The following is a 57,671-nucleotide window of genomic DNA, read 5'->3' on the forward strand; positions in this document are numbered from 1 at the left end:
AGCAGGAATGCGGGTGTGGCTGGCGGTCATCACCGCCGGCATACCGGCCGCATTGCAGGACCACGACGAGCTCCGCTGGGTCAGTCTCAGGGATACCGGCGAGCTCCGGGATCTTCCGTGGATCCCTGCGGACCGTCCCATCGTTGATGCTCTGCTCGAGACCGTGGTTCCGGTCGAAGATCTGACTTAGGAGCAGAAGAGGGTAGCCGGGCGCAGACGCGGGAAGTTCGGCTCAGAAGAGCGTGGGCTCGGCTGCTGACACCCCATGCCCGGGCGATGCCGACGACGACGGCGCGTGCCCACCTGCTCCCGCTTCCTCCCGAAAGAAGCGTGCCCCGGCAGCCAATCCATGACGACGCCGGTGCACCTGCACGCGTTTCGAGAGCCAGGTGCGGTATTCACCGGAGGTGTAAGTGCCTCCGCCATAGAGCCGGCGGTAGCGTCCGACCAGCGAGGGATGTTTTTTGGCCAGCCATTCCATGTACCACTCACGGGCTCCCGGACGCAGGTGCAGTGCTCCGGCGGACACACCCGTGGCGCCCGCCGCAGCGAGGGCTGCGAACAAGGCGTCCAGGGCTTCATCGCTGTCGGTGAGCCACGGCAGGATGGGCATGGCCATGACGCCGCAGGGCAGACCCGCATCCCGCAACCTGGTGATGAGGTCCAGGCGTGCGCGCGGGGTGGGAGTTCCCGGTTCCACCGTGTGGGCAAGCTCGGGATCGAGCACCGCAAGCGAAATTCCCATGCCGAGGCTGACCTGGGTGCCGGCTTCCTTGAGTAGCGGAAGATCCCGGCTGAGCAGCGTCCCCTTGGTGAGAATGGAAAACGGTGTACCGCTGTCTGCGAGCGCACGGATGATGCCCGGCATCAACCGGTACCGTCCTTCGGCCCGCTGGTAGGGATCGGTGTTGGTGCCCATCGCCACGTGTTCGCAGTTCCAGGAGGGTTTGGCTACCTCGCGCCGGAGGACCTCGCCGATGTTGGTCTTGACCACTACTTGCGAGTCGAAGTCGAGACCGGTGTCCAGGTTGAGGTAGCTGTGGGTCTTGCGGGCGAAGCAGTACACGCACGCATGCGAACACCCACGGTAGGGGTTGACGGTCCACGAGAACGGCATTCCCGAACTTTCCGGGACTCGGTTCAGGGCCGATTTGGCCAGCACCTCGTGGAAGGTGATGCCCGCGAACTCCGGGGTTCTAACGGACCGCACAAGCCCGGCGAGCGGCACCAGCGGCTCCGGTTCTCCGGCAGCGGCCACCGTCGTCGTCGTTTTTTGCGCATCCCATCGCATTCTTTTATTAGAACATACGTTCCTATTGAATTGCGGAAAGGCCGGAGGGATAGGCTGGTGAAATGATCCTGCTCACCGGCTTTGAGCCTTTCGGCGGCGAAACCGTCAATCCCTCCTGGGAGGCGGCTCAGCAGGCCGCAGCCATCCTGGCGGATGAGGGCGAGGCGGTGGTAGCGGTTCGGTTGCCCTGCGTCTTCGGCGCAAGCATCGATGTGCTTGCTGATGCCGTTCGTGCTCACCAGCCGCAGCTGGTGCTGTGCGTGGGGCAGGCGGGAGGCCGGTCGGAAGTCTCTCTCGAGCGGATCGCGATCAATGTCGATGATGCCCGGATTCCGGATAATGCGGGCAACCAGCCGGTGGACGATGCCGTGCGCGCCGGCGGGCCAGCGGCTTACTTCAGCACTCTTCCGCTCAAGCGGAGCCTGCAGGCGCTGGTGGAGGCCAGGCTGCCCGCGGCGGTGTCCCAGACGGCCGGCACGTATGTCTGCAACCACGTCTTCTACGGGCTCATGGATCTACTGGCCCACGGTGACGGTGCGCCGCGCGGCGGCTTTATCCATGTGCCGTTCTCGACCGAACAGGCACAGGCTCACGGCGCGTCCGGGATGCCGATCGGGGAGATGGCCCGCGCGCTGGTTGTTATTGCCCGGACGAGTGCCGACTCCGGAGCGGATCTGAGGATCGCAGCCGGCGCGGAGCACTGACACGCCGGGTCAGCGCGGCGCGCAGCGGGCGCTCCACGTAGCCGCCCTCCTGGAGACCGGCCCCGCGTTCGAAGACATTGCGCGACGCCGGATCACCAGTGAGGAGCCAGGACGCCCCCGCGGCAAGAAAGTAGGCCGGCAGGAACGGCAGGCCGAAGCACAACGCATACTGCGTACAGTGGCGTGCTTCATGTTCGACGAGCCGCGGTCTCCGGGCCACCACTTCCGGTCCCGCACGGAACAGCACAACGTTTCCCACGGTGAACGCAGACGCCTTCGGCAGCCGGGGGGAGTAGTGATGCGCGAAGATGAGGCCGCGGGAAGCGGGGCGGAGCTCGCAGCCCACCAGCTTCGCGGCGGCCAGGCCGAGCAGCGTAGATCCGTTCATCCAGTTGAGTGCCGAGCGCAGGCGGTCGCGGCGATGCATAGGCCCAAGTCTAAAGATATGGTGCAGGACATGCCCGGCCGTGGTTGGGGCCATTCGGGGCACCCGCCAACGGTCCTTTAGACTGGCAAGGCCGCCGGAGTACTGGATCATCAGTGCCGCCGGCACCCATCGCGCTCACGACACCAAGGTAAAAGCACACTCATGTCTGAACCCACCACACCCGCGGACGCTCCGGACACCGCCGCCGCCCCGGATCCCCTGGACGCCGACGCCATCGCGGCCGCGGTTGACCGCGCGCTCAGCGAGATCGCCGCCGCAGGGAACCTCGACGAGCTCAAATCGGTACGGCTTGCCCACACGGGCGAGAAGTCGCCGATGAGCCTCGCGAACCGGCAGATCGGCTCGCTCGCGAAAGACCAGAAGGCCGCCGCCGGAAAGAACATCGGCCCCGCCCGCGGACGCATCAACCAGGCACTCGCCGCCCGGGCAACCGAGCTGGAAGCTGAGCGCGACGCGCGCATCCTCGTGGAGGAGGCAGTCGACGTGACCGCTGCTCCGCGCCGTCGTCGTGCTGGGGCCCGGCATCCGCTGTCCATCCTCCAGGAGCGGGTCAGCGACATCTTCGTCGGCATGGGCTGGGAAATCGCCGAAGGGCCCGAGGTTGAATCCGAATGGTTCAACTTCGACGCGTTGAATTTCAAACCCGATCACCCTGCGCGCGAAATGCAGGACACCTTCTTCGTTGAGCCGCCCGAGGCGCACCTGGTGATGCGCACCCACACTTCACCGGTGCAGGTGCGAGCGATGCTCGAGCGCGAGGTTCCCATCTATGTCCTGTGCCCCGGCAAGGTGTTCCGCACGGACGAGCTGGACGCCACCCACACTCCCGTGTTCCACCAGTTCGAGGGCCTGGCCGTCGACAAGGGCCTGAGCATGGCGGACCTGCGCGGAACGCTCGAACACTTCGCCCGGCTCATGTTCGGCGATGATGCCGGCATCCGCCTGCGTCCCAACTACTTCCCCTTCACCGAACCCTCGGCCGAGCTGGATATCTGGCACCCGGGTGCCAAGGGCGGCCCCCAGTGGATTGAGTGGGGCGGTTGCGGCATGGTACACCCGAACGTGCTCCGAGCCGCCGGCATCGATCCTGACGTGTACTCGGGATTCGCGTTCGGCATGGGCATCGAGCGCACCCTCATGTTCCGCAACGAGGTAGGCGACATGCGGGACATGATTGAGGGCGACGTACGTTTCAGCGAGCACTTCGGGATGGAGATCTAACCGTGCGAGTACCACTGTCCTGGCTGCGTGAGTACGCACAGGTTCCTGGCGAGGCATCCGCCGAAGACGTCATGGCCGAACTGGTGAAGGTCGGCCTGGAGGAAGAGGCCGTCCATCGTCCCACCGATACCCTTTCCGGACCGATCGTGGTGGGACAGGTGCTCTCGGTCGAGAAAGAGCCGCAGACCAACGGTAAGACCATCAACTGGTGCCAGGTCCGTGTGGTGCCCGAGGGCGCTGAGCAGACCCTGACCGCGGACGGCATCGACCCGTCCGGCGTGCAGGGAATCGTGTGCGGCGCACACAACTTCGTCGAAGGTGACAAGGTGGTGGTCACCCTTCCCGGCGCCGTGCTTCCCGGCGATTTCCGCATTGCCGCACGCAAGACCTACGGCCATGTGTCTGCCGGGATGATTGCTTCCGTTCGTGAACTGGGAATCGGTGAGGACCACGACGGCATCCTCGTGTTGTCCACTCTCGGGCTGGACCCGGAGGTCGGATCGGACGCCATGGAGTTATTGGGACTCTATGACCAGGCGGCCGAAATCAATGTGACCCCCGACCGCAGCTACTGCTTCTCAATCCGGGGGATCGCGCGTGAGTACGCCCACGCCACGGGGTCGGCGTTCACCGACCCGGCTGCCGCCGTCGTCGTGGATCTGGTGGACGGCGCGGGGTACCCGGTGCGGCTGGAAGACCAGGCTCCCATTTACGGGAATGCCGGCTGCGACCGTTTCGTGGCCCGCGTGGTGCGCGGGGTGGATGCCACCCGGCCGACGCCGCAGTGGATGGTCTCGCGGCTGCGCCTGGCGGGCATCCGATCCATCTCGCTGCCGGTCGACATTTCGAACTACGTCATGCTCGAGCTCGGCCAGCCGACGCACTGCTACGACGTCGCCAGGCTCACCGGTGAGGTTGTGGTGCGCCGGGCCAACGCCGGCGAAACCATCGTGACCCTCGATGACCGCAAGCGTGAGCTGCACCCTGAGGATCTCCTCATCACTGACGCTTCGGGCGCCATCGGCATCGCCGGCGTCATGGGCGGAGCGGCCACGGAGGTCTCGAGCTCCACCACGGACGTCCTCGTGGAGTCCGCACACTTCGACGAGGTGTCAATCGCCCGCGCACGCCGCCGCCACAAGCTGCCGTCGGAGGCGTCCAAGCGCTTCGAGCGTGGGGTGGATTGGCACGTTGCCGATGTCGCGGCCCAGCGCGTCGTGGACCTGCTCGTGAGGCTTGCCGGCGGTACCGCCGATGCATCGATCACCGACGTCGGAACCGCGCCCAAACCCATCCTGATCGACCTGCCGGCCGGCTATGCCTCGCAACGGATCGGTATGGATTTCGCGCCGGAACAGGTGGTCGGTGCACTCACCGACCTCGGTGCTGACGTGGCGGAGTACGACGGCGGCTGGCAGGTTACCGCCCCCAGCTGGCGTCAGGACCTGACCATCAAAGACGACCTCGCCGAGGAAATCGCCCGATTGGTGGGCTACGACCAGATCCCGTCGCGGCTGCCGGTCGCTCCTCCCGGGCGCGGCCTCACGCGCACCCAGCAGCAGCGGCGCCGCGTTCTGGCTGCGCTCGCCGGCGCAGGGCTGACCGAAGTGCTGTCCTATCCCTTTGTTTCAATGGAGGCCAACGACACGTTCGGCGCAGCGGAGGGAACGGGACCCGCCGTCAAGCTGGCCAACCCGTTGAGTGCCGAATTCGGCTACCTGCGGCGCTCCATCCTTCCCGGCCTGATCGAGGTGGCCAAGCGGAACTCCTCGCGCGGATTCCGCGATCTGGCGCTCTTCGAGGCCGGTTTGGTGTTCCTGCCGCAGGAGACCCTCGGCACCGCAACCATCCCGCCGCTCGGAGCCCTGCCCGACGACGCGACGCTCGAGACGCTGTACAACGGCCTCCCGCTGCAGCCGCTGACTATCGCCGCCGTGTTCTTCGGCAAGGACTCACCGGCTGCAGCCGGCCACTCTCCGCGTGCCTGGGACTGGGCGGACGCCCTCGACACCGTCCGGTTGATGGCTGACGTCGTCGGCGTCGACCTCGTGATCGAACAGGGTGAGCACCGGGCCTTCCATCCCGGACGCACCGCACGCATCAGTCTGCGCAGCGGTGAGGAGCTCGGCTACGCGGGAGAACTGCATCCGAAGCTGGTCGCCGCGCAGGACCTGCCGCCGCGCACGGTTGCACTGGAAATCAACGCAGACCTGCTGTTCGACGCCGCGCCGGACGTCATCGTGGCCCGGCATCTCTCGACCTTCCCCGCGACCACGCAGGACGTAGCCCTTGTGGTGGACGCGGGTCTGCCGGCCGATGAGGTTCTCGCCACGCTGCGCGAAGGCGCCGGTGAACTGCTGGAGGAGGTGCACCTGTTCGACGTGTACTCAGGACAGGGGATTGGCGACGGCAAGAAGTCACTTGCCTTCGGTCTTCGCTTCCGCGCCACCGACCGCACCCTGACCGCAGATGAGGCGAGCGCCGCCCGCGACCAGGCCGTGCACCTCGCGGCCGAGCGCCACGGAGCCGTGCAGCGCCGCTGACCCGTGTTGCATCCGCGCGTTGAATGTGCAGGACACACCCCCTATGGACAGCCAAAAGGGGTGTGTCCTGACAAATGAACGCGGGTTGGGGGACTTAGCGCGCGGGATCAGGGGAGGAGGAGAAGTTTGCCCGTCGTCCTGCGCGACTGGAGGTCCTCGTGCGCCTGCGCGGCGTCAGCCAACGGGTAACGTGCACCGATCCTCACGGTGAGCGATCCGTCAGCAACCGCGCCGAAGACCTCTCCTGCCCGCCAGCGCCGCTCCTCGGCGGACCGCAGATAGAAGGCGAGGCTCGGCCGCGTCACATAGAGCGAACCGGAGCTGTTCAGCCGCTGCAGATTGAAGTCGGGAACCGGCCCGGATGCAGCGCCGAACAGGACCAGCATCCCGCGCACGCGCAGTGACTCCAGCGACCCGTCGAAGGTCGCCTTGCCCACTCCGTCATAGACCACATCCACACCCGCGCCGTCGGTCAGCTCCCGCACCCGCTCCGAGAAGCCCTCGTAGCGAAGTACGACGTCGGCTCCCGCCTCCCGCGCCAGTGCTTCCTTCTCGTCGGTCGAGACGGTTGTGATGACCCGGGCTCCCTTGGCTTTGAGCATCTGCGTCAGCAGGAGCCCCGTTCCGCCGGCCCCCGCGTGGGTCAGCACAGTTTCACCGTGCTGTACCGGGTACGTGGAATTCACCAGGTAGTGCGCCGTCATTCCCTGCAGCGGAAGCGCGGCGGCGGTCTCAAGGTCCACGCCGTCGGGCACCGGCAGTGCCCTGTCCGCATCAACGAGTGTGTAGTCGGCGTAGGACCGGGAACCCTCGGCGAACGCTATCCGGTCGCCAACCGAGAAGCCGTGGGCCTCCGGCCCTATCCCGATGACTTCACCGGCTGCCTCACCGCCCGGAATGAACGGATACTCAACCGCATAGATCCCGGCACGCTGGTACGTCTCAATGAAGTTCACCCCGACCGCGGCGACCCCGACCAACAGTTGCGAACCGGACGGTGCAGGCCGTTCGATGGACACGGGTTTGAGGACCTCGGGTCCTCCGGCGCGCTCAGCGACAATGGCAATGGGCATGTCAGTGCTTCCTCTCATCGGTGTGCTCTTACTGCGGTGCAACCGGTCCCGTGGTGAACTCATTCCGACCTCCAGTACCCATTGGATAAATATGTGCACCAGTGAATAGGTTTGCTGTACGATGAATCGCATGAATATTTCCGTCGCGGTATCCGGAGCAAGCGGCTATGCCGGAGGCGAGGTCCTGCGCCTGCTTTCGACCCATCCCGAGGTGAGGATAGGCGCGATCACCGCCCACAGCAGTGCCGGCAGCAGGCTGGGCGAGGTGCAGCCGCACCTGCACTCCCTCGCTGGCCGCATTATTGAGGAAACCAATCCCGCCAACCTCGCCGGGCATGATGTCGTCTTTCTCGCCCTGCCCCACGGAGCCAGCGCCGAGGTGGCCGCACAGCTGCCGCCGGAAGTCCTGGTCATCGACGCCGGAGCTGACCACCGGCTCGAAGACGCCGACGCCTGGCACCGCTTCTACGGCTCGGAGCATGCCGGCACCTGGCCCTATGGACTTCCGGAGCTGCCCGGTGCCCGCGACGCGTTGCGGAACGCCCGCCGCATCGCCGTCCCCGGTTGCTACCCGACCAGCGCACTCTTGGCCCTCACCCCGGGATTCGCTGCGGGGCTGCTCCAGCCGGACGACGTCGTCATTGTGTCTGCCTCCGGTGCCTCCGGCGCCGGCAAGGCGCTGAAATCGCATCTGCTCGGCTCAGAGATGATGGGCGGGATGAGCCCATACGGAGTCGGCGGCAGCCACCGGCACACCCCGGAGGTGGAGCAGGGGCTGGGCTGGGCTGCCGGTGCGCCGGTCACGGTCTCCTTCACACCGACCCTCGCTCCGATGTCACGCGGCATCCTGACGACGGCGACTGCGCGGGTCACACCCGGTACCACCGCTGAGCAGCTGCGTGAGGCGTGGGAAACCGCGTACGACGACGAACCCTTCGTCACGCTGTTGCCGCTTGGTCAGTGGCCCGCCACCAAATCCGTCCTCGGGTCCAACTTTGCGCAGCTCCAGTTGGCTTTCGACGAGCATGCCGGCCGGGTCGTCGTCAGCTGTGCCATCGACAACCTCACCAAGGGGACTGCCGGTGGTGCGGTGCAGTCTATGAACATTGCCCTCGGTCTGCCGGAGATCACGGGCCTCACCGGATCAGGAGTTGCACCGTGAGCGTTACCGAACCGCAGGGATTCCGCGCAGCAGGCGTGGCGGCAGGACTGAAGTCGACCGGGGCACGGGATGTCGCCGTCGTCATCAATGATGGTCCGCACCACCAGGCAGCGGCGGTTTTCACCTCCAATCGGGTCGCCGCTGCGCCCGTTCACTGGTCGCGTCAGGTGGTCTCGGACGGGCGGGTGGATGCCGTCGTGCTCAATTCCGGTGGTGCAAACGCCTGCACCGGGCCGCAGGGCTTTCAGAACACGCACCGCACCGCGGAGTTCGCGGCGGAGGCGCTTGGCGTCTCAGCCAGCGATGTCTTCGTCTGTTCCACCGGGCTCATCGGAGAACAGCTGCCCATGGACAAGCTGCTGCCGGGCGTCAACGAGGCAGCCGCACACCTGTCCGACGGCGGCGGCCGGGCTGCGGCCGAGGCAATCATGACCACTGACTCGGTGCCCAAGACCGCAACCTACCCCGCCACGCAGGATGAGCCGAGCGAGGGCTACTCCATCGGCGGAATGGCAAAGGGTGCTGGAATGCTTGCGCCGGGCCTCGCCACCATGCTGGTTGTCCTCACCACTGACGCCGTCCTGGACGCTGCAGTCCTCGATACCGCGCTGCGTGCCGCAACCCGAGTCACCTTTGACCGCGCTGACTCGGACGGTTGCATGTCGACCAACGACACGGTGGTGCTGCTTGCCTCGGGCGCGAGCGGAGTCCGTCCGGATCCGGCCCAGTTCACCGAAGCTCTCACCGGCGTCTGCTCTTCACTGGCTCATCAGCTCATTGAGGATGCGGAAGGAGCGAGCCACACCATCGCGATCCGGACCATCAACGCAGCCACCGAGGAAGACGCCGAAACCGCTGGTCGTGCCGTTGCCCGGTCCAACCTCTTCAAGGCTGCCATTTTCGGCAACGACCCGAACTGGGGCAGGGTCCTGGCGGCCGTCGGCACCACCGACGCCGTTTTCGAGCCCGATCGCCTCGATGTAGCGATCAACGCGGTGCAGATCTGCCGCGACGGCGGAATCGGTGAACCACGGGAACTGGTCGACCTGACCGCCCGCCTGGTCACCGTCGAGATCAACCTCAACGCCGGCTCCGAATCGGCCACAATCTGGACCAATGACCTCACGCACGACTACGTGCATGAAAACTCGGCCTACTCGAGCTGAACTTTTCAGGTGAAGATGCTGCCGCTGCAGACGCCGAGTCGAAGGACAAAATGAACACTCTCAACGCCGCCCAGGACAAGGCGGCAACCCTGATCGAGGCGCTTCCCTGGATCCAGCGGTTCGCCGGCACCACCATGGTCATCAAGTACGGCGGCAACGCCATGGTCAACGATGAGCTGCGCCGTGCCTTCGCCGAGGACATCGTGTTCCTCCACCACGCCGGGGTGCGCCCCGTCGTGGTGCATGGCGGCGGCCCGCAGATCAACGGGATGCTGGACCGGCTTGGCATCACCTCGGAATTCAAGGGCGGCCTGCGCGTCACTACCCCGGAAGCCATGGATGTTGTCCGCATGGTGCTGACCGGCCAGGTGAGCCGTGAACTGGTCGGCCTCATCAACTCCCATGGGCCCTATGCCGTTGGTCTCTCCGGTGAGGACGGCGGCCTGCTCCGGGCCGTCCGGACCGGCACCGTAGTGGACGGCGAGGAAGTTGACCTCGGGCTGGTCGGCGAAGTGGTCGGAGTCAACCCGGCCGCAATCCTCGACATCCTCGAAGCAGGACGCATCCCGGTCATCTCCACCGTGGCACCCGAGACTGACTCCACAGGCAATGGAACGGGACAGGTCCTCAACGTCAATGCCGACACCGCCGCTGCGGCGCTCGCCGAAGCGCTCGGTGCGTCGAAGCTCGTCATCCTTACCGACGTCGAAGGTCTCTACTCCAACTGGCCGGACCGCACGAGCCTGATTTCTTCACTGACGGCTGCCGATCTGCGAGGCCTCCTGCCCGAACTGGAATCGGGGATGATTCCCAAGATGACCGCCTGCCTCAAGGCCGTTGACGGGGGAGTGGAGCGGGCGCACATCGTCGACGGACGACTGCCGCACTCAATGCTGCTTGAGATTTTCACGGCCGCTGGAATAGGCACACAGGTAGTGCCGGACGAGGACGAAGCACTGTGACCAAGGAAACCGCCCTCGAATCCGCATCGGCAGCGGCGCTCATTGACCCTGCACAGGGGAAAGAATGGCTGCAGCGCTATTCGAACGCCGTGCTGGGTGTTTTCGGCACGCCGCAGCGCGTTCTGGTGCGCGGAGCTGGCTGCCACGTCTGGGATGCCGACGGCAAGCAGTACCTCGACCTCCTCGGCGGAATCGCCGTCAACGCGCTGGGCCACGCCCACCCCTTCGTCACGTCGGTGATTTCCTCCCAGCTGGCCACCCTCGGGCATGTCTCGAACTTCTTCACCAGCCCCACGCAGGTGGCGCTCGCCGAGAAGCTCCTGTCCCTGTCCGGTGCCGGCGAAGGATCGAAGGTGTTTTTCGCGAACTCCGGCACCGAGGCCGTCGAGGCAGCCTTCAAGCTCGCCCGCCGCAACAGCGCCGGCGGACGCAAGCGCATTCTCGCGCTTGCTGGCGGCTTCCACGGCCGCACCATGGGCGCTCTCGCCCTCACCGCGAAGCAGGCGTACCGCGAGCCGTTCGAACCGCTGCCCGGCGGCGTCGAGCATCTGCCGTTCAATGACACCGCGGCGCTGGAGGCAGCGCTCGATGAGTCTGTTGCCGCCGTCGTCCTCGAACCTATCCAGGGCGAGGCGGGCGTGCGCCCGCTCAGCATCGACTACCTGCGCAAGGCACGTGAACTGACCAGTGAAGTCGGCGCGTTGCTCATCCTGGACGAGGTACAGACCGGCGTGGGCCGCACCGGGCGCTGGTTCGCGCACCAGGCAAGCGGTATCACCCCTGATGCCATGACCCTGGCCAAAGGACTGGGCGGCGGTTTCCCCATCGGTGCGCTGGTGACATTCGGTAGTGAGGTGTCCTCGCTGCTCACGCCGGGCCAGCACGGAACGACCTTCGGCGGGAATCCAGTCGCGACGGCCGCTGCGCTGGCCACCCTGCACGCGCTTGAGGCGGGTTCGGTGCTGCAGAACGCGAACGACGTCGGCAGCTACCTTCGCAGCAAGCTGGCCGGCGTGAGCGGCGTGAGCGAGGTCCGCGGAGAGGGCCTGCTGATCGGTTTCGACCTCGACGGCGACTACGCCCCGGACGCCGTCACGGAGGCCCTCACCCAGGGGTTCATCATCAACGCGCCCACGCCGCACACACTCCGGCTCGCGCCGCCGCTGATCCTGACGCGCACCCAGGCACAGAGCTTCCTCAATGCACTGCCGGCGATCCTCGAGACGGCACGAAACTGCGGTGCAGCCGGAAACAACGCAGCCGGAAACAACGCAGCCCAGACCACGGAGGCATCCGAATGACCCGCCACTTCCTACTCGACACCGACCTCACCCAGGCTGAACAAAACGAGGTCCTCGACCTCGCGCTTGAACTGAAGAAGGCACCGTACTCGAACCCCGCCTATGCCGGTGATGGCTCGGGACGCAAGACCGTCGCCGTGATCTTCGACAAGACCTCCACCCGGACCCGCGTGTCCTTTGCCACGGGGATCGCGGACCTCGGCGGGGTGCCGCTCATCATCGGTGCGGGCGAGTCGCAGCTCGGTCACAAGGAATCCATCGCTGACACGGCCAGGGTCCTTGAACGGATGGTCTCCACCATCGTCTGGCGCACCTATGCGCAGGCCGGGCTCGAGGAGATGGCCGAGGCATCCTCCGTGCCCGTCATCAACGCGCTCTCCGATGACTATCACCCGTGCCAGCTGCTCGCCGACCTGCTGACCGTCCGGGAACACAAGGGCGCGCTGGCAGGCCTCACGCTCGCTTACTTCGGTGATGCCGCGAACAACATGGCGAACTCCTACCTGCTTGCCGGGGTCACCGCCGGTATGCACGTACGCATCGCGGGTCCCGAGGGCTACCTGCCGGAACAACACATTGTCGACGCCGCCAACAAGCGCGCCGCGGAAACCGGCGGCTCGGTGCTGATCACCACGGATGCAGGCGAGGCGGCAACCGGGGCCGATGTCCTTGCCACCGACACCTGGGTGTCCATGGGGCAGGAGATCGAGGACGACGCCGCGAAGACTGCGAGATTCGAGCTGTTCCGTCCGTACGCCCTTGATGAGGCGCTGCTGGCGCAGGCGGCGGCCGACGCCGTCGTCCTCCACTGCCTGCCGGCTTATCGCGGCTACGAGATTTCCGCCGCGGTCATCGACGGGCCGCAGTCTGTTGTGTGGGACGAGGCGGAGAACCGGCTGCATGCGCAGAAGGCGCTCATGGTGTGGCTCATGGAGCGCTCGTGACTACTGCGGCGTCACCAGGTCAATCGGCCGGCCAGCCTCCTGGTCAGCCGACAGGTCAGCCAACGACGAAGATCGCCCGCCAGGCCCGGATCACTGCCCTGCTCACCGCACAGTCGGTGCGGTCCCAGTCTGAACTGGCCGAACTGCTGGCGGATGCCGGTCTACAGGTGGCGCAGGCCACGCTGTCCCGTGACCTCGTCGAGCTGGGAGCCGTGCGCGTCCGTGGTAAGGACGGCGCACTGGTGTACGCCGTGCCCGGTGAAGGCGGCGGGCGGGCACCGCAGAGCGGCGTCACGCAGGAAATCCTGGACAGCAGGTTGTCCCGGCTGTGCGGGGAGCTCCTCGTGACGGCCGAGGCATCCGGGAACGTGGTGGTCCTGCGTACGCCGCCGGGAGCCGCGAACTTCCTGGCGCTGGCCATCGACCATTCGGTCATGCCGTCGGTGCTCGGTACGATCGCCGGAGACGACACGATTATGCTGGTCAGCCGCGATCCTTCCGGCGGCGCCGAGGTGGCTGCCCGATTCCTGCAGTTCGCGCACGAAGCGTCCTGAACACCAGATTTTCTCCACATCACCGAAATACCCCAACACACAAGAGGAGCTACCCAAGTGACTGAACGCATTGTCCTCGCCTACTCAGGCGGACTGGATACGTCGGTGGCCATCGGCTGGATCGCCGAGGCAACCGGAGCAGAAGTGGTGGCTGTCGCCGTCGACGTCGGACAGGGCGGGGAATCGCTCGAGACCATTCGCCAGCGCGCACTGGGCTGCGGCGCCGTGGAAGCCTACGTCGCGGACGCACGTGACGAGTTCGCCAACGAGTACTGCATGCCCACGCTGCGTGCGAACGCCCTGTACATGGACGCCTATCCGCTGGTCTCCGCCATCTCCCGGCCGGTGATCGTCAAGCACCTCGTCGCCGCGGCGCGTGAGTTCGGCGCCTCCACCGTTGCGCACGGCTGCACCGGCAAGGGTAACGACCAGGTCCGGTTCGAGGTCGGCATCCAGACCCTCGGCCCGGATCTGAAGTGCATCGCACCCGTCCGTGACCTCGCACTCACCCGCGACAAGGCCATCGCCTTCGCTGAGGAAAAAGGCCTGCCGATCGAGACCACCAAGAAGAACCCATTCTCGATCGACCAGAACGTCTGGGGACGCGCCGTCGAAACAGGCTTCCTCGAGGACATCTGGAACGGCCCCACGAAGGATGTCTATGACTACACCGATTCCCCCGAGTTCTCACCGGCGGCCGATGAGGTGGTCGTCTCCTTCCGCGAGGGCATTCCGGTGGCGATTGACGGCCACGCCGTCACGCCGCTGCAGGCCATCGAGGAACTGAACCGCCGCGCGGGCGCACAGGGCGTAGGCCGGATCGACATTGTCGAAGACCGCCTGGTGGGTATCAAGAGCCGCGAGATTTACGAGGCGCCCGGAGCCATGGCCCTGATCACCGCCCACCGCGAACTGGAGAACGTCACGGTTGAACGCGAGCAGGCCCGGTTCAAGAAGACCGTTGACCAGCGCTGGACCGAGCTGGTGTATGACGGCCAGTGGTTCTCCCCGCTGAAGCGCTCGCTGGAAACCTTCATCGACGATACCCAGCGCTACGTGTCCGGCGACGTGCGGATGGAGCTGCACGGCGGGCGGGCAACCGTCACCGGCCGCCGCTCCGACGTCGGGCTGTACGACTTCAACCTGGCCACCTATGACACCGGTGACACTTTTGACCAGTCGATGGCCCGTGGCTTCATCGAAATCTTCGGGCTGTCCTCCAAGGTGGCCTCAGGCCGCGATCAGCGCGCAGGAAGCTGAACGGTGACGGAGGCACACGGTACTGCCGCACACGGGACGAACGAAGGGTCGCTATGGGGCGGCCGGTTTTCCGGCGGTCCCGCGGACGCCCTCGCGGCGCTGAGCAAGTCGACGCATTTCGACTGGCGGCTCGCCCGTCATGACATCGCCGGCTCACGTGCGCACGCCCGCGTCCTTCACCGTGCCGGCCTGCTCGACGACGGCGAGCTGGCCGGCATGCTGGCCGCCCTGGACACGCTCGACGACGACGTCCGCACGGGCGCGTACGTGCCGGCGGACTCCGACGAGGACGTGCACGGTTCGCTTGAGCGGGGCCTGATTGAGCGGGCGGGGCCGGCCCTCGGCGGCAAGCTCCGTGCCGGCCGCTCCCGCAACGACCAGGTGGCCACGCTCGGCCGGATGTACCTGCGGGAACACGCCCGCATCATTGCCGGCGGCGTCCTCGCCACGATTGACGCACTGGTGGAACAGGCTCAGGAGCACCTGGAGGTGCCGATGCCGGGCCGTACCCACCTTCAGCACGCGCAGCCGGTGCTCCTGAGCCACCACCTGCTCGCCCACGCCTGGGCTCTGCTGCGCGATGTGCAGCGGCTCCAGGATTGGGACCGCCGGGCGGCGGTCTCGCCGTACGGCTCAGGCGCGCTGGCGGGATCGTCGCTCGGCCTTGACCCGGAGGCGGTCGCTGCCGAGCTGGGGTTCGAGTCGGCGACGCATAATTCGATCGACGGCACTGCGTCGCGGGACGTGTATGTGGAGTTTGCCTGGGTGGCCTCAATGATCGGAGTTGACCTCTCGCGCATCAGCGAAGAGGTCATCATCTGGGCAACCAAGGAATTCTCCTTCGTCACGCTGCATGACTCCTTCTCCACCGGCTCATCGATCATGCCGCAGAAGAAGAACCCCGATGTGGCCGAGCTTGCCCGCGGCAAGGCAGGCCGGCTCATCGGTAACCTGACCGGGTTGCTGGCCACGCTCAAGGGGCTGCCGCTGGCGTACAACAGGGATCTGCAGGAGGACAAGGAGCCGGTGTTCGACGCCGTCGACACCCTCGAGGTGCTGTTGCCCGCCGTCTCGGGCATGATCGCGACGCTGACGTTCCACACCGAACGGATGGCCTCGCTTGCGCCGCTCGGATTCGCTCTCGCCACGGACGTGGCTGAGTGGCTGGTTCGCCAGGGTGTGCCGTTCCGGGAGGCGCATGAGCTCTCCGGCGAAGCGGTCAAGCTGGCTGAAAGCCGCGGCGTCGAACTGTGGGACCTGACCGACGCGGACTACGCCGGCATTTCCGCGCGGCTGACGCCGGGTGTCCGGGAGGTACTGACCGTCGAAGGGTCGCTGAACAGCCGCGACTCACAGGGCGGAACCGCCCCGGCTGCAGTACGCCGCCAGCTGGATGAACTGGCCGAGCAGGTGGCGCAGGCGCGATCGGCGCCGGCGTTGTCCTAGCTCCAGATACAGGCACAGCGCTGGAAGTTGCGGGTATCCTCGGGACAAACCACCCGATCCCGATCCCGAGGATGTCCGTGAACACGTCGCAGCCGGAAGCACCCCAGCACGATCCCCGGAGACTTCCGGGACTCCTTGCCGACGCGGGCCGGGAACTGCTGGCAACAGCGGCCGGGCTCAGCGACGTCGCCCTCGCGGAACCGTCGGACCTCCCGGGCTGGAATCGCGCCTTCGTCATCGCCCACGTCGAGGGCGTGTGCCGGGCGATGACGCGTCAGCTCGAATTCGCCGCCCGCGGTGAAACCGTCGATTTTTACGACGACGGGCCCGACGGCCGCAACCGGGACATCGAGCGGCGGGCACAGCGCGCTGCAGAAGAGCAACTTAACACCCTGACCGACGCCGTCAGCACCGCCGTGGCGGTGTTTGCCGGCGTGACCGGCAGCGAGTGGGACAGTCGTATTTCCTACCGGGACGGCACCGTACGCGACGGCGCGCTCGCGCTCTGGCGGGAATTGGTCATTCACGCCTCCGATCTCGGCCTCCGACGCACCTCCCTCGACTGGGGCAGCGCCTTCTGCCACTACCTTTTCGAATTCCTCACAGCACGGGTCCCCGCAGGCACGGCACTCAAGCTTCAGCCGCTGGGGGAGCAACCACGCACCCTCCTCAACGGTTCGGGAACCCCCGCACGCACTGTCGTCGTCACCGGCCTCCTGCAGGACATCGCCGCCTGGCTGGCAGGTCGGAAGCCGCTGGGCGGGCTGAACGCGACCGCCGCGGCGGACGGCGTTGACCTTCCCGAGCTCCTTCCCTGGCCGTCAGCCATGGCGCCGCGTGGCTGAGGACTACGCTGCATGTCGCGGCGTCTGAAAGATTCGGATCTGCGCCGCGCAACTCTTATCAGGCGCACGGCACTGCGCTAAGTTGGGAAGCACGCGAGCAGAATTACCGCAGGTTCAGGACGAGGTAAAGGCAGACGCCATGACGCCGGATGTTGATCGATCAGCGGCTCATCCCGTGGTGCCGCGTGGCCGCATCGAGCGTTTGAGCGGCGGCTACGTGCTCGCCTTCGACCGCCAGTTCGATTACCCGCGCTCATACATCTGGAACCTGCTGACGGACCCGGGCAAGGTGCGCCTATGGCTGGGAGAACTGGCCGGCCACTGGGAACTGGGGAAGGAATACTCGCTGGATATGGGTGGCGGAGTCACCACGGGTACGGTATTGCAGCTCAATCCGCCCACCAGTCTCCAGATCACCTGGGATGATGCACTGGGTCTCGAATCGATCCTTGAATGGCGCGTGCTTGAGTGCAGCGGCGGCGCCCTGCTGCAGCTGCGCGCACGCTCCGAGACACCGGACTTCCTGACCGAGGGAGCCGCCGGCTGGCAACAGATCCTCGCCGCGCTGGAGGACGTCGCCGCCGGCAGGGAACCGGCGCCCGATGGAGGTTGGGCGGCCCTGCGGGACGCCTATGCCGAAGAGTTCAACGTGTCCAACACCATGGGATGGGTGGAAACGGACGACGGCGTCACCATGGTCCATTTCGACCGTCGCCTCCCTTCCACCCTGCCGCTCGTAAAGGATGCGCTCACTGCGGATCCCGAACAACAGCCGAGGGTTGAGCAGGCTGAGGTCGATTTCACTGCGGACGGCGGCAGTACCCGGGTGGCCGTCCGGCACGTTGTGGAGGGCCAGGACGAAGCTCCCGCCCTGCTGGCTCAGTGGCACGCCCATCTGGATGCTGTCGCGGTGTCGGTGGACGGCGACCAGCCGCATACCAGCATGCGCAAGTTGCACGCGCTCGAAGATTTCTACCGTGCAACGCTTACCGGGTCAGCGGACTGAGAGGCTGTTTTCTCGCGGGCCAGCAGGCTGGTCTTGACGGCAACGCCCCAGCGGAAGCCGCCGAGACTGCCGTCCGTCCGGATCACCCGATGGCACGGAACAAACAGCGCAGCAGCGTTGAAGGCGCAGGCTCCGGCGGCGGCACGGATGGCGGCGGGCCGGCCGGCCAGCCGGGCATACTCCGAATAGGTCACCGGCCTTCCGGGGGCAACAGTGCGCAGCACGTCCCAGGCGTGGTTACGGAAAGGTCCTGACAACTGATGCACCCGTACCCTCTCGATGGCGGCGAGGTCGCCGTCGTAATAGGCTGACACGGCGTCCGTGATGGACGCGAGACTTCGTACAGACTGAACAGGTTCCGCCCTGAGGGTTGGGTGAATCTGACCCGTCAACTCGGAGAGCTCAGCGGTCCAGCCGGAGGCCAGGACTGCACCGTCCCGTTCCACGACCGTAAACGGCCCGTCGGGAGTGGGAACGGTGGTGGTCTGGGTGGTCATGATGCCAGCGCCTTTCTAGGGGTATCGGTTGCTGCCTGGGTTTGTGATTGCTGATCAGCGGCGAGCGGTTTCTCGGAGGCGAGGCGCCAGAGGTGCATGGTCGCGTAGGAACGCCAGGGACTGAACTGTTCACACCAGGCGGTTGTTTCCCGCGGATCGGCGGTGCGTCCGGATAACCGGGCGAAACCTGTGCGGACCGCGGCGTCGTTGTCCAGATGGATATCTGTAGCACCAAGTACCCGCATGGCGACGTAGCGGACAGTCCACGGCCCGATTCCCGGCAGCGGCAGGAGCTTCTGCGCCAGTTCACCGGGTGTGTCAGCCACGCCGATCCTCAGGCTGCCGTCGGCCAGGGCCGCTGAGACGGCCAGCAGACTCGAGCGGCGGCGCGCCGGTCCCTTCAGCAGCGGGCCCGCCCCATCGGCCAGGGCAGCAGCGGTGGGGAACAGACGGGAATGACCGGGACGGCCGAGCCTGGAGGGCTCGCCCAGCACGCTGAGAGTGTCCAGGATACCGGTGGCGGCCGCTACGGTGATCTGCTGGCCGACCATGGCGCGGATCAGGATCTCCTGCGGATCCACCGCACCCGGCAGGCGGATCCCCGGATATTGCTGCACGCGGGTTTCCAGGACCGGGTCTGCCGAGAGGACATCGTCGATGGCCGCGGGATCAGCGTCCAGATCGAACAGGCGTCGGATGCGGGACAGCAGGACGGGCAGGTCCTTCAACTGCTCCACCGTCACGGAGACATCGAGTCCGCGCGGTCCTGGTTCGGCCTTGAACCAGCCCTCGCCGCCGGGCAGGCGCAGCAGGCGGGCATAGCTTGCCGGATCACCCTGCTCAACACCGTTGACGGCGCGGGCGCGCAGGAAGGAGAAGATGCCGTCGTCGTAGGGCGTGCGCGCGGGCAGTGTCAGGCTGAGGGACGTCGGGGAGCCGGCCGCCGTCGATGCATGGGAAAGAGTACGGCTGCGGTGCCGCAGCTGCGAGGGGGAGAGGTCGTAGATCTCCTGGACCGTCTCATTGAACTGGCGGATGCTGTTGAACCCGGAGGCGAAGGCTACGTCGGAAAGCGCCAGATCGGTGGCGGTGAGCAGTGTCCGCGCCGTTTGTGCCCGGGTGGCGCGCGCGAGCGCGAGCGGGCCGGCACCCAGCTCGTGGTGGAGGATCCGGCCAAGCTGGCGGGTTGAGTAGCCGAGCCGCAGCGCCAGCCCCGGAACGCCGACGCGGTCAATCTCGCCGTCGGAAATCAGCCTCATTGCCCGCGCAGCGATATCCGAGCGCAGGTTCCACGCTGGCGTACCGGGTACCGCTTCGGGCAGGCATCGCTTGCAGGCACGGTATCCGGCCTCGTGCGCCGCCGCAGAGGTCGGATAAAAGCTGACGTTGGCCGGTTTCGGAGTGCGTGCAGGGCAGGACGGGCGGCAGTAGATCTTCGTCGTCGCCACCGCGGTGACAAATTGCCCGTCAAACCGGGTGTCCCGCGATTCGATCGCCCGGTACTGCTGCCAGAAATCCATGAGTCCATCCTCGCAGGCGGACGAGTGCGCTGCTAGCGGAAATCGGACATGACCGTGCAGGCTGAGTCCCTGCGTCTTGATACGGTCTTTTCGTGGATCCAGCTCTCCAGCGCACCCGGCTTGCGCACCCGGCCATCGAGGTTGCACCGCTCCTGCTGGGCGCGCACCTGACCCATGACGACGGCGCGGAGCCGGTCACGGTGCGTATCACCGAGGTGGAAGCCTATATGGGGTCAGAAGACCCGGGCTCCCATGCATTCCGCGGACAGACGGCCCGTAACGCGACCATGTTCGGTGAAGCGGGGCACCTGTACGTGTACTTCACCTATGGCATGCACTATTGCGCCAACGTGGTCTGTGGGTGGCCAGGCAATGCCACCGGACTGCTCCTGCGCGCAGGGGAGATCGTCGGCGGAGTGGACGCGGCCCGGCGCCGTCGGGGCAACCCTCGCCTGGACCGGGACCTTGCGCGCGGTCCGGCGCGCCTGGCGCAGGCCCTCGGGATCGACCGGGAGTTGGACGGAACGGATGTTTTCTCTGACCGGCTCCAGCTCACTTTGCCGGACCATCCTGCAGACCCCCTGCGTCTTCAGACGGGCCCGCGCGTCGGCGTGAGTGGACCCGGCGGATCACCGGCCTACCCCTGGCGCTACTGGCTGGCCGGGGACCCGAGCGTCTCCGTGTACCGGCCGGCCGCCAAGCCCCGAGGCGCCCGGAGGGCGGCTGATCCCGCACGGAGAACCGCACCGGGCGAAACATCCGGCAGCGTGCACAGCGGCATAAAGGAAATTCGCACCGAAGGGGGATAGAATTGACGGTCCGCCTTGGCGAGAGGGAAACGCGCAATGCATGAAATGTCAGTAGCCCGGAACGAGCTGGACCACGAGCGGGGTTATGTGGCCGGCCTGTATCAACGGCTTGATGAACTGCGGGCCGAAAAGCAGCGCCAGCTCGATCAGGTGCGCCGGACAACATCGGCCGGATCACATCAGAACCGGTCCGAGCGCGATGCGTTCGCCACCATGTACGAGGACCGCCTCGCCCAGTTGAATGCGGTCGATGACCGGTTGGTGTTCGGGCGTCTCGATCTGGACAGCGGTGATGAGCGCTACATCGGCCGCATCGGTCTGTCCTCCGAGGATCTGCAGCAGCTCATGGTGGACTGGCGTGCACCGGAAGCGGGTACCTTCTACCAGGCCACGGCTTTCGAGCGGATGGGCGTCCGCCGCCGTCGTCACCTGATCCTTTCCCAACGGGACGTCGTCGCTGTGGAAGATGATGTTCTCGACGCTTCCATGCTTACTGACGCCGACTCGCTGCAGGGGGAGGGAGCGCTGCTGGCCGCGCTGAATTCGCGGCGCACCGGGCAGATGTCGGACATCGTCGGAACTATCCAGTCCGAGCAGGACCGCATCATCCGCGCGCCGCTGCCGGGCGTCGTCGTCGTACAGGGCGGTCCGGGTACAGGCAAGACGGCCGTCGCCCTGCACCGGGCTGCCTACCTGCTGTACACACACCGGGAGCGGCTCAAATCTGCCGGAGTGCTGCTGGTCGGTCCTACCAATGCCTTCATGAAGTACATCGAGCGCGTGCTGCCCTCGCTGGGTGAAACCGGGGTGGTGATGGCGAGCATCGGCAGCCTGATGCCGGGGATTCAGGCTGTTCAGGAGCAGTCAGGAGAGACGGCAGAGCTCAAGGGCAGGCTGGACATGGCCGGCGTCATCAAGCAGGCTGTGGCCAACCGGCAGCGCATACCGGCTGAGAACCGAAAGCTCAACGTCGAGGGGACCACCCTGATCCTCACTCCCCGGCAGGTCCGCCGGGCGCGGGACCGCGCCCGCGCCACCGGGAAACCGCACAATGAGGCGCGTACTACGTTCGTGAAGATCATGCTGCGCGAGCTCACCGAGCAGCTGACTGAGCAGCTCGAAGAATCCTCGGGTGCCGGAAACACCGCGGACCGCTCCTATCTCACCGAGGACGTACGGACCTCGCGCGATGTGCGGATCGCGCTCAATCTCGCCTGGATGCCCATGACGCCGGAGAAACTCCTGCGGGACCTTTACGCCAAGCCTGCCCAGCTCGAGGCCGCCGCACCCCACTTGAGCGATGCCGAGCTGGAGCTGCTCTACCGAACGGAAGACGCGCCATGGACGGAAGCGGACGTCCCTCTCCTCGATGAGGCTGCGGAACTGCTGGGTGAGCTTGATGCGTCCGCAGGACGCAACGCCGCGGAACAGGAACAGGAACGACGCCGGGACCTAGCCAACGCCGAGCGCGCCCTGGAGAACGTCAGCGGCACACTTGAGGACGCCGGCATTGACGGCATGCTCAGTGCCGAACAACTCGCGGAGCACAATACGGTTGCGGAATCGCGGTTGACGGCTGCCGAGCGTGCATCCGGTGACCGCACATGGGCGTATGGGCACATCGTGGTGGATGAAGCGCAGGAGCTTTCGCCGATGCAGTGGAGGCTGCTCATGCGCAAATGCCCTCTCAAGTCCTTCACGATTGTCGGTGACATTGCGCAAACCAGCTCCATCGCCGGTTCCCACTCGTGGCAGCAGGCACTCGAGCCGTTCGTGGGGGAGCGGTGGCAGCTTGAGGAGCTGACGGTCAACTACCGGACGCCGGCGCAGATTGCCGAGGCGGCAGTACGCATGGCTAATGCCGCAGGCCTCGTCGTGTCTGCCCCGAAGGCGGTCCGCGAAGGGCGGTGGGATCCGGTGATCGACCAGGTTTCGGAGCTCGAACCGGCGTTACTGTCTGCCTTGCCGGAGGAACTGGATGCGATTTCCGATGGTCTTCTTGCCGTCATCGCGCCTGCGCGCATCGTCGAGCAGGTCCGGGCCGCCGTCACGGCGGCGTACGGCAACCGAGTCGGCAGGGGCGCAGGCGGGCTGGGCCAGGACATCGTGGTCACCACACCACGCGAGGCAAAGGGCCTGGAGTTCGACGGCGTAGTGGTCCTGGAACCGGCCGAGATGCTGAAGCAGGAAGCCGTCCGGGTAGGGGACCTGTACGTCGCAATGACCAGGCCGACCCAGCGTCTCCGCCTCATTTCGACGGGCGAAATTCCGGAGGGCATTGAGGGCTGATATTTTGAAGCAGTGCAACAACCTACCGAAGCCGCGCACGCGGCCGTGAACCAGCAGCAAAACGACAGCTCCTTCGAGAACCTCTGGCAGGAGCTGAAGTGGCGCGGGCTGATCCACGTTTCCACTGATGAGGCGGAGTTAGAAAAACTTCTCGCCGGCGCACCCATCACGTACTACTGCGGTTTTGACCCCACGGCTCCGAGCCTGCATCTGGGAAACCTCGTCCAGTTGCTGACAATGCGCCGGCTTCAGCTTGCTGGTCACAGGCCGATTGGCCTGGTCGGTGGATCCACGGGGCTGGTGGGAGACCCCCGGCCGTCCGCTGAGCGCACCATGAACACAAAGGAAACCGTTGCCGAGTGGGTCGGGTACCTACAGGGGCAGGTCCAGCGGTTCCTGAGCTTCGAGGGCGACAACGCTGCCCGGATGGTCAATAACCTTGACTGGACTGCGCCCATGAGCGCAATTGATTTCCTGCGCGAGGTCGGCAAGCACTTCCGCGTCGGCACCATGGTCAAGAAGGAAACAGTTGCCAAGCGTCTGCACTCCGAGGAAGGCATCAGTTACGCGGAGTTCAGCTACCAGGTGCTGCAGGGCATGGATTACCTGCATCTTTTCCGCGACCACCAGTGCGTCCTGCAGACCGGCGGGTCTGATCAGTGGGGCAACCTGACCAGTGGTACGGAACTCATCCGCAAGGTGGAGGGCAAGACTGTCCACGCAATCGGAACCCCCCTGATCACCAACTCGGATGGCACCAAGTTCGGCAAGAGCGAGGGCAATGCCGTTTGGCTGGATTCGGAAATGACCACACCGTATGCGATGTACCAGTTCTGGCTGAACACGTCGGATGCAGATGTCGTCGACCGGTTGAAGGTCTTCACCTTCCGCAGCCGTGCGGACATCGATCAGCTGGCGGAATCCGTGGCCGACCGGCCGCACCTGCGTGAGGCGCAGCGCGCCCTCGCCTTCGACGTCACTTCACTGGTTCACAGCGTCGAGGCAACGAACAAGGTGATTGCTGCCTCTGCGGCACTGTTCGGGCAGGGCGACCTGACCGAGCTGGACGAGGTCACTCTTCGCGCTGCAACCGCTGAGCTGCCAACCGCAAAGGTCGACGGCGGCGGGCTTGGCATCATCGATCTCCTCGTGAGCAGCGGGCTGTCTCCCAGCAATTCCGCAGCCCGCCGAACCGTCGCTGAAGGCGGTGCCTACGTGAACAACGAAAAGGTGTCCGATCCTGACGCCACCGTCGGTCCGCAGCAGCTGTTGCACGGTCGGTTCCTGCTGCTCCGTCGCGGAAAGCGGACACTCGCAACCGTCGAAGTCAGCTAGTTCCCGCCGGTTTCCGGCTTATCAGAAGGCGATTTGCAAGGGGCCCGAAGGCCGTGTAATGTTTTCTGAGTCGCCGCCGCTGAGTGGCGACAAACCCCCTCCTAAAACCGAATGGTTCGGGCGTGCGCTGAGCGCGAAAGCCCAAAGCCAGACAGTTTGTGGTGGGCGGATTCGAATTGTTCGGTCGAATTCCGGCAAATAAGCCGATTTGACAGAAACAATTCGGATGAAATAGATTTAGTAACACCGCAGCACGGAAATGTAAATGAAAACTTTACAAAGTATGTGAATTGCTTCTGTTGTTTGAGAACTCAATAGTGTGCCATGTTTGTTGATACCGATTGTTTTTGATTGGTTGATTTGCTGGTCATCTCGCCCTGGTGGGGTGGCTGGTTTTTTGGCTGGTTTCGAATTTTGTGCAGCATGGGCTTCTCTTTTTCCGGGGGGTTTGTGTTGTGTTCGTAGTTTTTTACGGAGAGTTTGATCCTGGCTCAGGATGAACGCTGGCGGCGTGCTTAACACATGCAAGTCGAACGATGATCCCTAGCTTGCTGGGGGGATTAGTGGCGAACGGGTGAGTAACACGTGAGTAACCTGCCCTTGACTCTGGGATAAGCCTGGGAAACTGGGTCTAATACTGGATATGACTGACTATCGCATGGTGGTTGGTGGAAAGCTTTTGTGGTTTTGGATGGACTCGCGGCCTATCAGCTTGTTGGTGGGGTAATGGCCTACCAAGGCGACGACGGGTAGCCGGCCTGAGAGGGTGGACGGCCACACTGGGACTGAGACACGGCCCAGACTCCTACGGGAGGCAGCAGTGGGGAATATTGCACAATGGGCGCAAGCCTGATGCAGCGACGCCGCGTGAGGGATGAAGGCCTTCGGGTTGTAAACCTCTTTCAGTAGGGAAGAAGCGAAAGTGACGGTACCTGCAGAAGAAGCGCCGGCTAACTACGTGCCAGCAGCCGCGGTAATACGTAGGGCGCAAGCGTTATCCGGAATTATTGGGCGTAAAGAGCTCGTAGGCGGTTTGTCGCGTCTGCCGTGAAAGTCCGGGGCTTAACTCCGGATCTGCGGTGGGTACGGGCAGACTTGAGTGATGTAGGGGAGACTGGAATTCCTGGTGTAGCGGTGAAATGCGCAGATATCAGGAGGAACACCGATGGCGAAGGCAGGTCTCTGGGCATTAACTGACGCTGAGGAGCGAAAGCATGGGGAGCGAACAGGATTAGATACCCTGGTAGTCCATGCCGTAAACGTTGGGCACTAGGTGTGGGGGACATTCCACGTTTTCCGCGCCGTAGCTAACGCATTAAGTGCCCCGCCTGGGGAGTACGGCCGCAAGGCTAAAACTCAAAGGAATTGACGGGGGCCCGCACAAGCGGCGGAGCATGCGGATTAATTCGATGCAACGCGAAGAACCTTACCAAGGCTTGACATGAACCGGAACGGCGCAGAGATGTGTCGGCCACTTGTGGCCGGTTTACAGGTGGTGCATGGTTGTCGTCAGCTCGTGTCGTGAGATGTTGGGTTAAGTCCCGCAACGAGCGCAACCCTCGTTCCATGTTGCCAGCGGGTTATGCCGGGGACTCATGGGAGACTGCCGGGGTCAACTCGGAGGAAGGTGGGGACGACGTCAAATCATCATGCCCCTTATGTCTTGGGCTTCACGCATGCTACAATGGCCGGTACAAAGGGTTGCGATGCTGTGAGGTGGAGCTAATCCCAAAAAGCCGGTCTCAGTTCGGATTGAGGTCTGCAACTCGACCTCATGAAGTCGGAGTCGCTAGTAATCGCAGATCAGCAACGCTGCGGTGAATACGTTCCCGGGCCTTGTACACACCGCCCGTCAAGTCACGAAAGTTGGTAACACCCGAAGCCGGTGGCCTAACCCTTTTGGGGGGGAGCCGTCGAAGGTGGGACCGGCGATTGGGACTAAGTCGTAACAAGGTAGCCGTACCGGAAGGTGCGGCTGGATCACCTCCTTTCTAAGGAGCGCCTACAACTGTTTGCATCCTGCGTTGTGTGGGGTGTGGGGGTTGTCAGGAGTATGCCCATTGCGCAGGCGTTTGTTCTGCGGTGGGTGCTCATGGGTGGAATATCAATGAATAGGTGCCGGGTTGGTGCTGGTTGGTTTGAGTACGGGTCGCATGTTTTCTGTTCTGTCGGGTTTGTCCTGGCGGGGTGGGGTGTGTGGTTTGGGAAAGGGCTGGTTGGTTGCTGGTTCGGTAGTGTGTGGCACACTGTTGGGTCCTGAGGCAACAGGGGCTGGGTTTCTGCTGGGGATGAGTCGCACGGTTGTGTGGTTTGTTTCGGGTGGGGGTTTGGTTGGCTGGTGTTTCTGGTTTTCCTGGGCATTACCGCTCATGTCTTGATCCTGTTTGTTTGGGGTTGTGGGGTGTGGGTGGTGTGTTGACTGGGGTTGTTGTTTGAGAACTGCATAGTGGACGCGAGCATCTTAAATTTTGTGTATGCACGCAATCGTTTGGCATGGCCGGCTCTTTGGGGTTGGTTGTGTTGGTTGTGTGTGATCGTCAAGTTTTTAAGGGCACACGGTGGATGCCTTGGCATCAGGAGCCGAAGAAGGACGTGGGAATCTGCGATAAGCCTGGGGGAGTTGATAACCGAACTTTGATCCCAGGATGTCCGAATGGGGAAACCCCGCTCAGCGCGCGAGTGACTGGGTGACCCGTACCTGAACACATAGGGTGCGTGGGGGGAACGTGGGGAAGTGAAACATCTCAGTACCCACAGGAAGAGAAAACAATAGTGATTCCGTTAGTAGTGGCGAGCGAACGCGGATGAGGCTAAACCAGTGGTGTGTGATAGCCGGCGGGCGTTGCATCTCTGGGGTTGCGGGACTTTCCGTATCAGTTCTGCCGGACTGGTGAAGTGAGTGCAGGCGTATAGGTGAACGGGTTTGAAGGCCCGACCGGAGTGGGTGAGAGTCCCGTAGCTGTAATGCGTGCTGCCGCTTGGAGAGTATCCCAAGTAGTACGGGGCCCGAGAAATCCCGTGCGAATCTGCCAGGACCACCTGGTAAGCCTAAATACTCCCTGATGACCGATAGCGGACCAGTACCGTGAGGGAAAGGTGAAAAGTACCCCGGGAGGGGAGTGAAATAGTACCTGAAACCGTGTGCCTACAATCCGTCAGAGCGGGATTTTGTCCTGTGATGGCGTGCCTTTTGAAGAATGAGCCTGCGAGTTAGTGTTACGTCGCGAGGTTAACCCGTGTGGGGTAGCCGTAGCGAAAGCGAGTCTGAATAGGGCGAGTGAGTGGCGTGATCTAGACCCGAAGCGAAGTGATCTACCCATGGCCAGGTTGAAGCGACGGTAAGACGTCGTGGAGGACCGAACCCACTTCAGTTGAAAATGGAGGGGATGAGCTGTGGGTAGGGGTGAAAGGCCAATCAAACTTCGTGATAGCTGGTTCTCCCCGAAATGCATTTAGGTGCAGCGTTGCGTGTTTCTTGCCGGAGGTAGAGCTACTGGATGGCCGATGGGCCCTACAAGGTTACTGACGTCAGCCAAACTCCGAATGCCGGTAAGTGAGAGCGCAGCAGTGAGACTGTGGGGGATAAGCTTCATAGTCGAGAGGGAAACAGCCCAGACCACCAACTAAGGCCCCTAAGCGTGTGCTAAGTGGGAAAGGATGTGGAGTTGCTCAGACAACCAGGAGGTTGGCTTAGAAGCAGCCATCCTTGAAAGAGTGCGTAATAGCTCACTGGTCAAGTGATTCCGCGCCGACAATGTAGCGGGGCTCAAGTACACCGCCGAAGTTGTGGATTTCAAATGTTAGCCAAGCCGGAGACTTGTTCTCCTGAGTTCAGGCGTTTGGAGTGGTAGGGGAGCGTCGTGTGGGCAGTGAAGTCGCGGTGTAAACCAGCGGTGGAGCCTACACGAGTGAGAATGCAGGCATGAGTAGCGAAAGACGGGTGAGAAACCCGTCCGCCGAATGATCAAGGGTTCCAGGGTCAAGCTAATCTGCCCTGGGTAAGTCGGGACCTAAGGCGAGGCCGACAGGCGTAGTCGATGGACAACGGGTTGATATTCCCGTACCGGTGAAGAACCGCCCATACTGAACAAGGGATACTAACCGCCCAAACCATTTTCCAGTGCCCTTCGGGGTCCGTGTTGATGGGGAGCGTGGGACCTGATCTTGGGAGGTAAGCGTATTAACAGGTGTGACGCAGGAAGGTAGTCGGGCCGGGCGATGGTTGTCCCGGTCTAAGGATGTAGGAGGGACCATAGGCAAATCCGTGGTCCTGGTTTTGATACCGTCTCTGAGACCCGATGGGCCCCGCTTTTTGGTGGGGATCCGATGATCCTATGCTGCCTAGAAAAGCATCGGCGTGAGGTTCCAACTGCCCGTACCCCAAACCGACACAGGTGATCAGGTAGAGAATACTAAGGCGATCGAGAGAATTATGGTTAAGGAACTCGGCAAAATGCCCCCGTAACTTCGGGAGAAGGGGGGCCCCAACCGTGAACCACACTTGCTGTGGGGAGGCGGATCGGGGCCGCAGAGACCAGGGGGAAGCGACTGTTTACTAAAAACACAGGTCCGTGCGAAGTCGCAAGACGATGTATACGGACTGACTCCTGCCCGGTGCTGGAAGGTTAAGAGGACCGGTTAGCTCACTTGTGGGCGAAGCTGGGAATTCAAGCCCCAGTAAACGGCGGTGGTAACTATAACCATCCTAAGGTAGCGAAATTCCTTGTCGGGTAAGTTCCGACCTGCACGAATGGAGTAACGACTTCCCCGCTGTCTCAACCATAAACTCGGCGAAATTGCACTACGAGTAAAGATGCTCGTTACGCGCAGCAGGACGGAAAGACCCCGAGACCTTCACTATAGTTTGGTATTGGTGTTCGGTGTGGCTTGTGTAGGATAGGTGGGAGACTGTGAAGCTTGGACGCTAGTTCAGGTGGAGTCATCGTTGAAATACCACTCTGGTCACTCTGGATATCTAACTTCGGCCCGTAATCCGGGTCAGGGACAGTGCCTGATGGGTAGTTTAACTGGGGCGGTTGCCTCCTAAAAAGTAACGGAGGCGCCCAAAGGTTCCCTCAGCCTGGTTGGCAATCAGGTGTCGAGTGTAAGTGCACAAGGGAGCTTGACTGTGAGAGAGACATCTCAAGCAGGGACGAAAGTCGGGACTAGTGATCCGGCGGTACATTGTGGAATGGCCGTCGCTCAACGGATAAAAGGTACCTCGGGGATAACAGGCTGATCTTGCCCAAGAGTCCATATCGACGGCATGGTTTGGCACCTCGATGTCGGCTCGTCGCATCCTGGGGCTGGAGTAGGTCCCAAGGGTTGGGCTGTTCGCCCATTAAAGCGGTACGCGAGCTGGGTTTAGAACGTCGTGAGACAGTTCGGTCCCTATCCGCTGCGCGCGTAGGAAATTTGAGAAGGGCTGTCCTTAGTACGAGAGGACCGGGACGGACGAACCTCTGGTGTGTCAGTTGTACTGCCAAGTGCACCGCTGATTAGCTACGTTCGGATGGGATAACCGCTGAAAGCATCTAAGCGGGAAGCCTGCTTCAAGATGAGATTTCCATACACCATTTGGTGTGAGAGGCCCCCAGCCAGACCACTGGGTTGATAGGCCGGATGTGGAAGCGAGGACTAACGACTCGTGAAGCTGACCGGTACTAATACGCCGATAACTTGACACCACACAAAACACGAATGCTACGCGTCCACTATGCGGTTCCCAACCAATAACACCGGTTACCAGGGAACACACAACACAATATTGACAATTACGTACAACTACACTGAACAGTTGTAACCACATACTTCCCACCCCACCACCGCTCACACCGGTACGGGGTCGGGTACAAGGGTTACGGCGGTCATAGCGTGGGGGAAACGCCCGGTCCCATTCCGAACCCGGAAGCTAAGACCCACAGCGCCGATGGTACTGCACCCGAGAGAGTGTGGGAGAGTAGGACACCGCCGGACAACACTTAGCACTGAGGCTCCGACATACTGTCGGAGCCTCAGTCATTTAACGACTCGGACACGCCTGCCGGCTCTTGCCTACAATGGGAAGATCGCAGGCTCAGAATCCTCCGACACTTCACACATAGATCAACAGCGAGAGCGTCCGACACAGGGTCAGGTCAGCTCATGACGAGAGGAATTGTGCCATGGCTGATCGGGAACCCTTCCGCGACCGCGGAGCGAATCACCGCGAGGATGATAAGCGCGGCGAAGAGCGCCGCGGTGCGGAACGCCGCGGGAGTGACTCGAGTGAACGGCCTCGGCGGGGTTTTTCCGCACCCCGGGGGGCCGGTAGCGGCGCAGACCGCCGCAAGCCTGAATCCGGTGACCGGCCGCGCTATCAGGATCGCTCCGAAAGCGGCTCCGGCCGGCCAACCCGTGAGGGTGGTGGCCAGCGTCGTGAGGGTGGCTCTCGTGAGAGTGGCAACGACCGCGGTCCCCGCAGGGATTTCGGCGGTCGGGGCAGGCCAGCCGAGTCCGGCAACCGTCCGAACCGGCAGGACCGGGATGGGCAGCGCGGCGAGCGCCGCCCCAACCGTGATCAGGACTCCCGGAATGCCGGTGATCCTGCACGGCGCTGGGACCGGCCAACCGGCGGGGACAACAGGTCACGTGAAGCCGGCGCCGAAGGCCGTTCGTACCGAGAGCGCGGAAGCGGCGGAGCTTCGGATGGGACCAGGTCGCGCCCCGGGGGCTCTTCCGGACGCGACGGATTCTCCCGTGGCGGCGATCGTGGACAAAGCCGCAACTTCGGCGAGGACCGTCGTCCGGGGCGCTCTTACGGTGATGCACCTCGGGGAGGCGACCGCAGGGAAGCAGAGTACGGGCGGCGTCCTGAGCGTTCGCCCAGAGAAACAGGACCGAACGACGGTCCGTTCGAGCGCCCGCATAACGCGCGTGATCTTCGCAGTGCCAACCGACCGGATCGGGAACGTTCCCCCGAGATCGATGAAGATGTCACGGGAAGCGAACTGGACAAGGTCACGCGCGCGGAAATCCGGAACCTCGAGGAGCGAAGCGCCCTGTGGGTGGCGAAGCATCTCGTCATGGCCGGACGCCTGATCGACGACGAGCCGGAGCTTGCGTTCCAGCATGCTCTCGCGGCGAGCCGTCGCGGGGGCCGTCTCGCGGTTGTCCGCGAAGCGGTCGGTCTCACCGCATACGCGGCGGGACACTATGGCGAGGCCCTGCGAGAGTTCCGGACCTACCGGCGAATCAACGGATCGAACGTCCACCTTCCGTTAATGGCGGATTGCGAGCGCGGACTTGGCCGCCCTGATCGCGCCCTGGACCTCGCCCGGTCTGAGGACGCGTCCTCCCTCGACGCAGCGGGGAAAGTCGAGTTGGCCATCGTGGTATCCGGGGCGCGCACCGACCTCGACCAACTCGACGCCGCGGTCGCCGCGCTCGAGATCCCGCAGCTGACGAAGAACCGCGCCTTCAGCTACAGCCCCCGGCTGTTCCGTGCCTACGCAGACGCTCTTGCGGCAGTGGGCCGCGAGGAGGAAGCTGCGTCCTGGCAGCGCCAGGCCGAACGTGCGGAGAATGCTCTCGGAGTCGGTGCCTTTGCGGATCCCGATATCATCGACCTAGTTGGCGAGGACGAAGACTTGGAGCTGGACCGCACCGCTGCAAGGGGCGCTGTCCAGAGTGTCGGTTCAACTCCGGACCAGGATGTCGAATCCACGGCTGATGAGGCTCCCGCTAACGGTGAGGAGCCCGGTGAAGGTGAGGAGCAGCGTGACAGTGAGTGAGACCGGTACGCCGCTGGCATGCCGTTACGGTGCTGTACTCGCTGATCTTGACGGCGTCGTCTATGCAGGCCCGTCAGCGATTCCCGGTGCCACTGAGGCGCTGGAGAAGCTCCGGGACCTTGGCGTCGCCCTCGCTTACATCACCAATAACGCATCCCGATCCTCAGCGGAGGTGGCAGCACATCTTCGTGAGCTGGGCGCTCCAGCCACCGCTGAGCAGGTCTTCGGGTCGGCGTTGGCGGGCGCCGAACTCCTGGCTACGCAGGTGGCGCAGGGGGCAACAGTTCTCGTCACCGGCAGCGCGGTCCTTGCGCAGCATGTAGCTGATCAGGGCCTCGTTCCGGTGACCACGGCGGATCCGGTTCCCGACGCCGTCATTCAGGGCTTCGAGCCATCGCTTGGATGGAAGGATCTCGCCGAGGCTGCGTTTGCGGTTGCCGGCGGCGCGGTGTGGGTCGCCACGAACACAGACATGTCCATCCCGCAGGCACGTGGAATCGCTCCAGGCAATGGCACGCTTGTCGCGGCGGTGAGCGCAGCCACCGGTAGAAGCCCGATCGTCGCCGGCAAGCCTGAAGCCCAATTGTTTACAACGGCGGCGGCTCACCTCGGCGTCGAGGAAGCGCTGGTGGTGGGCGACCGCCTCGACACGGATATTCTCGGCGGAAACCGTGCCGGAATGGCCACGGCGCTGGTGCTCACCGGAGTGGACACGGCAGAGAACGCGCTGGCAGCCGTCACCAGGCAGCGCCCAACGTACCTTTTCGCGGACCTTGACCAGCTGCACCGTCCTTATCCGGAGGTCACCGAGCAGGACGGCGTCTTCTCCTGCGGTGAGTCGTCAGCCAGGGTTGAGAACGGCGTCGTTCTTATGACCGGTGGCCGCGATGATCTCGACGCCTGGCGTGCAGCGTGCGCTGCCTGGTGGGCCGCGTGCCCGCTGCAGGACACCGCCGATCTTCCCGGACTGAAATTCCTGGACGAGGATGCGCAACGATGAGGAGCCATCGTGGGAGCCACTGAACCGCCTCCTGTTGAGCAAGGATCGCTGCCGGACGGCGGGCTAGCGGATTATCCAGCAGTGTCGTCCACCGGTGACGCGGCTGTGGACGACGTTCTGCACACGCTCACCGCGATGCCTGAGCTGGCCGAGGCGGACCAGCACACGGCCTACGAACAGCTTCACGACGAGCTGCTCGCTGAGCTCAACACGGAGCACAGCTGAGCGTGGCCCGACTTGACCAGGAGCTGGTGGCTCGTGGGCTGGCCCGCTCACGATCCCATGCGGCGCAACTCATCGCAGAAGGCAGGGTTCGCCGCTCCGGCTCTGTCCTGACCAAGGCCTCGTCGTCGGTCTCGGAGGGTGACGAAATACTCGTGGCCGGCAGCGGCGCCCCCGACTACCCCAGCCGCGCCGCATACAAGCTCGAAGGTGCGCTGGAAGTCTTCACCGGCGTCGGGGTTCAGGGCAAGCGGTGCCTCGACGCGGGCGCGTCCACCGGCGGCTTCACCGACGTCCTGCTTCGCCGTGGGGCGGCCGGAGTGGTGGCGGTGGATGTTGGGCACGGGCAGCTGGTCGATCAGTTGCGTAACGATCCGCGCGTTTTCGTGCACGAAGGGCTCAATGTCCGGTTCCTCGACTCGGAGCAGATCGGCGGGCGGGTGGACCTGACGGTTGCGGACCTTTCCTTCATCTCGCTGACCCTCGTGATGGCACCGCTTGCTAATGCGACGCGGAAAGGCGGGGATCTGGTGCTCATGGTCAAACCGCAGTTTGAGGTCGGCAGGAGCGCACTCAGCCGCACCGGAGTGGTGACGGATGAGGAGCAGCGGCGCGGCGCCGTCGTCGGCGTGGTGCATTCCGCACTGGAAGCGGGTCTCGACGTCGAGGGGGTCGCGCGTAGCCCACTGGCGGGTCAGAACGGAAATGTGGAGTTCTTTCTGTGGATGAAGGTGCCCTCGGGCTCGATGCTGCCTAGGATCGGTAGGGACGCAGGTCAACTTGCGCACCGAATCGTGGACGGCAGCTCCGCGTTCGGCTCCAGCGGCGATGCGTGAAGCCGTCCCCACCTGATACAACGGAGCGTGATGACTAGACGCATACTGGTACTCGCCCACACCGGCCGGCATGACGCAATGGCCGCTGCCCAGGAAGCCTGCACACGGCTGCACGCTTCCGGGCTGACTCCGGTCATGCGCGCCGAGGAACTGCGCGACATCCAGGCGGAGTACGGCACGCTGGCAGCGCCTACCGAGACGCTCGGGGCGGACGTGGGACTCGAGGACATCGAGCTTGGCATGGTGCTCGGCGGAGATGGAACCATCCTCCGTGCAGCTGAACTGGTCCGCGGGACAGACGTTCCGCTACTGGGCGTCAACCTCGGCCACGTCGGTTTCCTCGCCGAGAGTGAGCGGGCGGATCTCGCCGAGGCCGTCCGCTGGGTCGTGGACAAGGATTACACCGTCGAGGAACGCATGGCCATCGACGTGCAGGTCTGGCGTGGCGACCAGCTGACCGCACAGACCTGGGCGCTCAACGAGGCCGCGATCGAGAAGGCCAACCGTGAGCGCATGATCGAGGTGGTCCTGGAAGTGGATGGCCGCCCGGTCAGCTCCTTCGGCTGCGACGGCGTCGTCCTGGCTACCCCCACCGGTTCCACCGCTTACGCTTTCTCTTCCGGCGGTCCGGTTGTCTGGCCGGAAGTGGAGGCCCTCCTGGTGGCTCCGATCAGTGCGCACGCGCTCTTCGCGAAGCCGCTCGTGGTCGCCCCGACGTCGCTGCTCGCCGTGGAACTCCTCACCCGCACCGACGCATCCGGCGTGCTCTGGTGTGATGGGCGGCGCACCGTCGATCTGCCGCCCGGCGCCCGGGTTGAGGCCACACGGTCAGATATCCCGGTCCGGCTGGCGCGCACGCATCAGACGCCCTTCTCGGAGCGGCTCGTCCGCAAGTTCGAGCTGCCCACTCAGGGCTGGCGCGGCCCGGCCACTCATGACGGTGAGCCCGCCCGATGATCGAGGAGATCCGGATCCGCGACCTCGGAGTGATCGCGGACGCGACGCTCTCCCTGGGGGCCGGCTTCAGCGTTGTCACCGGTGAAACCGGCGCGGGCAAGACGATGGTCCTCTCTGCGCTGAACCTGCTGATGGGCGCGCGTTCCGACGCCGGCGCTGTACGCCTTGGCGCGAAGAACGCGTCCGCTGAGGCAGTGCTTCGCGTGGACCTTCAGGGCGCTGCAGCGCAGCGAGCCCTGGAAGCGGGCGGGGAGCTGGAAACAGACGACGACGGCGGTGCCGGCCTGATTCTTGCCCGCACAGTCAATAGCGACGGCCGTAGCCGCGCCTACGTCGGTGGAAGATCAGCTCCCGCCGGCGTCCTTGCCGAGGTGGGGGAGAAGCTGGTGGTGGTCCATGGCCAGTCGGACCAGCTCCGGCTGCGAAGTGCTGCGGCACAACGCGAGGCGCTGGACAAGTTCGGGGGCCCAGAGCTCGCCGCCGCCCTTGCCGCCTACCAGGGGACGTACCGGCGCTGGCGGGAGGTGAGCGCGAGCCTCGAGGCGCTGCGTAGCGCGGAGCGGGACAGGCTGCGGGAGGCCGAGTCGCTTCAGTCGGCACTCGAGGAGATCGATGCCGTTGACCCGCAGCCGAATGAGGACGAGGCGCTGAAAGCGGAAGCGATGAAGCTCGGCAACGTCGAGGAGCTTCGCATTGCGGCCGCGGCCGCGCATCAGGCGCTGGTGTCGGGTGAGTTCCCCGAATCGGGCGACGCCACAACTCTGGTAGATGCGGCGAAGCGCCAGCTGGAAGCGGTCGGAGCGCATGACGCTGAGCTGGGATCACTGGCCGAGCGGCTCGCTGAAGTCGGTTACATCCTGGCTGACATCTCCACCGAGCTGGCCGGCTACGCGGCATCTCTTGACTCGGAGGGGCCCGGGCGGCTGGCCGAGGTCGAGGCGCGGCGGGCAGAGCTCAACATTCTGATCCGCAAGTACGCTCCGTCCATCAGCGAGGTGCTCGACTGGGCAGCCACCAGCCGGGACCGGCTCGACGAGATCAGCGGTGACTCCGACAGGATCGAGGGCCTGCAGCAGGAAGCCTCTGCTTTGGAAAGCAAGCTGGTCGCTGACGCGGAGGTCCTTGGCCGTCTGCGACTGGCTGCCGCAGAAGACCTGTCCGGACGGGTCAGCAGCGAACTTTCCGCCTTGGCCATGCCTGATGCGCTGCTCATCATCGACGTCACTTCGGGCGGCACCCCTGGACCGCTGGGCGCCGACGAGGTTTCCTTCTCGCTGCAGCCGCATGCCGGGACGGCCCCGCGTCCACTGGGCAAGGGTGCCTCGGGCGGTGAGCTCTCACGGGTCATGCTGGCGATCGAGGTGGTGCTCGCCGCCGTGGATCCCGTACCGACTTTCGTTTTCGACGAGGTTGACGCGGGAGTCGGCGGCAAGGCCGCCGTCGAAATCGGGCGTCGTCTTGCCATGTTGGCCCAGCATGTACAGGTTGTCGTCGTCACCCACCTGCCGCAGGTGGCGGCATTCGCCTCGCACCATATCCGCGTGACGAAGAGCAGGGCGGCAGACGGCGGTTTCACCGCCAGCGACGTCGAGGTCCTCCCGGAGTCGGAGCGGGTGCGGGAACTCGCGCGTATGCTCGCGGGTCAGGAGGAGTCTGCCAGCGCCCAGGCACACGCGGAGGAGCTTCTGCTTGATGCAGCGCGGACAGCCGTCAGGTGATAGGGTCGAACTCCGTGGTGCAGCAAACAATCTCCCGGTTCCAGAAGTCCGCAAAGACTACCAAGCACATCTTCGTCACCGGTGGTGTGGCGTCTTCTCTCGGTAAGGGACTGACGGCTTCCAGCCTCGGGCACCTGTTGAGGGCGCGCGGTCTGTCCGTCACCATGCAGAAGCTGGATCCGTATCTGAACGTTGATCCCGGCACCATGAATCCGTTCCAGCACGGCGAGGTCTTTGTGACCGACGACGGCGCGGAGACGGACCTCGACATCGGTCATTATGAGCGGTTCCTCGATGAGAGCCTTGACGGCTCAGCCAACGTCACCACCGGCCAGGTGTACTCCGAGGTCATCGCCAAGGAACGGCGCGGCGAGTACCTGGGTGACACTGTGCAGGTCATTCCGCACATCACCGATGAAATCAAGCGCCGCATGCGCCTGCCCGCGGAGCCCACAGGGTCCCGCAAAGGACCGGATGTCATCATCACCGAGATCGGCGGCACGGTCGGTGACATCGAGTCCCAGCCGTTCCTTGAGTCAGCGCGTCAGGTGCGCCAGGATATCGGCCGAAACAACGTGTTCTTCGTCCATGTGTCGCTCGTGCCCTACATCGGACCCTCACAGGAGCTGAAGACCAAGCCCACGCAGCATTCGGTGGCCATGTTGCGATCAATCGGTATCCAGCCGGACGCCATCGTCATCAGGTCAGACCGCGAGGTGCCGGATGCCATGCGCGAGAAGATCGGCCGCATGTGTGATGTGGATGTCGATGCAGTGATCAACGCCGCTGACGCCCCCAGCATCTACGACATCCCCAAGACCCTCCACGCGCAGGGACTCGACGCCTACATCGTCCAGGCGCTCGACTTGAAGTTCAAGGACGTCAACTGGACCAAGTGGAACAAGCTCCTCGAAGCCGTTCACCACCCGAAGCACCATGTCGAGATTGCGCTGGTCGGCAAGTATATTGACCTCCCGGACGCCTATCTCTCCGTGACCGAGGCGCTGCGTGCCGGCGGCTTCGCGAACAAGGCCAAGGTCCAGATCCGCTGGGTGCCCTCGGACGATTGCGCAACCCCGGACGGTGCGGCAAAGGCGCTCGATGGCGTTGACGCCATCTGCGTCCCAGGTGGCTTCGGCATCCGCGGGCTTGAGGGCAAGCTCGGTGCCCTGCGCTACGCCCGTGAGAACAAGGTGCCCACGCTGGGTCTCTGCCTCGGTCTGCAGTGCATGGTGATCGAGTACGCCCGCAACGTTGTGGGCCTGAAGGGCGCTTCATCTACCGAGTTTGAGCCTGACACTGATTTCCCGGTCATCGCCACCATGGCTGAGCAGCTCGAGATCGTTGCCGGCGAGGGTGACATGGGCGGCACCATGCGGCTCGGCCTGTGGGACGCATCGCTCAAGGAGGGGTCAGTGATCGCAAAGACGTACGGCCGCACCGAGGTGAGCGAGCGCCACCGCCACCGCTACGAAGTGAACAACGAGTACCGCGAGAAGCTCGAGGCCGCCGGTTTGGTTGTCTCCGGTACCACCACGGACGGCAAACTGGTCGAGTTCGTGGAACTGCCCGCTTCGGCACACCCGTACTATGTCTCCACCCAGGCCCACCCCGAGCTGAGCTCCCGTCCCACCCGCCCGCATCCGCTGTTTGCCGGGCTGGTCAAGGCGGCCCTCTCACGCCGGGGCGTCAAGGCTTAGCCATGGGAGTCGAGCCGCAGGCCGCCGCAATAGCTGACCGGCAGAGTCCACGCCGGTTGCTCAACTCCACCACGGCTTTCTCCGGCAAGATTTGGGACGTGGTCAGCGAGACCTTCCGGCTGGATGAGGACGGCGAGCCGATCACGCGCGAGTACATCCAGCACCCGGGCGCGGTCGCGATTCTCGCCATGGATGATTCCGAGCGCGTCCTGCTGCTTCGCCAGTACCGCCACCCGGTCCGGATGGATTTGTGGGAGATTCCTGCTGGTCTCCTTGACGTTGACGGAGAGGACTTCGCCGTCGCCGCAGCTCGGGAACTGGCTGAGGAAGCGGACGTCACGGCGAGCACCTGGCACGTCCTGTCGGACCTGTTCCTGTCTCCCGGCTCCTCGAGTGAAGCCCTGCGTATCTACCTCGCACAGGGCATTGAGGAAGTTCCTCAGGACAAGCGGCACACCCGCACCCATGAGGAAGCCGAAATCGAGCTCGCCTGGGTACCTTTGCCGGATGCAGTCCAGGCAGTGCTCGAGGGGCGGATCCACAGCCCCTCCGCCGCGGCAGCCGTGCTGGCAGCGGCGGCGGCCAAGACATCGGGCTACCGCTCCCTCCGCCCCGCAGATGCTCCCTGGCCCGAGCACCATAGCCAGCACGGAACGTGGCCCCAGGGCCCTGTCCTGCAGGACTGACCCAATGGCCGAGGGCAGGCAAGCGACCGTACAGGACGAGCTCCAGACCACTGGACCCGGCCGGCTTATCAGCGAGTACCTCCAGCACATGCTGGTGGAGCGCGGCCTCTCCGTGAACACCCTTGCGGCCTATCGCCGCGACCTGCTGAGATACCACCGCTTCCTCACAGCAGCGGGCATCGAGTCGATGGACACCGTGACGCGCCAGCAGGTGTCCGCGTTCGCGCAGGGACTGGCCACCGGCGAGGACGGGCAGGCGCCGCTCAGTCCCCGCTCCGCAGCCCGTACCGTTGTCGCTGTACGCGGCCTGCACCGCTTTCTCGCACTCGAAGGAACGACGACGGCGGATCCCGCCGAGGATGTGCACCCGCCCACCGCCGGGCAGCGGCTTCCGAAGGCGATCTCCGTGGACGACGTCACCCGGATCCTCGAAGCCGTCGACACTTCCACTCCCGGCGGCCTGCGTGACCGCGCACTGCTGGAATTTCTGTATTCGACCGGGGCACGCATCAGCGAGGCCGTAGGACTGGACGTAGATGATGTGTCGGTCGATGCAGCCCTGGATGGTCCCGCCGTCGTCCGTCTGTTCGGCAAGGGGTCCAAAGAGCGGCTGGTGCCGCTCGGCTCTTACGCGGCGCGGGCCATAGAGTCCTATTTGGTGCGGGCTCGCCCGGCGCTGGCCGCCAACGCATCCGAGAGGAACAGTGCTCCTGCACTGTTCCTCAATCTCCGCGGCGGCCGGCTGAGCAGGCAAAGTGCATGGACCATCCTAAAAGCCGCTGCGGAGCGCGCCAAAGTAGCCGGGGAAGTGTCACCCCATACCCTTCGCCACTCCTTCGCCACCCACCTGCTGCAGGGAGGCGCCGACGTCCGGGTTGTCCAGGAGCTCCTGGGACATGCGTCCGTCACGACAACCCAGGTGTACACGTTGGTCACCGCTGACACGCTGCGGGAAATCTATGCTGCAGCCCACCCGCGCGCTCTTTAATTGGTACGTGGTTGACAGACAATTGACAGTGCCTGTAACCCCGGAAGGCCTGTCGGAAACTATAGGTGTATGGACAGGACACATACACCAGGGGGGACAGTGTTGCAGCGATACGATGACGTTTTCGCGGCGTTACACAGAGAACACCGCGACCGAGTGTTTTCCTTCATACACCGGCGGGTGAGCAGCAGGGAAGCAGCCGAGGAACTCACCAACGACGTGTTCCGTATTGCCTGGCAGCGGAACCCGCAAGCCTCAGACGTCACGCCGGCGTGGCTTCTCACCGTCGCCCGCAACGTCATCGGCAATGAATACCGCCGCCGTGAGCGGGCCGAGCATCTCATGCAACGGGTACGGGACTCGGTTGTTCTTGCCGCCCGGGCCGGAAACGGGGCGGGGCAGCAGGCGGTAGCCGACTCACTGCTGAGGCTCCGGGAGAAGGAACGCGAAGTTTTACTCCTCGCCTATTGGGATGACCTGTCCACCACAGAGATCAGTGAGGTGCTGGGGTGTAGTCCCTCCGCAGCCAAGGTGCGCCTGCACCGGGCCCGCGCCGCATTCGCACAGATGATGCCTGCCGCTCTCATGGCAGAAGAAGGAGCCTGAAATGGACCGCATAGAGAACCTGATCCGGGGCCTCGACCCCGTGCGCGCCGAACGGGAATCCTCCGATTCACCCACCGAAATAATCGCTCTTCCGGCCGGGAACGGCCAGCAGGAACCTGGAGTTACCATGAACACCGAACCTATCGACAGCTTGCCTATCGTGGGCCGCGAAACCGGGAATGAGGGGAACGACGCCTTCAGCGATGACCGTCCCGTCGTCGTCCCCCTGCGGCGCCGCCGCAGGACGGCAATGATTCTCGCAGGTGCCGCCGCGGCAGCAGTGGTGGCGGGCGCCGTCGTCGTCGGCGGTTCCCTGGGTGCTGAATCACCCCTGCCGGCGGGAACAACGAACCCCGCGCCATCGGTTGAACCGACCCAGCAACGAACGGCCGATCCGTCACCGTCAGCTGAACCGACCGCGGAACCGACTGCGGAACCAAGTGTCGAGCCGAGCGGGGTGCCGACAGGTCCTCCGGCGGACGAGGGCTGCCGCGTGCAGGACGTCGACCGCGTCATGGAACAGGGGAGTGACTTCATGAGCCTGACTCCCTTTGCGGCTGATCCGAGCCACTATGCAGTAGTTGGTTGCACCGATAATTGGATGGCGATGGAACTGACGGACGCGGGCTTTGAGGCCAACCCGCAGGACGGCGGCAACGCCTGGTACTACGTCGCTCGACGGGTGGACGGCCAATGGCTGGTCGAAACCGCCGGCTACAGCGCGCTTACGAAGTGGGAGTTCCTGCCCGTCGTGGAAGGCCGCACCGCAGTGGAAATGATGGACCAGCAGTTCATCGACGTCGGCATTCCCGTGGAACTGCGCCCGGAGCTGGTGGGGGTTGGGCCCTCAGCGTCGGATTCGCCGGAGACCCACGAACTGACGGAACTTGGGGTCGTCTTCGACACCCGGAGTGATTGGGATGTAGTGTCCGCCTCGCAGGGAGTGGATCTGGTGAATGCCGAGGACACAAAGGTTGCCAACCTGCAGCATTCGAGCGCGAGCGGCCTCGGCGGCGCGTGTTCCCAGGCCCCGGTGCCGTGGCAGGAACTCGGAGCGGTGCCCGTTTCCGTCAGTGTTCCGGGAGGTTCAGAAGTGCCCGCACGCTTCACGCTTCGGATTTTCGAGGGAGACCCGCTCATGGCAGCCCCATCGCTGATTGGCGCAGACCAGCCTGCTTCCGGAGAATCCTGCATGCTGTACAACGTGATCAGTGGACCGGGAACGGGCCTGCTGGCGTTGACAACCACCTTCATGTTCTCACCCTACGAACCGGGCAGTGCGCTTGAGTTCAGCTCGATGGCTGAAGCGGCAGCCTATGCTCAGTCGGAAGAGTTCGCGCAGCTCGCCCAAATTGCTGACTCGATTACCGTCACCGACTGAGTCGCATTTCAGGCCGCTAACGCCCTGCTCCCCGGTCCGTCCGGACCGGGAAGCGGGGCGTTTACTTCACGAACTTTCCCGGTAGGGGTACCGGTGGTCGCTGGCATAGGACTGGAAGATGTCCTGCGTGGATTCGCCTTCGTGCTTGAACTCCTCCTTGAGGAAAGCGGCAAGCGAATCGAGAGCATCGCTCAGGAGGGCGCCGGCCGTCTGGAGGGTCGGCTGGGCAGAATGGCCTGCTTGATCAGCGATGTCGACAGCGTAGGAGAGTGAGGCAGGCAGGGACAGATCCTTGTTGGACTCCCAGAAATAGTAGGACTCCGAGGTCTGGGTGAGGTCCACCCTGATCTGCACCAGATCAGCAACGAGTGTTTCCACGGTGTTGGTGACTGCGGCAGCATTCAACTGCTCCAGCCGGGCGGCGTAACCCGCATTCTGCAGCAGGGAGAGCCTGATCGCCAGTGCGCGTCGCCTGGCCAGCGCCGGGTAGACCTGCATGAACCAGGACACCGCGGCCGTCAGCAGAGCGAAGCCCGTCAGCGCTTCCAGGGGAGCCAAGAGGCGAATCACGGGGTCGGTAGCAATGACGTCTCCGTATCCCAGGGTCGTCAGGGTCACCATGGAGATGTAGAAGGCCTCAGCGGCGTCACCGTAGCGGGAAGGATCGAGGCCAGGAGAGTACGTGAAGCCCTGGGGTACGTGAGGATAGAGCATCAGCGCCCAGCCGAGCGCCTGCAGGGCAGTCCAGAAAACGATCACGCAGACGAGCGCGAGCGGCCCCGCAATTCCGGCGCCCTTGTCTCCCAGGCGCCGCATGATCCTCCAGACGGCCGCCACGCACAATCTGCTGAGGCGCCCGCGGCCGCTGGGGTGAAGTAGCGTGTGAAACACCTCGATCAGCCCCAGCAGGATCACCAAAGCACCGAGGACGGACAGCAGCAACGGCACAACGCTCTCCTGACTGGTCGGGGGTCGTCGGTCGGAGCAGTCTAACTGGTTCAGCATCCTGTCGTGGAAAGATGGGCGAGTGAACGACTCGCACCAATTCTCTTCCGAACCGCCCACTCCGGGAGACAGCCTGACCGCCGCCGAAATGCTCGCCCGCCGCCTGGATCGGCCGATGGGTGTGCTCGGGTTGGTCTTCCTCTTCGTGGTCCTGGGCCAGCTCCTTGCTACCAACCCGACCCTGGTGTTGGCACTGAGCATCGCGGGCTGGGTCTTCTGGGCAGTGTTTGTCGCCGAATTCTTTCTGCGTGCCTACATCGCCGGGTTCAGTAAGGCGTTCTGGAAGAAGAACTGGTGGCAGGTGGTCTTCCTGCTGGTGCCGTTCCTCCGGTTCTTCCGTGCGCTGCAGGCGGTGCGCCTGCTGCGGCTGACACGAGTGGCACGGGTGGGAGGAATTCTTTCCGCAGGGATCCGGGGTTCGCGCTCGGCTGGAAGGCTGCTTTCCAGCCGGATTGGCTGGATGGTCGCCGTGACCGCCGTCGTCATCCTGGCGACGAGCCAGCTTTTCTATGCGACCGGAACACACTCGAATTACGGTGAGGCGCTGTTCGAAAGCGCGATGGCCACGATCACCGGCAGTGGAATCACACCGGAGACGGGCTTCGCCCGCGTGATGCAGGTTGTGCTCGCCGTTTATTCGATTGGTGTCTTCGCTACGCTGGCGGGTTCGCTGGGCGCATTCTTTCTTCGCGAGGATGACCGGCGGCGGACCACACCGGACGGCGGTATCAACCCTGGGATCGGCCGCGACTAAACTTGGCTCGCATGACCCCCCGACGCGTTGCGCTCTGTTTTCTGTTCCGGCACACGGAGGCCGGCCGCGAAGTGCTGCTCGGAATGAAGCGCTCCGGATTCGGAACGGGCCGGATCGTTGCGCTTGGCGGCGGGATCGAACCCGGTGAAACTGCGGGAGAAGCAGCGGCCCGGGAGGTTCAGGAGGAATCCGGGATAGTCGTTGACGTGGCGGATCTCCTGGAGCTCGGTCCGGTGCGGTGGCGCTTTCCGGTCAAGCCCGTACTGGACATGGACGCAGTGGTCTTTTCGGCCGACCGCTTCAGGGGTGAGCCGGCCCTCACAGATGAAATCGATCCCTGCTGGTACCCCGTTGGGCAGGTGCCCTGGGACGGCATGTGGGAGGACGCCAGCCACTGGCTCGGTCACGTATTGCGCAGCCAGCGCCTGGACGTCACCGTCACCCTCAATAGCGACAATGAGACGGTGCGGACAGCGGACTTCGCCTAGTCCCCGGCGGACAGGTCCGGTCCGCTGTCAGGAAAGGTGACGCTCCTCCGGGCCGTTGTACGCGGCCAGCGGCCGAATCAGCGAGTTCGCCGCGCGCTGCTCCATCACGTGGGCAGTCCACCCGGTGATCCGGGCGGCAATGAAGAGCGGGGTGAACATCTCGGTATCGAAACCCATGAGGTGGTAGACGGGACCGCCGGGGTAGTCGAGGTTCGGCTTGATTCCCTTGGCCTCCTGCATGGCTGTTTCGAGGCCCTCATACAGACCGAGGATTTCCGGCCGCCCGTAGTGCTTGATCATGCCGTCGAGGGCCGCTTTCATGGTGGGCACCCGGGAATCACCGTTCTTGTAGACGCGGTGGCCGAAGCCCATGATCTTCTTCTTCTGGGCCAGGGCCTCGTCCATCCATGCCTTGGCCCTGGCGGTCGCTTCCTCTGCGGACTCCTCTTCGCGGATGCCGATTTCCTCGAAGGTATGCATGACGGCCTCGTTGGCACCGCCGTGCAGCGGACCCTTGAGCGCTCCGATAGCCCCGGTCACCGCGGAGTGAAGATCGGCCAATGTGGAGGTGATGACGCGGGCGGTGAACGTTGAGGCGTTGAAGGAGTGCTCTGCATACAGGATCATCGAGATATTGAAGGCCTCGACCACCTCCGGTGCCGCCTCCTCGCCGAAAGTCATCCACAGGAAGTTCGCGGAGTAATCCAGATCGTCACGGGGTTCCACCGGCTCCAGCCCGCGGCGGCGCCGCTGGTCGTAGGCAACGACTGCGGGGAAGGCAGCAAACAGCTCCACCGCTTTCTCCAGTTCGGCCTCCGGAGATGAGTCCTCTGCCTTCGGATGGTTCGCCCCGATCACCGATACAGCGGTACGGCTGACGTCCATCGGGTGGCAGCTGAGCGGCAGCAGGTCAATGGCGGCCCTCACGTTGTCCGCGAGCGTACGGGCTGAGCGTTCCGCGGAGTGGAATTCACGGGCTTCCGCTTCGGTCGGGAGCTCGCCGTGCCAGAGCAGCCAGGCGACGTCCTCGAAGTTCACCGCGGCCGCAAGCTCCTGAACCGGGTACCCCCGGTAGAGCAGGGAATTGGACTCGGGGTTCACCTTCGAAATTGCCGTGGTGTCCGCGGTGACGCCGGCGAGGCCCTTGTAGATCTGCGGTTCGGTCATGCCTTGACTCCTTCGTCTGTAAGTGGTGGGTGCGCTGGGCCCGGCTTAGCGTCCGCCGGGGACCTGGAAGTTGAACACTGAGGTATCGAACTGGTTGTACGCTTCGTAGTCGACGAGCTCGTAGAGTCTGGCGCGGGTCTGCATGGAAGTAACAGCGCCCTGCTGGGTGCCGTCGGCCTTGATCGTTTCCAGCGTACGCTCCGCCGCGCCCATGGCACTACGCAGCAGCGTCACTGGATAGATGACCATGTTGACACCCACGGATTCGAGGTCCGCGATCGAGAAGAGTTCGCTCTTTCCGAACTCGGTCATATTCGCGAGGATCGGTACATCGACCGCATTGCGGATCGCCTCAAACTCGGTCAGATCCCGCATCGCCTCCGGAAAAATGGCGTCCGCACCGGCGTCAACAAGAGCCTTCGCCCGCTCCTGGGCTGCCTGCAACGTATCGGTGCCGCGAATATCAGTCCTGGCCATCACAAGGAAGTTGGGATCGCGGCGACCATCGGCAGCGGCGCGGATTCGCTTCGCGGCAGTGTCGGTGTCCACAACGTTCTTGCCATCCAGATGGCCGCACCGCTTCGGATTGAACTGATCCTCGATGTGGCAGCCGGCCAGGCCCGCGTTCTCCAGCTCCTGCACCGTCCTGGCGACGTTCATCGGTTCGCCGAAACCGGTGTCCGCGTCCACCAGCGAAGGGAGGTCCGTCATGCGCGCTATCTGGCCGGCGCGCGTGGTAACTTCGGTCAGGGTCGTGAGCCCGATGTCGGGCAAGCCAAGGTCATTGGCGAGAACAGCTCCGGATATATAGACGCCGTCGAACCCCTTGTCCTCGATCAGGCGGGCGGACAGGGGGTTGAAGGCTCCGGGGAACTGCTGGATGCGGCCTGAGGTCAGGCTTGCGCGCAGCGCTTCGCGCTTTTTCTCGGGCGTTATGGAGGAGTACAGCATTTAGAACAGCCCCTTCGGTGCTTGTGCGGAAAGGACGCCGACGGCGGCAGTCAGGTTTAGCTGGTCCAGCTCGCCGGACGCGAGCAGCGGGAGCCGCTGGACAGCGTCGAGGAAGCGGTCGACCTCCGCGTCGTCCACGATTCCGTTTGCGAGGGTGCGGAGTTTGCCGATGTACTGCTCGCGGGCGAAGGGGCGGGCACCCAGCGGGTGGGCATCAGCGACGGCAATCTCATCGGTGATGACGGTTCCGTCGGTGAGAGTGATTTCCACCCTTCCGCCGAACGCCTTCTCGCTGATGTCCAGTGAGTGGTAGCGCCGGGTCCATTCAGCGTCCTCCACCGTGGTGACTTTTCGCCAGAGTTCGACCGTGTCGGCGCGGGAAGCGCGTTCGGGAGTGTAGGAGTCGACGTGGTGCCAGCGTCCGTCCTGCAGTGCAACGGTGAAGATGTAGGGGATCGAGTGGTCGAGCGTCTCACGGGACGCCGTTGGGTCGTACTTTTGCGGGTCATTCGCGCCCGAGCCGATCACGTAGTGGGTGTGGTGCGAGGTGTGGATCCGGACGGCCTCAACCTTCTGCGGGTCGGTGACGTCTGGATGTGCGCTATGGAGCCTGCGGGCCAGGTCAATCCACGCCTGCGCCTGGTACTCGGCGGAGTGCTCCTTCGTGTACGTGTCCAGGATTGCTCGCTTCGATTCGCCCTGGGTGGGCAGCGGAACCTCATAGCGGGCGTCGGGGCCGTCGAGCATCCACGCGATCACGCCGTCCTCGCCCTCGTAAATCGGTGTGGGGGAGGTCTGCCCGCGCATGGCCCGGTCGACGGCTTCCACTGCCATCTTGCCGGCGAAGGCCGGCGCGTGGGCCTTCCACGTCGAAATTTCGCCCTTGCGTGACTGGCGCGTTGCCGTCGTCGTATGCAGCGCCTGCCCGACCGACTGGAAGATTGTCTCGACGTCGAGGCCGAGCAGGGTTCCGATCCCCGCAGCCGCGGACGGACCGAGATGCGCAACGTGGTCGATCTTGTGCTTGTGCAGGCAGATCGCCTTCACCAGGTTCACCTGGATCTCGTAGCCGGTGGCGATGCCGCGCAGGAGGTCGGCACCGCTTGCCCCCGTGTGCTGGGCGACGGCGAGGATCGGCGGGATGTTGTCTCCCGGGTGGGAGTAGTCCGCGGCGAGGAAGGTGTCGTGATAGTCGAGTTCGCGTACGGCGACCCCGTTGGCCCAGGCGGCCCACTCGGGCGAAGATTTCCCGTCAATCCCGAAAACCGTTGCGCCGCGTCCGTTGGCGGAGACGGGGTGGCTCAGAGCCTGGGCGCGGGCAGCCACGATCGGTGCGCGGGAGAGGGACGCAACGGCGACGGACGCGTTGTCGATGATGCGGTTGATCACCATGTCGGTCACGTCGCTGTCGACTCCCACGGGATCGGCAGCCACCTCGGCGATTTTCCAGGCCAGCTGGCCGCTTCGGGGCAGGTTTTCCTCGCTGCGGTGGACTCGGACGGGGTGTAGCTCAACCATGTGGTGTTTCCTCTCGGACGGTTCGCGCGGTGTTGTCTGTTCGGGTGGTGCTGTCTGTTCGGGCGGCCAGCAGGTACTCCAGGCTGTTGTGGAGATGGACCTTGGTCGATGCAACGGCCAGGTCGGTGTTGGCCTGGGCAATGGACCGGGCTATCTGCGCATGTTCGGACGCCGAGGCCGTCAGGCGTGCAACATCGTCCCGGGCCAGCCGGCGCACGCGGCTCAGGTGAGTGCGCAAGTGCCGCTGGGCCTGAAGGAGATAGGGGTTAGCGGCGGCTGCATCAATTGCGGCGTCGAGCTCGGCGACCAGCTCGTAGTACTCGTGCTGTTCGCCGTCGGCCTCCTGAATCAGCGAGGATGCCGATTCAAACCGGCGGGTCAGTTCCTGGAATGTGTGCCGGTCCCCGCGCGTCGCAGCGAGGGCAGCAGCTGTGCAGTCCAGGGAGATACGGACATCAAACAGCCCGGTGATCTTCTCAAGGGACACCTCGCTGACGATGACCCCGCGTCCCGGCTGCGGAGCCGTCAATCCTTCGGCCGTCAATCGTGAGAGGGCCTCCCGCAGCGGTGTTCGGGAGACACCGAGCCGGGCTGACTGCTCGACTTCCCCCAGTACGGTGCCCGGCCCCAGCCGCCATTCGATGATGTCAGCGCGCAGAGCCTGATAGGCGCGGTCACTGGCTCGCATCTGCCCGCTCCATCGCCCGTCTCACCGCTCCAATGTATACAGAACAGGCGCCCGAAACAATACATCGCCGCGTTAGTGCGCTTTTTGTATACATGAACTGCTCTACCCGGACATTCTCGACGCTTTCGGCTACCGGTTCCAGGTGTACTCGAGTTCAGGCCGACCACGCGTTCCGTAGCGGGGCATCCGACGGGCAGACCCGCCGTCGGCAAGGTGTTCCAGGTAGCGGCGTGCGGTCACCCGGGACAGTTCCAGCGAGGACGCAACTTCCACCGCTGACACCGGCGCCGGCGCAGCAGACAGGAAGGAAACGACGGCGCGCAGTGTCTCCTCGGACAGCCCCTTCGGCAGGGTTCCCTGCGACGGCGGACGCAGCGCTGCGAACGCGTTGTCGACTTCCGATTGCGTGGTGGAGGAGGCTTGCGCGTGCAGGTTCTCGCGGAACAGCCGATAGTTGCCCAGCTTCTCGCTGAATGCCGAATAGGTGAACGGCTTGATCAGGTACTGCACAATTCCGGATGAGATCGCGGAGCGCACCACACCGAGCTCCCGTACCGCTGTGATGGCGATAACGTCCACGGTGCTGCCCGAACCTCGGATCCTGCGGAGGATGTCCAGTCCGTGAAGGTCGGGCAGATTCATATCGAGCAGCACCAGATCGACGACGGCGCCTCCCGCCTCGGTCTGCCGGCGCAGCATCGCAAGCGCCTCGGATCCGGTGCCGGCAATACCGGCGAGGTCAAACCCGTCGAGACGCTTCACGTATAGAGCGTGGGCCTCCGCCGCGATGGGATCGTCCTCCACCACGAGTACCCGGATGGGGTGAGCGGCGGGCCGGTCAGCCACGGGTAGCCTCCCCGTGCGCCCGCGGTCCGACTGGGTCTGCGCCTTCCGGTGCGCGCGGTCCGGCCGGGAGGCTGACCGTGAAGAGTGCGCCGCCGTCGTTGGTGACGGCAATGGTGCCGCCGAGCCGGTGCACGGCCTGCCGAACCAGTGCCAGCCCGAGACCGCGAGTTCCTGCCGTGCCTTTGGAGCTGGAGCCCAGCGTGAAGATCGTGCCGAGCTGGGCCTCGCTCAAGCCGGGCCCACTGTCGCCGACCTCGATGTCAACAAAGCCGGCGTCGTCGCCCGCTGTGTGGATCGAAAGCAAGACGGACCGTTCCTCCGAGGAGGCGGCGGCATCGAACGCGTTGTCCAGCAGGTTGCCGATGATCGTGACGAGGTCCCTCGGATCCATGCCGTGGGTTTCGAGGGTGCCTGCAACATCGATGTCCAGGTGCAGCCCCCGTTCGTTCGCCTGCGCCGCCTTGCCCACCAGGAGCGCGGTGATGAACGGTTCGTCGATGGCGGCCACCACCTCATCGGTGAGCTGCTGCGACTGCTGAAGGTCCCTCGTCGCAAACTCGAGGGCCTCCGTCCGGCGATCAAGTTCGATGAGGGACACGATGGTGTGCAGACGATTGGCGTGCTCATGGGTTTGCGCCCGAAGCGCTTCGGTCAGGGTACGCATGGTCTGAACTTCGTCCGAGAGGGCCTCCAGCTCGGTGTGGTCGCGGATGGTGGTCACTGTGCCCAGGGGCTTTGTTCCCGACGCCGGGACGGCCGGTTCCTGGTTGACCACCAGCACACGGTCATCGGTGACATGGATTTCGTCCACCGCGCGGCGGCCGCTCGCCAGCAGCTCGCGAATAGAGGGCGAGAGGCCGACGTCGGACGCCGGCTTTGGCTCGCCCGGAACCGACGGCGGCAAGTTCAGCAGCGCTGCGGCCTGGTCGTTGTAGAGCACCAGATCCCCCCGAAGGTTGGTCAGCGCCAGGCCGTCACGCACGGAGTGCAGCACTGAATCGTAGAACACGAACATGCGCGAGAGCTGTTCGGTGCCAAGGCCGAGCGTTGCCCGGCGAAGGTGGCGGCTCAGCACTAGGGAAACGATTGTTCCGGCGGTGAGCGCACCGGCTGCAATGAGCCAGACGAGCGGCAACTGCGCATTTCGCGCAATGGATACTGTGTCCACGGTGACACCGGCCGAGACCAGGGCGGTGACGGCGTTATCCGGTGTGGTGACGGGGACAATCGCACGGACTGACGGTCCCAGTGTCCCCGTGAACAACTCGACGTGAGGGACTCCGCCAAGCGCCTGCTCAACGGATCCGATGTACTGGCCGCCGATCTCACTGGGGTTTCGGTGGGTGTAGCGGGTGCGGTCGGTGTCCATAATGGTCACGAAATCGACGCCGAGCTCATCCATCACTTCCGCCGCGTAGGGCTGCAGGAGGTCCGAGGGATTCGGTGACTGCACAGCTTCAAGAACGAAGGGATCGTTGGCGAACGTCGTGGCGACTGCGAGCATGCGCGCCGATGCGGAATCGAAGGTGTTGTCCTCCGCATCGAGGTAGAGGACCCAGGAGATGGTCGTGGTCAGCGCGAGGACGAAGACGAGTTGGCCAATGAAGAACTGACGTGCCAGGCTCCAGTTCCTCACTCGGATCACGCTCCTTCCGCCTGCGACGGCGCCCGTTCTTCTGGCAGTTGCCCAGCATTGTTCACGGTCCGGCGAACAGTATGAACGCAATCGTGACCGGCATCACTCTAACGCTCACGATGGTTAGGAACCGGCCATCGGGCCGCCTACCAGCATAAGGAGTAAATAGCATGGCGAAGATGCCTGCACAGTCTGCCGCTTCGGTCGACAAACCCCGCAAGAGGGTGGATAAGACCCACTTTCTCTACATTGCCGTCATCGTCGCCGTCATCGCCGGCGCAATTCTTGGCCTCGCTGCGCCTGAGGTTGCCAAATCACTCAAGCCCATCGGCACGGCCTTCATCGGTCTGATCAAGATGATGATCGCCCCGATCATCTTCTGCACCATCGTGCTGGGCATCGGGTCCATTGCGAAAGCGGCAACTGTCGGCAAAGTCGGCGGTCTGGCCCTCGGATACTTCATGCTGATGTCCACGTTCGCCCTGGGAATCGGCCTCGTGGTCGGAAATATCGTCAAGCCCGGTGCAGGCCTGGACATTTCCGGCGCCACCTATGAGACAGAGAGCAAGGAAGCTGAGGGAACGGTTGACTTCCTGCTCGGCATCATTCCGGACACCCTGCTGTCCTCGCTGACCGGCACCAGCATCCTCCAGACACTCTTCGTCGCCCTGCTGGTCGGTTTTGCGCTGCAGAAGATGGGAACGGCCGGTAAGCCGATCCTGCGCGGCATCGGCCACATCCAGGCGCTGGTCTTCCGCATCCTCATCATGGTCATGTGGCTCGCACCGATCGGCGCCTTCGGGGCCATTGCCGCCGTCGTCGGTGAAACCGGAGTCCAGGCCATTGTGAGCATGTTCACCTTGATGGCCGCGTTCTACGTCACCTGCATCATCTTCATCGTCGTCATCCTCGGCGGTCTCCTCAAGATCGTCACCGGCATCAACATCTTCAAGCTGATGAAGTACCTGGGCCGCGAGTACCTGCTCATCTTCTCGACCTCGTCCTCGGAAGCAGCGCTGCCCCGCCTGATCGCGAAGATGGAGCACCTGGGTGTCTCCAAGCCGGTAGTCGGTGTCACGGTTCCTACCGGTTACTCCTTCAACCTTGACGGCACCGCCATCTACCTGACCATGGCATCGCTGTTCGTTGCCTCCGCCCTCGGTACCCCGCTGGCGCTCGGTGAGCAGATCTCGCTGCTGATCTTCATGATCATCGCGTCGAAGGGTGCAGCAGGTGTCACTGGCGCAGGCCTGGCCACCCTGGCAGGCGGCCTGCAGTCGCACCGCCCCGACCTTGTGGACGGCGTCGGCCTCATTGTGGGCATTGACCGCTTCATGTCCGAGGCACGCGCACTGACCAACTTCACCGGCAACGCCGTTGCCACCGTTCTGATCGGTACCTGGACCAAGGAGATCGAGCGCGGTCAGGTGGACGAAGTACTGGCCGGCCGCTTGCCCTTCGACGAAGCGACCATGACTGCCGGTCACTTCGAAGATGCCAAAGCGGACACCGCCGAGGACGGCGCAGAAACCAAGACCGACATCGCCGAAGCCCACATCACCGGCCGCGAAGCGGAAAGGGTCGGCGCCACGCGCTGATCCCCCCGTTGAATTGTCAGGACACGCCCCTTTTGTAGGCTCATAGGGGGCGTGTCCTGCTGTTTCATTGACCTCCACCGCCAGCCAGGATCTCAAGCTTGAACTTCAAGTTGAGACTCAAGGCTCGCGCACCGCGAACACTACATTTCCACGGCTCCGGAGGGGAGCGGTTGTAACGTGGGGAAGCAAGCGAACAGTAACTTGTTACTGGACAAGCACTAGACGGAAGCGTGGATAGATACGTGAGTAGCGAACAGGGTTCCACAACTCTGAAGGACGCAACCGACTCAGAGATTGGCCCCACCGGACGTCCGGTCACCGAATTTCCCGAACCGCCGGTGCTGGCCTCCCATGGCCCAGCCCGCGTCATCGCCATGGTGAACCAGAAGGGTGGTGTCGGCAAGACCACGTCCACCATCAACCTGGGCGCCGCGCTCGCAGAAGCGGGCCGCCGTGTCCTCCTCGTAGACTTCGATCCGCAGGGTGCGCTCTCCGCGGGCCTCGGCACCAACCCGCATGAGCTCGATGTCACCGTCTACAACGTCCTCATGGACCGCAAGGTCAACATCGAGGACGCCATCCAGCGCACCGGCGTGGAGAACATCGACCTTCTTCCCGCGAATATCGACCTCTCCGCCGCCGAGGTGCAGCTGGTCAATGAGGTCGCCCGCGAGCAGGTCCTGGACCGCGCATTGCGCAAGGTCGAGGACAACTACGATGTCATCCTCATCGACTGCCAGCCATCACTCGGTCTCCTGACAGTCAACGCGTTGACCGCGGCGCATGGTGTCATCATTCCGCTCATCTGCGAGTTCTTCGCGCTGCGCGCCGTTGCGCTACTGGTCGAAACCATCGAGAAGGTTCAGGACCGCCTCAATCCGCGACTGCAGGTCGATGGCGTCCTCGCAACCATGTATGACGCGCGGACCCTCCACAGCCGAGAGGTCATCGCCCGTCTCGTGGAAGCCTTCGGAGACAAGGTCTTCGAAACGGTCATCAAGCGCACCATCAAGTTCGCTGATGCCACCGTCGCCGCAGAGCCGATCACCACCTACGCCGGTAACCACTCCGGCGCGGATGCCTACCGCAACCTCGCCCGGGAGCTCATCTCCCGCGGCGGCGCGCCTTAGCAGGCACCCCGCCTGATGGCGCAGGACGCTCACGACGACGGCGGCGCCCCCCTCGCGCTGCCGGAGCCTGAGAAGGCCGGGCGGTTCGAAGTCCGGCTCGACAACTTCAACGGACCGTTTGACCTTTTGTTGAGCCTCATCTCCAAGCATGAGCTGAACATCACCGAGATTGCCCTCGCGAAGGTCACCGACGAGTTTATCGGCTACATCCGCGCTTTCAGCGCAGTCGGGGACAGTTTTTCACTGGACGAAGCAAGCGAGTTCCTTGTCATCGCCGCGACCCTCCTGGATCTCAAAGCGGCGCGGTTGTTGCCATCGGGGGAGGTTGAGGACGAGGAGGACATCGCACTGCTCGAGGCCCGTGACCTTCTCTTCGCGCGCCTGCTGCAATACAAGGCATTCAAGGAAATCGCCCGGCAGTTGGGCACGCGCCTCGCCGAAGAGGCCGGACGCTTCCCGCGTGAGGTAGCGCTTGAACCGCAGCTCGCCGCAATGATGCCCGAGCTCACCTGGCGAATGTCGCCTTCGGACTTCGCCGCGATCGCGGCGAAAGCGCTGGAGCCCCGCGAACCGGCGCCTACCGAAGTGGGCATTGGTCACCTCCACGCTCCGGCAGTAAGCGTCCGCGAGCAAGCCGACATCATCGGGCACCGCCTGCGGGAGCAGGGAGTCCTGTCCTTCCGTCAGCTCACGGCAGACGCGGACTCACTTGTTGTCGTCGTCGCCCGTTTTCTTGCCCTGCTGGAAATGTTCCGGGACATGGTCATCACCATGGACCAGGCCGCGCCGCTGGGGGAGCTGACTGTCCGGTGGTCGGCGGGGGAGCGGGACTGGTCAGCGGAGCGCATCAGCGAGGAATACGATCAGGACGTGTCGCCGGTTGTGGATGAGAACGCAGAAGGAGGAGTCCGTGAGCGAGCGAACTGAAACACCTGACGGCACTCGCGGTGAGCCGGGCGAGGGGTCGGTGACTGACGTCGCCTCTTTATCCGGCGGAGTGCCGGCCGCAGTCGAGGCCGTGCTCCTTGTCGTTGAGGAACCGGTGACCGAGATGCAGTTGGCCACAGCGCTGGAAGTTCCTGTCCAGCAGGTGCAGGAAGCGCTCGCGGAATTGATGGCCGAGTATGACGGCTATACTGGTCAGGGCCCGGAACCCGGACCAACGCGGCGTCGGGGTATTGAGCTCCGAAATGTCGCCGGCGGGTGGCGGTTCTATACGCGCAGCGAGTTCGCTGCCGTCGTCGGACGGTTTGTTCTCGACGGACAGAGTGCGCGGCTTTCGCAGGCAGCTCTGGAAACCCTCGCCGTCATCGCCTACCGGCAACCGGTCTCACGCTCGCGGGTGTCGGCAATCCGCGGGGTGAATGTGGACTCCGTGGTCCGCACCCTTGTTCAACGTGGACTTGTCGCCGATGTTGCTACCGATCCGGAGACCGGCGCGGTGCTCTACGGAACAACACCGCTTTTTCTGGAAAGATTGGGTATTGGCACCGTTGCCGATCTGCCCAAGCTTTCTCCGCACCTGCCCGGACTGGAAAACCTGCAGGACTTCGATCACACCACGTACTGACGTACAACAGCTAAGGACTTTCAATGACACAGGCGCCCCGCTCCGGATCCGGAAGGAACCGCGACGGCCGTAATCCTGCCTCCGATTCCGCGGGCAGGCCCGCCAGGGACGCCGGTGACGCGAAGCCCGCACGCGCAGGCAGGGAGTACGACGGCCCCAAACGCACCGGTGCTCCCAAGAGTGCGGGCGCAGGCGGTTACAAAGGAGCCGGTGCTGGCAAGAGCGCAGGCGGTTACAAGGGTGCCGGTGCTCCGAAGAGTGCGGGCGCAGGCGGTTACAAGGGTGCCGGTGCTCCCAAGAGTGGCGGCGCAGGCAAGGGCGCTCCGAAAGCAGCGCGCAGCGGTCAGCGTGGTGCTTCCGCCGGGTCAGCGCCCTTTGGCAAGGAGCGGTTCGGCCGCAATCTCGGCGCAGTGCACCGCCCCCGCCGCCCCAAGGCTCCGCCCGTCGACCGGCTCGATGTGCACAATCCCGACGGCGTCCGCCTGCAGAAGATCATGGCGTCCGCCGGCGTCGCCTCCCGCCGGGTGTGCGAGGACATGATCCGTGACGGCCGCGTCGAGGTTGACGGCACCATAGTGACGGACCTCGGCGTGCGCGTCGATGCATCGACCGCAGCGATCCACGTCGATGGCCTCCGTCTTCAGCTCAACGAGACCATGATGTACTACGCCTTCAACAAGCCCAAGGGTGTCGTTTCCACTATGGAAGACCCCGAAGGCCGCCCCTGCATCAGCGACTTCCTGAAGAACCGCAAGGGCGAGCGTCTCTTTCACATCGGCCGCCTCGACGTCGCAACCGAAGGCCTGCTGCTGCTGACCAACGACGGCGAACTCACCAACCGCCTGACGCATCCGTCCTTCGAGGTGCCTAAGACCTACCTGGTGCAGGTCCGTGGCCCCATGGCCCACGGCATCGGCGCCCAGATGAAGGAAGGCATCGAGCTGGAGGACGGCATCGCCCGGGTCGATTCCTTCAGGCTTGTCGATTCCACTCCTGGACACGTGCTCGTGGAGGTCGTTCTCCACTCGGGCCGCAACCGCGTGGTGCGCCGCTTGTTCGATGCCATCGGGCACCCGGTCGAGCGTCTGGTCCGCACCCAGTTCGGTCCAATTCGCGTCGGCGACCAGCGTCAGGGCAGCATCCGCGTTCTCGGCCGTCAGGAAGTTGGGCACCTCCTGACCGCTGTGGAGATGTAGCCGATGACCGTAACAAACGGCGGCACACACCTGTCGGGGCCCGTGCTTATCGTCGGCACCGGGTTGCTCGGCACCAGTATCGGGCTCGGTCTGCGCGCGCGGGGAATCGATGTTGTCCTGTCGGACATCTCCCCGTCCACCCAGGCCGTGGCGCAGGACATCGGAGCCGGCCGGCCGCTTGAGCCGGCTGATGCCGCATTCGCGCCGGAACTCGTGGTTGTTGCAGCGCCGCCGGACGTCACCGGTGCGCTCGTGATTGATGCGCTGGCAGCCTATCCGGCTGCCGTCGTCGTCGATATTGCAAGTGTCAAGGATGCGGTGCTGAAGTCGGTTCTGGAAGCAGCCGACGACGACGCCCTCTCACGCTATGTAGGCACCCACCCGATGGCGGGGCGCGAGAAATCCGGGCCGGTAGCGGCCCGCGGTGAGCTTTTCACGTCCATGCCGTGGGTGATCTGCGCATCCCATCGGAGTGCTCCGGAAGCGGTACGCACGGCCGAGGCCCTGGCTATCGACCTGGGCGCAGTCGTATCGCGGATGACCGCTGAGGAACATGACCAGTCAGTTGCGGTCATTTCACATCTGCCGCAGGTCTTGTCGTCCCTCCTGGCGAGCCGGCTGCAGGACACGCCCGCACACGCGCTGTCCCTCGCCGGGAACGGGCTCCGGGACGTGACGCGTATCGCCGCGAGCGACCCCCGGCTGTGGGTCCAGATCCTGTCGGCGAATGCCGGCCGGCTCGTGGAGATTCTCTACGGGGTGCGCGAGGATCTGAACCGGCTGATCGGGACGCTCGAAAATCCGGTGGGGGAGGGCGCCCGCCTGGACATGGCACAGCTGATGGCCGAGGGAAACATCGGCCAGGCACGCATTCCAGGCAAG

At 64.3% G+C, this 57,671-nt stretch carries 48 protein-coding genes and 3 rRNA genes (2 of these 51 only partly in view); 39 read left to right on the plus strand and 12 right to left on the minus strand.

Annotation, left to right across the window (positions count from 1 at the left end):
* Window positions 1-190, plus strand: the 3' end of a protein-coding gene (locus tag ACZ2GY_RS05960) for a (deoxy)nucleoside triphosphate pyrophosphohydrolase (RefSeq protein ID WP_277358741.1). It extends 260 nt beyond the left edge of the window; only the last 190 of its 450 coding nucleotides appear in the window; its start codon lies beyond the left edge, outside the window; the stop codon is at window positions 188-190.
* Between the two features lie 42 nt (window positions 191-232).
* Here ACZ2GY_RS05960 and ACZ2GY_RS05965 read toward each other — a convergent pair whose 3' ends face one another.
* Window positions 233-1,291, minus strand: a complete 1,059-nt coding sequence (locus tag ACZ2GY_RS05965; RefSeq protein ID WP_471673270.1) for an Rv2578c family radical SAM protein — start codon at window positions 1,289-1,291, stop codon at window positions 233-235.
* 62 nt (window positions 1,292-1,353) lie between these two features.
* Here ACZ2GY_RS05965 and pcp point away from each other — a divergent pair, with 62 nt between their 5' ends.
* Complete coding sequence (pcp, locus tag ACZ2GY_RS05970) at window positions 1,354-1,995, plus strand: pyroglutamyl-peptidase I (protein ID WP_346028900.1); 642 nt, start codon at window positions 1,354-1,356, stop codon at window positions 1,993-1,995.
* Here the strand turns inward: pcp and ACZ2GY_RS05975 are convergent.
* Complete coding sequence (locus ACZ2GY_RS05975; RefSeq protein ID WP_346028901.1) at window positions 1,931-2,422, minus strand: hypothetical protein; 492 nt, start codon at window positions 2,420-2,422, stop codon at window positions 1,931-1,933. The two genes, pcp and ACZ2GY_RS05975, sit on opposite strands and share 65 nt — an antisense overlap.
* Window positions 2,423-2,584: 162 nt before the next feature.
* On the opposite strand from ACZ2GY_RS05975, the gene pheS reads away from it, so the two are divergent.
* Complete coding sequence (pheS, locus tag ACZ2GY_RS05980; protein ID WP_277358737.1) at window positions 2,585-3,664, plus strand: phenylalanine--tRNA ligase subunit alpha; 1,080 nt, start codon at window positions 2,585-2,587, stop codon at window positions 3,662-3,664.
* A gap of 2 nt (window positions 3,665-3,666) precedes the next feature.
* The gene (pheT, locus tag ACZ2GY_RS05985; protein WP_471673271.1) at window positions 3,667-6,207 is read left to right on the plus strand and encodes a phenylalanine--tRNA ligase subunit beta; all 2,541 of its coding nucleotides are present in this window, start codon (window positions 3,667-3,669) and stop codon (window positions 6,205-6,207) included.
* A 107-nt stretch (window positions 6,208-6,314) separates the two neighbouring features.
* Here the strand turns inward: pheT and ACZ2GY_RS05990 are convergent, their stop codons facing one another.
* Window positions 6,315-7,280 (minus strand): quinone oxidoreductase family protein, encoded by a 966-nt coding sequence (locus tag ACZ2GY_RS05990; RefSeq protein ID WP_471673272.1) that lies wholly within the window; start codon window positions 7,278-7,280, stop codon window positions 6,315-6,317.
* Between the two features lie 130 nt (window positions 7,281-7,410).
* Here ACZ2GY_RS05990 and argC point away from each other — a divergent pair, with 130 nt between their 5' ends.
* The 10 genes from argC (at window position 7,411) to ACZ2GY_RS06040 (ending at window position 17,926) form a co-directional block, all read left to right on the plus strand.
* Entirely contained in the window at window positions 7,411-8,442 is a 1,032-nt protein-coding gene (gene argC, locus ACZ2GY_RS05995) for an N-acetyl-gamma-glutamyl-phosphate reductase (RefSeq protein ID WP_277358734.1), read from the plus strand.
* Window positions 8,439-9,608 carry a bifunctional glutamate N-acetyltransferase/amino-acid acetyltransferase ArgJ gene (argJ, locus tag ACZ2GY_RS06000; protein ID WP_277358733.1) on the plus strand — a complete coding sequence of 390 codons (1,170 nt, stop codon included), beginning with the start codon at window positions 8,439-8,441 and terminating at the stop codon, window positions 9,606-9,608. The genes argC and argJ overlap by 4 nt, the downstream gene beginning before the upstream one ends.
* A 50-nt stretch (window positions 9,609-9,658) precedes the next feature.
* Window positions 9,659-10,570 (plus strand): acetylglutamate kinase, encoded by a 912-nt coding sequence (argB, locus tag ACZ2GY_RS06005; protein WP_277358732.1) that lies wholly within the window; start codon window positions 9,659-9,661, stop codon window positions 10,568-10,570.
* Entirely contained in the window at window positions 10,567-11,871 is a 1,305-nt protein-coding gene (locus ACZ2GY_RS06010; protein WP_471673273.1) for an acetylornithine transaminase, read from the plus strand. Before argB ends, ACZ2GY_RS06010 begins: the two co-directional genes overlap by 4 nt.
* A complete protein-coding gene (argF, locus tag ACZ2GY_RS06015; RefSeq protein WP_277358730.1) occupies window positions 11,868-12,815 on the plus strand; it encodes an ornithine carbamoyltransferase in 948 nt (315 codons plus the stop codon). Before ACZ2GY_RS06010 ends, argF begins: the two co-directional genes overlap by 4 nt.
* Window positions 12,812-13,369, plus strand: a complete 558-nt coding sequence (locus ACZ2GY_RS06020; RefSeq protein ID WP_471673274.1) for an arginine repressor — start codon at window positions 12,812-12,814, stop codon at window positions 13,367-13,369. Before argF ends, ACZ2GY_RS06020 begins: the two co-directional genes overlap by 4 nt.
* A gap of 57 nt (window positions 13,370-13,426) precedes the next feature.
* A complete protein-coding gene (locus ACZ2GY_RS06025; protein WP_277358728.1) occupies window positions 13,427-14,629 on the plus strand; it encodes an argininosuccinate synthase in 1,203 nt (400 codons plus the stop codon).
* A 3-nt stretch (window positions 14,630-14,632) separates the two neighbouring features.
* Window positions 14,633-16,075 carry an argininosuccinate lyase gene (argH, locus tag ACZ2GY_RS06030; RefSeq protein WP_471673275.1) on the plus strand — a complete coding sequence of 481 codons (1,443 nt, stop codon included), beginning with the start codon at window positions 14,633-14,635 and terminating at the stop codon, window positions 16,073-16,075.
* A gap of 77 nt (window positions 16,076-16,152) precedes the next feature.
* The gene (locus ACZ2GY_RS06035) at window positions 16,153-16,920 is read left to right on the plus strand and encodes a maleylpyruvate isomerase family mycothiol-dependent enzyme (protein ID WP_471673276.1); all 768 of its coding nucleotides are present in this window, start codon (window positions 16,153-16,155) and stop codon (window positions 16,918-16,920) included.
* Window positions 16,921-17,059: 139 nt separating this feature from the next.
* Complete coding sequence (locus ACZ2GY_RS06040) at window positions 17,060-17,926, plus strand: SRPBCC domain-containing protein (RefSeq protein ID WP_471673277.1); 867 nt, start codon at window positions 17,060-17,062, stop codon at window positions 17,924-17,926.
* Here ACZ2GY_RS06040 and ACZ2GY_RS06045 read toward each other — a convergent pair.
* The gene (locus ACZ2GY_RS06045; RefSeq protein WP_056548402.1) at window positions 17,893-18,423 is read right to left on the minus strand and encodes a methylated-DNA--[protein]-cysteine S-methyltransferase; all 531 of its coding nucleotides are present in this window, start codon (window positions 18,421-18,423) and stop codon (window positions 17,893-17,895) included. The two genes, ACZ2GY_RS06040 and ACZ2GY_RS06045, sit on opposite strands and share 34 nt — an antisense overlap.
* A complete protein-coding gene (locus ACZ2GY_RS06050; protein WP_471673278.1) occupies window positions 18,420-19,943 on the minus strand; it encodes an AlkA N-terminal domain-containing protein in 1,524 nt (507 codons plus the stop codon). The genes ACZ2GY_RS06045 and ACZ2GY_RS06050 overlap by 4 nt, the downstream gene beginning before the upstream one ends.
* A gap of 92 nt (window positions 19,944-20,035) precedes the next feature.
* Between ACZ2GY_RS06050 and ACZ2GY_RS06055 the strand changes: the two genes are divergently transcribed.
* The 17 genes from ACZ2GY_RS06055 (at window position 20,036) to ACZ2GY_RS06135 (ending at window position 42,242) form a co-directional block, all read left to right on the plus strand.
* On the plus strand, window positions 20,036-20,752 hold the full coding sequence (locus ACZ2GY_RS06055) for a DNA-3-methyladenine glycosylase (protein ID WP_471673279.1): 717 nt from the start codon (window positions 20,036-20,038) through the stop codon (window positions 20,750-20,752).
* 36 nt (window positions 20,753-20,788) lie between these two features.
* Window positions 20,789-23,041, plus strand: coding sequence for an AAA family ATPase (locus ACZ2GY_RS06060; RefSeq protein WP_471673280.1), 2,253 nt, complete (start codon window positions 20,789-20,791; stop codon window positions 23,039-23,041).
* Window positions 23,042-23,053: 12 nt separating this feature from the next.
* The gene (gene tyrS / locus ACZ2GY_RS06065) at window positions 23,054-24,376 is read left to right on the plus strand and encodes a tyrosine--tRNA ligase (protein WP_277359909.1); all 1,323 of its coding nucleotides are present in this window, start codon (window positions 23,054-23,056) and stop codon (window positions 24,374-24,376) included.
* Window positions 24,377-24,844: 468 nt separating this feature from the next.
* A 16S ribosomal RNA gene (locus ACZ2GY_RS06070) occupies window positions 24,845-26,367 on the plus strand.
* A gap of 544 nt (window positions 26,368-26,911) precedes the next feature.
* Window positions 26,912-30,063 (plus strand): 23S ribosomal RNA (locus tag ACZ2GY_RS06075).
* A gap of 172 nt (window positions 30,064-30,235) precedes the next feature.
* Window positions 30,236-30,352 (plus strand): 5S ribosomal RNA (gene rrf / locus ACZ2GY_RS06080).
* The 16S, 23S and 5S rRNA genes sit together here, the layout of an rRNA operon.
* A 188-nt stretch (window positions 30,353-30,540) precedes the next feature.
* On the plus strand, window positions 30,541-32,148 hold the full coding sequence (locus ACZ2GY_RS06085; protein WP_471673281.1) for a hypothetical protein: 1,608 nt from the start codon (window positions 30,541-30,543) through the stop codon (window positions 32,146-32,148).
* On the plus strand, window positions 32,135-33,148 hold the full coding sequence (locus ACZ2GY_RS06090) for an HAD-IIA family hydrolase (protein WP_471673282.1): 1,014 nt from the start codon (window positions 32,135-32,137) through the stop codon (window positions 33,146-33,148). Before ACZ2GY_RS06085 ends, ACZ2GY_RS06090 begins: the two co-directional genes overlap by 14 nt.
* A 9-nt stretch (window positions 33,149-33,157) precedes the next feature.
* Window positions 33,158-33,373, plus strand: a complete 216-nt coding sequence (locus tag ACZ2GY_RS06095; protein WP_277359389.1) for a hypothetical protein — start codon at window positions 33,158-33,160, stop codon at window positions 33,371-33,373.
* A 2-nt stretch (window positions 33,374-33,375) separates the two neighbouring features.
* Window positions 33,376-34,206, plus strand: a complete 831-nt coding sequence (locus ACZ2GY_RS06100; protein ID WP_471673283.1) for a TlyA family RNA methyltransferase — start codon at window positions 33,376-33,378, stop codon at window positions 34,204-34,206.
* Between the two features lie 30 nt (window positions 34,207-34,236).
* Complete coding sequence (locus ACZ2GY_RS06105) at window positions 34,237-35,163, plus strand: NAD kinase (protein ID WP_346028408.1); 927 nt, start codon at window positions 34,237-34,239, stop codon at window positions 35,161-35,163.
* Window positions 35,160-36,881, plus strand: a complete 1,722-nt coding sequence (recN, locus tag ACZ2GY_RS06110; protein WP_471673284.1) for a DNA repair protein RecN — start codon at window positions 35,160-35,162, stop codon at window positions 36,879-36,881. Before ACZ2GY_RS06105 ends, recN begins: the two co-directional genes overlap by 4 nt.
* A complete protein-coding gene (locus ACZ2GY_RS06115) occupies window positions 36,878-38,581 on the plus strand; it encodes a CTP synthase (RefSeq protein WP_471673285.1) in 1,704 nt (567 codons plus the stop codon). Before recN ends, ACZ2GY_RS06115 begins: the two co-directional genes overlap by 4 nt.
* 2 nt (window positions 38,582-38,583) lie before the next feature.
* Entirely contained in the window at window positions 38,584-39,267 is a 684-nt protein-coding gene (locus tag ACZ2GY_RS06120) for an NUDIX hydrolase (protein ID WP_346028405.1), read from the plus strand.
* Window positions 39,268-39,271: 4 nt separating this feature from the next.
* Window positions 39,272-40,255 (plus strand): site-specific tyrosine recombinase XerD, encoded by a 984-nt coding sequence (xerD, locus tag ACZ2GY_RS06125; RefSeq protein ID WP_277359383.1) that lies wholly within the window; start codon window positions 39,272-39,274, stop codon window positions 40,253-40,255.
* 180 nt (window positions 40,256-40,435) lie between these two features.
* A complete protein-coding gene (locus tag ACZ2GY_RS06130) occupies window positions 40,436-40,861 on the plus strand; it encodes a sigma-70 family RNA polymerase sigma factor (protein WP_235563226.1) in 426 nt (141 codons plus the stop codon).
* A gap of 1 nt (window position 40,862) precedes the next feature.
* Entirely contained in the window at window positions 40,863-42,242 is a 1,380-nt protein-coding gene (locus tag ACZ2GY_RS06135) for a hypothetical protein (protein WP_471673286.1), read from the plus strand.
* A 66-nt stretch (window positions 42,243-42,308) separates the two neighbouring features.
* Here the strand turns inward: ACZ2GY_RS06135 and ACZ2GY_RS06140 are convergent, their stop codons facing one another.
* On the minus strand, window positions 42,309-43,190 hold the full coding sequence (locus ACZ2GY_RS06140) for a potassium channel family protein (protein ID WP_471673287.1): 882 nt from the start codon (window positions 43,188-43,190) through the stop codon (window positions 42,309-42,311).
* A 79-nt stretch (window positions 43,191-43,269) separates the two neighbouring features.
* Between ACZ2GY_RS06140 and ACZ2GY_RS06145 the strand changes: the two genes are divergently transcribed.
* Together ACZ2GY_RS06145 and ACZ2GY_RS06150 are read left to right on the plus strand one after the other, a co-directional pair.
* The gene (locus ACZ2GY_RS06145; RefSeq protein ID WP_346028402.1) at window positions 43,270-44,001 is read left to right on the plus strand and encodes a hypothetical protein; all 732 of its coding nucleotides are present in this window, start codon (window positions 43,270-43,272) and stop codon (window positions 43,999-44,001) included.
* Between the two features lie 11 nt (window positions 44,002-44,012).
* On the plus strand, window positions 44,013-44,489 hold the full coding sequence (locus ACZ2GY_RS06150) for an 8-oxo-dGTP diphosphatase (RefSeq protein ID WP_471673288.1): 477 nt from the start codon (window positions 44,013-44,015) through the stop codon (window positions 44,487-44,489).
* Between the two features lie 27 nt (window positions 44,490-44,516).
* Here the strand turns inward: ACZ2GY_RS06150 and ACZ2GY_RS06155 are convergent, their stop codons facing one another.
* The 6 genes from ACZ2GY_RS06155 to ACZ2GY_RS06180 all read right to left on the minus strand — a co-directional run bounded on the left by ACZ2GY_RS06155 (window position 44,517) and on the right by ACZ2GY_RS06180 (window position 51,295).
* On the minus strand, window positions 44,517-45,656 hold the full coding sequence (locus ACZ2GY_RS06155) for a bifunctional 2-methylcitrate synthase/citrate synthase (protein ID WP_346028401.1): 1,140 nt from the start codon (window positions 45,654-45,656) through the stop codon (window positions 44,517-44,519).
* 45 nt (window positions 45,657-45,701) lie between these two features.
* Complete coding sequence (prpB, locus tag ACZ2GY_RS06160; RefSeq protein WP_471673289.1) at window positions 45,702-46,607, minus strand: methylisocitrate lyase; 906 nt, start codon at window positions 46,605-46,607, stop codon at window positions 45,702-45,704.
* The gene (locus ACZ2GY_RS06165; RefSeq protein WP_471673290.1) at window positions 46,608-48,125 is read right to left on the minus strand and encodes an MmgE/PrpD family protein; all 1,518 of its coding nucleotides are present in this window, start codon (window positions 48,123-48,125) and stop codon (window positions 46,608-46,610) included.
* The gene (locus tag ACZ2GY_RS06170; protein ID WP_471673291.1) at window positions 48,118-48,813 is read right to left on the minus strand and encodes a GntR family transcriptional regulator; all 696 of its coding nucleotides are present in this window, start codon (window positions 48,811-48,813) and stop codon (window positions 48,118-48,120) included. Before ACZ2GY_RS06170 ends, ACZ2GY_RS06165 begins: the two co-directional genes overlap by 8 nt.
* 129 nt (window positions 48,814-48,942) lie before the next feature.
* Window positions 48,943-49,659 (minus strand): response regulator, encoded by a 717-nt coding sequence (locus ACZ2GY_RS06175; RefSeq protein ID WP_471673292.1) that lies wholly within the window; start codon window positions 49,657-49,659, stop codon window positions 48,943-48,945.
* Entirely contained in the window at window positions 49,652-51,295 is a 1,644-nt protein-coding gene (locus ACZ2GY_RS06180) for a sensor histidine kinase (RefSeq protein WP_471673293.1), read from the minus strand. The genes ACZ2GY_RS06175 and ACZ2GY_RS06180 overlap by 8 nt, the downstream gene beginning before the upstream one ends.
* Before the next feature lie 170 nt (window positions 51,296-51,465).
* Between ACZ2GY_RS06180 and ACZ2GY_RS06185 the strand changes: the two genes are divergently transcribed.
* From ACZ2GY_RS06185 to ACZ2GY_RS06210, 6 genes are all read left to right on the plus strand, one after another.
* A complete protein-coding gene (locus ACZ2GY_RS06185) occupies window positions 51,466-52,893 on the plus strand; it encodes a cation:dicarboxylate symporter family transporter (protein ID WP_346028395.1) in 1,428 nt (475 codons plus the stop codon).
* A 242-nt stretch (window positions 52,894-53,135) separates the two neighbouring features.
* Complete coding sequence (locus ACZ2GY_RS06190) at window positions 53,136-54,023, plus strand: ParA family protein (protein ID WP_056547036.1); 888 nt, start codon at window positions 53,136-53,138, stop codon at window positions 54,021-54,023.
* A 15-nt stretch (window positions 54,024-54,038) separates the two neighbouring features.
* Window positions 54,039-54,950: a segregation and condensation protein A gene (locus ACZ2GY_RS06195; RefSeq protein WP_471673294.1), complete on the plus strand. Its 912-nt coding sequence runs from the start codon at window positions 54,039-54,041 to the stop codon at window positions 54,948-54,950.
* Window positions 54,934-55,593 carry an SMC-Scp complex subunit ScpB gene (gene scpB, locus ACZ2GY_RS06200; RefSeq protein WP_404800706.1) on the plus strand — a complete coding sequence of 220 codons (660 nt, stop codon included), beginning with the start codon at window positions 54,934-54,936 and terminating at the stop codon, window positions 55,591-55,593. The genes ACZ2GY_RS06195 and scpB overlap by 17 nt, the downstream gene beginning before the upstream one ends.
* A gap of 23 nt (window positions 55,594-55,616) precedes the next feature.
* Window positions 55,617-56,789, plus strand: coding sequence for a pseudouridine synthase (locus ACZ2GY_RS06205; protein WP_471673295.1), 1,173 nt, complete (start codon window positions 55,617-55,619; stop codon window positions 56,787-56,789).
* 3 nt (window positions 56,790-56,792) lie between these two features.
* A protein-coding gene (locus tag ACZ2GY_RS06210) for a prephenate dehydrogenase (protein WP_471673296.1) crosses the window boundary here: on the plus strand, window positions 56,793-57,671 show its 5' portion. The gene runs 234 nt beyond the window's last position; only the first 879 of its 1,113 coding nucleotides appear in the window; it begins with the start codon at window positions 56,793-56,795; its stop codon lies off the right edge, out of view.

It is taken from the genome of Arthrobacter sp. KKT183 (assembly GCF_055657625.1).

Bases quoted from the DNA above. Each gene is read 5' to 3' on its own strand.
- ACZ2GY_RS05965 (WP_471673270.1), bottom strand. From the start codon at position 1,291: ATGCGATGGGATGCGCAAAAAACGACGACGACGGTGGCCGCTGCCGGA.
- pcp (WP_346028900.1), top strand. From the start codon at position 1,354: ATGATCCTGCTCACCGGCTTTGAGCCTTTCGGCGGCGAAACCGTCAAT.
- ACZ2GY_RS05975 (WP_346028901.1), bottom strand. From the start codon at position 2,422: ATGCATCGCCGCGACCGCCTGCGCTCGGCACTCAACTGGATGAACGGA.
- pheS (WP_277358737.1), top strand. From the start codon at position 2,585: ATGTCTGAACCCACCACACCCGCGGACGCTCCGGACACCGCCGCCGCC.
- ACZ2GY_RS05990 (WP_471673272.1), bottom strand. From the start codon at position 7,280: ATGCCCATTGCCATTGTCGCTGAGCGCGCCGGAGGACCCGAGGTCCTC.
- argC (WP_277358734.1), top strand. From the start codon at position 7,411: ATGAATATTTCCGTCGCGGTATCCGGAGCAAGCGGCTATGCCGGAGGC.
- argB (WP_277358732.1), top strand. From the start codon at position 9,659: ATGAACACTCTCAACGCCGCCCAGGACAAGGCGGCAACCCTGATCGAG.
- argF (WP_277358730.1), top strand. From the start codon at position 11,868: ATGACCCGCCACTTCCTACTCGACACCGACCTCACCCAGGCTGAACAA.
- ACZ2GY_RS06040 (WP_471673277.1), top strand. From the start codon at position 17,060: ATGACGCCGGATGTTGATCGATCAGCGGCTCATCCCGTGGTGCCGCGT.
- ACZ2GY_RS06045 (WP_056548402.1), bottom strand. From the start codon at position 18,423: ATGACCACCCAGACCACCACCGTTCCCACTCCCGACGGGCCGTTTACG.
- ACZ2GY_RS06050 (WP_471673278.1), bottom strand. From the start codon at position 19,943: ATGGATTTCTGGCAGCAGTACCGGGCGATCGAATCGCGGGACACCCGG.
- ACZ2GY_RS06060 (WP_471673280.1), top strand. From the start codon at position 20,789: ATGCATGAAATGTCAGTAGCCCGGAACGAGCTGGACCACGAGCGGGGT.
- ACZ2GY_RS06085 (WP_471673281.1), top strand. From the start codon at position 30,541: ATGGCTGATCGGGAACCCTTCCGCGACCGCGGAGCGAATCACCGCGAG.
- ACZ2GY_RS06105 (WP_346028408.1), top strand. From the start codon at position 34,237: ATGACTAGACGCATACTGGTACTCGCCCACACCGGCCGGCATGACGCA.
- recN (WP_471673284.1), top strand. From the start codon at position 35,160: ATGATCGAGGAGATCCGGATCCGCGACCTCGGAGTGATCGCGGACGCG.
- ACZ2GY_RS06120 (WP_346028405.1), top strand. From the start codon at position 38,584: ATGGGAGTCGAGCCGCAGGCCGCCGCAATAGCTGACCGGCAGAGTCCA.
- xerD (WP_277359383.1), top strand. From the start codon at position 39,272: ATGGCCGAGGGCAGGCAAGCGACCGTACAGGACGAGCTCCAGACCACT.
- ACZ2GY_RS06135 (WP_471673286.1), top strand. From the start codon at position 40,863: ATGGACCGCATAGAGAACCTGATCCGGGGCCTCGACCCCGTGCGCGCC.
- ACZ2GY_RS06150 (WP_471673288.1), top strand. From the start codon at position 44,013: ATGACCCCCCGACGCGTTGCGCTCTGTTTTCTGTTCCGGCACACGGAG.
- ACZ2GY_RS06155 (WP_346028401.1), bottom strand. From the start codon at position 45,656: ATGACCGAACCGCAGATCTACAAGGGCCTCGCCGGCGTCACCGCGGAC.
- prpB (WP_471673289.1), bottom strand. From the start codon at position 46,607: ATGCTGTACTCCTCCATAACGCCCGAGAAAAAGCGCGAAGCGCTGCGC.
- ACZ2GY_RS06165 (WP_471673290.1), bottom strand. From the start codon at position 48,125: ATGGTTGAGCTACACCCCGTCCGAGTCCACCGCAGCGAGGAAAACCTG.
- ACZ2GY_RS06170 (WP_471673291.1), bottom strand. From the start codon at position 48,813: ATGCGAGCCAGTGACCGCGCCTATCAGGCTCTGCGCGCTGACATCATC.
- ACZ2GY_RS06185 (WP_346028395.1), top strand. From the start codon at position 51,466: ATGGCGAAGATGCCTGCACAGTCTGCCGCTTCGGTCGACAAACCCCGC.
- ACZ2GY_RS06195 (WP_471673294.1), top strand. From the start codon at position 54,039: ATGGCGCAGGACGCTCACGACGACGGCGGCGCCCCCCTCGCGCTGCCG.
- ACZ2GY_RS06205 (WP_471673295.1), top strand. From the start codon at position 55,617: ATGACACAGGCGCCCCGCTCCGGATCCGGAAGGAACCGCGACGGCCGT.